Genomic DNA, 56,835 nt, shown 5'->3' on the forward strand with positions numbered 1-56,835 from the left:
TTCTCGGCCACTTCGCGCAGGCGGCTCGAATTCGAGCTGTTCGGGCTGCCGACGACGATCACGACATCGCATTGCGGCGCCATGAACTTCACTGCGTCCTGGCGGTTCTGCGTCGCGTAGCAGATGTCCTGCTTCTTCGGCTCGCGGATTTTCGGATACTTGGCCTTCAACGCGCCGATGATCTCGGCTGCATCGTCGACGGACAGCGTCGTCTGCGTGACGAGCGCGATGCGCTCGGGATCGGCGAGCTCGAGCTTCTGCACGTCCTCGACGCTCTCGACGAGATGCATGCCGCGCTCGACCTGACCCATCGTGCCTTCGACTTCCGGATGGCCCTTGTGGCCGATCATCACGATATCGACGCCGTCCTGGCGCATCTTCGCCACTTCGACGTGCACCTTCGTGACGAGCGGGCAGGTTGCGTCGTAAATGCGCAACCCGCGCACGTCGGCCTCGTCGCGCACGGCCTTCGACACGCCGTGCGCGCTGAAGATCACGGTATTGCCGGCCGGCACTTCCTCGAGTTCCTCGACGAAGATCGCGCCTTTCTTCTTCAGATCCTCGACCACGTACTTGTTGTGGACGATCTCGTGACGAACGTAGATCGGCGCACCGTGCATCGCGATTGCGCGCTCGACGATCTCGATCGCGCGATCGACGCCCGCGCAGAAACCGCGCGGCTGGGCCAGCAGGATTTCGGCGTCGGCTGCGACGGTCTGCCCGGACAGCGTATCGGTGGTGCTCATGATTACAGGATTCCGATGATTTTCACTTCGAACGTGAGCGCTTGGCCCGCGAGCGGATGATTGAAGTCGAACAGTGCCGAGGTCTCGCTGACTTCCTTCAGCACCCCCGCGTACCGGCCGCCGTCCGGCGCATTGAACTCGATCAGTTCGCCCGGCGTGAAATCGTCGCCGACCATCCCGTTCTCGCGCAGCGTCGACAGCGTGACGCGCTGGAGCATGTCGGGATTGCGGGGACCGAACCCCTGTTCGGGCGATAGCTGAAAAGTCGAATGGTCGCCGACCCTGAGCCCGATCAGAATCTGTTCCAGCGACGGCGCCAGTTGCCCCGCGCCGAGCAGCAGCGTGGCCGGCTTGTCGGTGAAGGTGTTGACGATGTCGGCGCCGTCGGCCAGTGCCAGCCGGTAATGCAACGTGACGTGGGAACCGGGCTTCACTTCGGATAGATCGATGAGGCTCATGAATTACTCGTTCGGTCGGCGCCCGATACGGCCGAAAGGCCCGGCGCAAAGCCAATATTGTAAGTCACCTGAGCGCGCAAGGCGGAAAGTGCGACGACGTCGCGCATACCGCCCGCCGCCAATGGAGTTTCGAGCATGCTGTCACCCTGCCTCACCCTGCCGCCCGTCGAATGCCGCGACACCGCCGATCTGCCGGCCAATCCGCCCGGCCGCGGCCTCCCGATCCGCCGGCGCAAGCGCCGCCCGCGCGACTGGCGGCCCGAGCGGCCGCGCGAGCGATTGCTGGAGCGCGGGCCGGCCGCGCTGACCAACGACGAACTGATCGCCCTGTTGCTCGGCACCGGCAAGCCGGGGCACGACGTGTTCGTCACGGCCCGCGCGCTGGTCGGGCAGTTCAAGACGTTGCGCGGGCTGCTCGAGGCAACCGCCGACGATTTCGAGGCGCACCCCGGCATCGGCCCCGCGCGCTCCGCGCGGCTGGTTGCGGTCACCGAGATCGCGCGGCGCGTACTGAAGGAGAAAGCGCGCGAGAAGCGGATGATCGATTCACCCGGCGCGGTCGAGGACTATCTGCGGATGAAGATCGGCGCGCGCCCGTACGAAGTGTTCGCCGCGGTCTACCTCGACGCGCGCCACGGCCTGATCGACACCGAGGAAATCACGCGCGGCTCGCTGACGCGCATGGCCGTCTACCCGCGCGAGATCGTGCGCAGCGCGATGGCGCACAACGCCGCCGCGCTGATCGTCGCGCACAATCACCCGTCGGGCGCGGTGCAGCCGAGCGCGGAGGATCGGCGCCTGACCCGCGTGCTGCACGACGCGCTCGCGCTCGTCGACGTTCAGCTGCTCGATCACGTCGTCATCGGCACCAGTGATACTTTTTCGTTCGCACGGGCCGGTTGGCTGTAGACTGTGCCGTTGCGGCCCGCCTGAGGGCGCCGCAACGGCGATGCGAAATTAGGTTTGATTTTTCTGAACTTTTTCTGCTAGAATCGCCGTCTGTCTTTTTTCCAACCAGTTCTAGCCATCGAAGGGCCTTGTCTGTAAGGGCTTCGGCGTTCTGAGTGCAGCCATGGATCACGTGGCGGTACGATGGAACCTTCATCGGCGATCGAACCCCGAATTTAGCGTATTAGGAGTGCTCTCATGGCACGCGTATGCCAAGTAACTGGGAAAGCGCCGATGAGCGGCAACAACGTTTCCCACGCCAACAACAAGACGAAGCGCCGCTTCCTGCCGAACCTGCAAAACCGCCGGTTCTGGGTAGAGAGCGAAAACCGCTGGGTGCGCCTGCGCGTCTCGAACGCCGGCCTGCGCCTGATCGACAAGAACGGCATCGATTCCGTGCTCGCTGACCTGCGCGCACGCGGCGAAGCCTAAGCCCAAGGAGCACAATCATGGCAAAAGGCGCACGCGACAAGATCAAGCTTGAGTCGACCGCTGGTACGGGTCACTTCTACACGACCACGAAGAACAAGCGCAACATGCCGGAAAAGATGGCGATCAAGAAGTTCGATCCCGTCGTCCGCAAGCATGTGGAATACAAAGAAACCAAGATCAAGTAATCTCCGGTTTCTGCCAGCCTGACGGCGACCGAAAAGCCCCGCACATGCGGGGCTTTTTGTTTTGCGCGCACGCTCCGGCGCGACGCGGTATGCTCTCCCCTTTCCGCGGCTGCGGCCGCCGGAACGCACAAGATCAAAAGCGTAACGATGGAGATGCAGCATGAAATTCGACGTGGCGATCGTCGGCAGCGGCCTGGCAGGGCTGTCGGTCGCACTCAACCTGGCCAGCACGCGACGTGTCGCGCTGATCGCGAAACGTTCGATGATGGAGGGGGCAAGCGATAACGCGCAAGGCGGCATCGCGGCCGTCCTCGATTCGGCGGACAGCATCGAGAACCACGTCGACGACACGCTGGTCGCCGGCGGCGGGCTGTGCGACGAAGGCGCGACGCGCTACATCGTCGAGCACGGCCGCGAAGCGATCGAATGGCTGATCTCCCAGGGCGTGCCGTTCACGAAGGACGACGCAGCCGAGCTCGGCTTCCACCTCACGCGCGAAGGCGGCCACAGCCACCGCCGGATCATCCACGCGGCCGACGCGACCGGCCACGCGGTGCTCGCGACGCTGTCGGCGCGGGCGCGCCAGCATCCGAACATTACGTTCTTCGAAAACCACCACGCGATCGACCTGATCACGTCGGACCGCCTCGGCCTGCCCGGCCGCCGCTGTCACGGCCTGTATGCGCTTGACGTCGACAACGACCGCACGATCACGATCGAGGCGCCGCATACGGTGCTCGCGACCGGCGGCGCCGGCAAGGTCTACCTGTACACGACGAACCCCGACACCGCGACCGGCGACGGCATCGCGATGGCGTGGCGCGCGGGCTGCCGCGTGTCCAACATGGAATTCATCCAGTTCCACCCGACCTGCCTGTTCCATCCGTATGCAAAGTCGTTCCTGATCTCGGAAGCCGTGCGCGGCGAAGGCGGCCTGCTGAAGCTGCCCGACGGCACGCGCTTCATGCCCGCGCACGATCCGCGTGCCGAACTCGCACCGCGCGACATCGTCGCACGCGCGATCGACTTCGAGATCAAGAAGCGCGGGATCGACTGCGTATATCTCGACATCAGCCACCAGCCGGAAGCGTTCCTGCGCGAGCACTTCCCGACGATCCACGCGCGCTGCCTCGAATTCGGCATCGATATCGCGAAGCAGCCGATTCCCGTCGTGCCGGCCGCACACTATACGTGCGGCGGCGTCGTCACCGATCTCGCCGGGCGCACCGATCTCGCGGGCCTGTATGCAGTCGGCGAAACGTCGTACACCGGGCTCCACGGTGCGAACCGGCTCGCGAGCAACTCGCTGCTCGAATGTCTCGTGATCGGCCGCGCGGCGGCCGGGGCGATCGAGGCGGCCGGCTTCGATGCCGAAACGCCCGCCACGCTGCCCGCGTGGGACGAAAGCCGCGTGTCGGATGCGGACGAGGAAGTCGTCGTTGCGCACAACTGGGACGAGCTGCGCCGCCTGATGTGGAACTACGTGGGCATCGTGCGTACCGACAAGCGCCTCGAACGCGCGAAGCACCGGCTGTCGCTGCTGCGCGACGAGATCCAGGAGTACTACGCGAACTTCCGCGTGACGCGCGACCTGCTCGAACTGCGCAACCTCGTCGACGTGGCGACACTGATCGTGAAAAGCGCGTACTCGCGCCGCGAAAGCCGCGGGCTGCACTACAGCCGCGACTGGCCGAGCACGCTGCCGAAGGCACTGCCGAGCGTGCTCACGCCCCGCTCGCGCCGCTGACCGCCACGCCGTTCCCGGCTGCGGCCCACAAAAAAGCCGCTGGCGTTTGCGCGCCAGCGGCTTTTTTTCGTCAGACGCTATGTCGCGCGATCAGTCGACGATCCGCATCGAATAGTCCGTCGCGCGCACGTCCTTCGTCAGCGCGCCGATCGAGATACGGTCGACACCCGTTTCCGCGAACGCACGCACCGTATCGAAATTGACGCCGCCCGACACTTCGAGCACGGCCTTGCCGTTCGCGACACGCACCGCTTCACGCATCATGTCGAGCGTGAAGTTGTCGAGCAGCACCGACTGCGCGCGATGCGCGAGCGCCGTATCGAGTTGCGCGAGCGTCTCGACTTCGACCTGCACGGGCACGCCCGACTCCAGCGCGAACGCCGCGTCGAGCGCCTCGCCGACACCGCCTGCCGCTGCAATGTGGTTCTCCTTGATCAGGATGCCGTCATACAGCGCGAGACGCTGGTTCTCGCCGCCGCCGACACGCACAGCGTATTTCTGCGCGAGCCGCAGGCCCGGCAGCGTCTTGCGCGTATCGAGAATCTTCGCACGCGTGCCTTCGACGCGCTCGACGTAACGGCGCGTCGCAGTCGCGACCCCCGACAGCAATTGCAGGAAGTTCAGTCCGTTGCGCTCGGCCGTCAGCAGTGCACGCGCCGGCCCTTCGAGTTCGCAGACGGTCGAATCGGGCGTCATCCGGTCGCCTTCGCGATAGCGCCATTGCACGACGATCGCCGGATCGATTCGCGCAATCACGGCCTCGAACCACGGTACACCGCACAGCACGGCGTCTTCCCGCACGATGATGCGCGCCCGGCGACGCCCGCCGGCCGGCACGAGCCGCCCGGTCTGGTCGCCCGTGCCGACGTCTTCCGCGATCGCATCGGCCACGTTGCGCGCGATCGCGTCGTCGAATGCCGCACCGTATTGCTCGCGGACGACGTCGAACAGCGGGGATACGGCTGCGTTCGTCATGCAGCCCCCACGTTCGCAAACAGTTGCTGGTCGCGCTGCAGATCGCCGCTCGCCTGCACGCGCTTCTTGTGCGCCGCTGCGAAATCGAGCATCCGGTCGATCGGCAGACGTGCACGCTCGCCGATCGCGGGATCGACGAAGATCTCGTTGTGACCGCGTTCGAGCACGTCGGCGAGGTTCGCGAGGCCGTTCATCGCCATCCACGGGCAATGTGCGCAGCTCTTGCAGGTTGCGCTGTTGCCGGCCGTCGGTGCGGCGATGAAGGTCTTGCCCGGCGCCGCGAGCTGCATCTTGTGCAGGATGCCGAGATCGGTCGCGACAATGAAGCGCGTCGCGTCGAATTTCACGGCTGCGTCGATCAATTGCGTCGTCGAGCCGACGACGTCCGCCTGTGCGACGACATTTTCCGGCGATTCGGGGTGGACGAGCACCTTCGCGTCCGGATACTCGGCGCGCAGCAGGTCGAGTTCGATGCCCTTGAACTCGTCGTGGACGAGGCACGAGCCTTGCCACAACAGCATGTCCGCGCCGGTTTTCTTCTGGATGTAGCTGCCGAGATGGCGATCCGGCGCCCAGATGATCTTCTCGCCGCGCGCATGCAGGTCGGCCACGATCTCGAGGCCGATCGACGACGTGACCATCCAGTCCGCGCGCGCCTTCACGGCGGCGCTGGTATTCGCGTAGACGACGACGGTACGGTCGGGATGCGCATCGCAGAACGCCGAGAATTCGTCGACCGGGCAGCCGAGGTCGAGCGAGCAGGTCGCATCGAGGTCGGGCATCAGGATCCGCTTGTTCGGGCTCAGGATCTTCGCGGTTTCGCCCATGAAGCGCACGCCGGCGACGACCAGTGTCTGCGCGTCGTGATCGCGGCCGAAGCGGGCCATTTCGAGCGAGTCGGCGACACAGCCGCCCGTTTCGTCGGCCAGTTCCTGCAATTCGGCGTCGACGTAGTAGTGCGCGACCAGGACGGCCTTTTCACGCACGAGCAGCGCCTTGATACGTGCCTTCAGTGCAGCGCGCTCTTCGGCGGACGGTGCGTCGGGCACCTTGGCCCATGCTTGCCCCACGCCGCACACGGTCCCTGCTGCGACGGGCCGATCGTATTCGACGGGTTTGATCGTCGATTGCATCTCCATATCTCCTGTCGATCCAAGTTAGCGCTTTAGCGCTTACTTGGATCCCATGCTTCGCGGTCGACCGGCATCAGCGCCTTCGCGCCCCCTCCGGCCTCACCCCTGTGCTCGCCCCGGGGCAACCATTCGCCGCCGCCCCAAGCCTCATACAAATCCGGCCCAACCGGTCACCTTCAAAAACCGGAAGTCCAAATAAAAAACCCCGCCAACGCGGGGTTTTTGACGTCCTTAGATTCTAATCGATTTCGAATCAGGCGTAGCGGCGCAGGCGCGTCGCGAATTCCTGCAGCGCCTTGATGCCGCTTTGTTCTGCGCGATGGCACCAATCCTGCAATTGCGCGAGAAGCTGTTCGCGCGATGCGGTCGAACGATCCCAGATCGCGGCCAGATCCTGGCGGAGCTGGAAGTACGTGTGCAGCTTCTGGCTGTTCGCGAAGATTTCCGGCAGCAGCTTCTTCTGCGGCTCGTCGAGGCCGTCGGCATCCTTGTGGAACCACTTGCGCGCACCACGCATCAGCTGGTACTTCTCGCCGCCGATTTCCTTCAGGTGCGCAAGCTCCTGGCGGTATGCGCGCTTCACGGCCTTGCCGTAGCGCGCCATCACTTCGTAGCGGTTCGACAGCACGGCCTGCAGCGTTTCCTGGTCGAGCACCGTCTTCGGCTTGTTCAGGCGCGGCGTCGGTGCGACCTTCTTCACCTTCGCGAGACCGAATGCCGACATGATGCGGATGTACATCCAGCCGATGTCGAACTCGTACCACTTGTTCGACAGCTTCGCCGACGTCGCGAACGTGTGGTGGTTGTTGTGCAGCTCTTCGCCGCCGATCACGATGCCCCACGGGAACAGGTTCGTGCTCGCGTCGGCCGAGTTGAAGTTGCGATAACCCCAGAAGTGACCGAAGCCGTTGACGACGCCAGCCGCCCAGAACGGAATCCAGACCATCTGCACGGCCCACACGGTCAGGCCGAGCACGCCGAACAGCGCGACGTCGATCACCATCATCAGGCTCACGCCGAGGATCGGGTACTTCGAGTAGATGTTGCGTTCGATCCAGTCGTTCGGCGTGCCGTGGCTGAACTTGCGCATCGTCTCTTCATTCTTCGCTTCCGCGCGATACAGCTCGGCGCCCTCGAGGAACACCTTCCAGATGCCGCGCGTCTGCGGGCTGTGCGGATCTTCCTCGGTCTCGCACTTCGCATGGTGCTTGCGGTGAATCGCGGCCCACTGGCCCGTCAGCATGCCGGTCGTCATCCACAGCCAGAGGCGGAAGAAGTGGCTCGCGATCGGATGCAGCTCGAGTGCGCGATGCGCCTGGCAGCGGTGCAGGTAGACCGTCACGCCGATGATCGTGACGTGCGTGACGGCGAGCGCGAACAGCGCGACCTGCCACCACGAAAAATGCAGGAGCCCGTGGGAAAGAAAATCGAGCAGGGAATTCAACAAGGCAGTTACCTGTGATGAGAGCGACGCCGGCCCGCGCCAAGCGTCAGAAAAATGAAAGCATACCGCGTGTAGACCAGAATTTTACTTCAACCGTTCCAAGTCTTTGTAAAAAATGAACATTTTCTTGCCCTGACGCAACCAGCGCAGTCCATGGGCGGACTCGGAACGGCCCGCGATCCGGTTTCGACCGCGGGGACGATACGTTTGGTGGCCAGCTTGCGCTACGCAGCCGGCGCGCGCCCGTCCACCGCGCCGTTGCCGGCCGCCACGCCCGCGGCAGGAAAGCTGTCCGGCAGCCCCACGACCCGCACTTCGCGCTGCGGGAACGGGATCGAAATCCCGTGCTCGCTGAACAGCCGCCAGATATTGCGGTTCACGGTCGAACGCACGCCGGACGTCCCTTTCGCCGAGTCCTCGATCCAGAAACCGAGCTCAAGGTCGATCCCGTCCGCACCGAAACCCACCAGATACGGGGTCGGAGCCGGCTCCGCCAGCACGCGCGGCACGTCCCTGGCCGCCTCGGCGAGCAACACGAGCGCGTGCTCGACATCGCTGGTGTACGCAACCTGCACCGCGACCTTCGCGTAGCCGCGCGTCAGGTACGACGACTGGTTCTGCACGACGTCGGTGATCAGTTTCTCGTTCGGAATCAGCGTCTCGTTGCCGTCGAGGCCGCGCACGACCGTGTAGCGCGTGCGAATCTGCGTGACGACGCCCTGCAGCCCGCCGACGCTGATCGCGTCGCCGAGCCGCAGCGAACGGTCGAGCAGGATGATGAAACCCGACACGTAGTTGCTGGCGATCTTCTGCAGCCCGAAACCGAGGCCGACACCCACCGCGCCGCCGAACACGCCGAGCACCGTCACGTCGATGCCGACCAGCGACAGCCCGATCAGGATCGCCGCGAATACCAGCAGCGCGCGGCCGACCCGCGACAGCACGACCTTCAGGTTCGCGTCGAGCGTGCTTGCGCGCGTGAGGCGGTCCTCGAGCACCGAGCCCAGCCACATCGCGACCATCAGCGTCACGCATACCCACAGCGCGCCGGAAATCACCGACAGCAGCGTGAGGTGCGCGTTGGCGACGCGGAACTGCACGCTGTCGAGCCAGCCCAGCACGTCGCGCTGGATGCCCAGCACGGTCAGCACCATCGCGGCCCACACGACGGTCGACACGATCTTCTCGACGATCGACAGCCACGCGTGCGTGTGGCCGTCGCGCGCGAACACGCGCCGCGCGAAGAAGAACAGCACGTAGATCAGCCCGATGCCGAACAGCGGCACGAGCGCCAGCGACAGCAGCGACGTCGACATGAACGGGTCGAACGCGAGTTGCGCGGCGCCGACGAAGACGCTGCCGAACAACGGGAACAGCGCGCGCTTCAGGCTTTGCGCGCCCGCGCCGGGCGCGCGGCCGGCCGCCCGGCGGCGTGCATCGATGCGGCCGTGCACGAAGCGCGCGGTCACCCATGCGAAACACAGCGCGCCGACGAGGATCGCCGCCTGCCAGATCATCACCGGCTGGTGGAAGTCACGAATGACCGATTCCAGCCGGTGCGACAGCAGGCGGCTCTGCAGGTTTTCCATCGTCAGTCCGGGCAGTCGTTACTGCGCGGCGCGCCGTTCGAGAACCGCGGCGAAGAAGCCGTCGGTCGCGTGACGGTGCGGCCACAACGACAGGTAGTCGCCGGTCTCGAGCGCGATGCGCTGGTCATCCAGCACCTTCTGCGCCGGCACCAGCACGAACTCGGGATGATCGGCCAGGAACTGCTCGACGATGCGTTCGTTCTCGGCGTCGAGCACGCTGCAGGTGGCGTAGACGAGCCGGCCACCCTTCTTCACCAGGCGCGCGGCGCTCGCGAGGATCGACGCCTGCTTCGGCGTGAGTTCGTCGATCGCGGTGCGCGTCTGGCGCCACTTCAGGTCCGGATTGCGGCGCAGCGTGCCGAGGCCGCTGCACGGCGCGTCGACCAGCACGCGGTCGATCTTGCCGGCGAGCCGCTTGATCTTCGCGTCGTGCTCGCTGTCGATCAGCACCGGGTTCACGTTCGACAGCCCGCTGCGTGCGAGGCGCGGCTTCAGCTTCGCGAGGCGCTTCTCCGACACGTCGAACGCATAGAGGCGCCCGGTCGAGCGCATCATCGCGCCCAGCGCGAGCGTCTTGCCGCCCGCGCCCGCGCAGAAATCGACGACCATCTCGCCGCGGCGCGGCGCGACCAGCGAACACAGCAGCTGGCTGCCTTCGTCCTGCACCTCGATCGCACCTTCCTCGAACAGCTTCAGGCGCGTCAGCGCCGGCTTGCCGACCACGCGCACGCCGAACGGCGCGAACGGGGTCGCGCCCGCTTCGATGCCGCTCGCGCGCAGCCCGTCGATGACCTGGTCGCGGCTCGCCTTCTGCGCATTGGCGCGCAGGTCGAGCGGCGCCGGATAGTTCAGCGCGGCGGCGAGCTGCGCGAGCTCGTCGGCGTCGAAACGGGCCGACAGCGCCTGGTGAATCCAGTCAGGCAGGTTCGTGCGAATGCGCACCGGCAGGCTCGCCGGGTCGATTTTCGACACGTGCTCGAGCCAGGCCGACTCGGTGTCCGACAGGAACGGCTTCAGCGCATTGCGGCCGACCGTCTGCATCAGGCCGAGCAGCGTGAGGCGTCGTGCCGGCGTACCGGTGCCGCTCTCGGCGAGGTGCGAAAACTCCATTTTCCGGCGCAGCACCGCGAACACCGCCTCGGCGATCACGCCGCGCTCGGCATGCCCGAGCTTCGGGTGCGCGCGGAAGAACCGGCTCGTCGTCGCGTCGGCGGGGCCGGCGAACTTCAGCACCTCGGCCAGCAAAGTCTCGGTCTGGCCGATCAGGAATCCGTGCAGCTTCATACGCCCTCACTCGTTTCGGTATGCGGTTGATCCGCGAAAATCCAGCGCGCCTCTTCCGGCGCCACCACTGCGCGGCCGTTCTCGAGGCGCAAACGGCCCTCGATGAACCAGCGCACCGCGCGCGGATACAGCACATGCTCGACCGCCAGCACGCGCTGCGCGAGCGCCGCCGCGTCGTCGCCCGCGCGCACGGGCACCGCGCCCTGCGCGACGATCGCGCCGCTGTCGAGCTCGGGGATGACGAAATGCACGCTCGCGCCATGCAGCGCGACACCCGCGTCGAGCGCCTGCTGATGCGTGTGGATGCCCTTGAAGCTCGGCAGCAGCGACGGATGGATGTTCAGCAACCGGCCTTCGTATCGTCTGACGAATGCGGGCGTGAGGATGCGCATGAAGCCGGCGAGGACGACGAGATCGGGCGCGAACCGGTCGATCTCGGCGGCGAGCGCCGCGTCGAAGCTGTCGCGGCCGTCGAACGAGCGGTGGTCGACCACCGCCGTCGCCACCCCGTGCGACGCGGCAAAAGCCAGTCCGGCCGCGTCGGGCCGGTTGGCGATCACGGCGGCAATCTCGGCCGGCCAGCGTTCCTGCGCGCACGCGCGGACGATGGCCTCCATGTTGCTGCCGCGACCGGAAATCAGGATCACGAGTTTTTTCATCCGCGAATTTTACCATTCGCCCCCGCGTTTCCCGCCTTCTCGGCCGCCGGCCCGCCCGAACGTTTATAATCTTCTGCTTTGCGGCATCCCACCGCCCATTCCCCGACGCTGCATCCGCTATCGTGAAAGTCTTCCGCGGTCTGCCCAACGCCGAGAGCCGCGCCCCGTGCGCGCTGACGATCGGCAACTTCGACGGTGTCCATCGCGGCCACCAGGCCCTGCTCGCGCGCGTGCGCGCGGCGGCGGACGCGCGCGGCCTGCCCGTGTGCGTGATGACGTTCGAGCCGCACCCGCGCGAATTCTTCAACCCCGCCGGCGCGCCGCCGCGCATCGCGATGCTGCGCGACAAGCTCGAGGCGCTGCGCGATCACGGTGTCGACCGCGTCGTCGTCGAGCACTTCAATCACACGTTCGCGAGCCAGTCGCCGCAGGCGTTCGTCGAACGCACGCTGGTGAACGGGCTGCACACGCGCTGGATGATGGTCGGCGACGATTTCTGCTACGGCGCGAAGCGCGCGGGCACCTTCGACACGCTGAAGGCGGCCGGCGAACAGTACGGCTTCGAGGTCGAGCAGATGGGTACGGTCGCGGGCAGCGACGGCACGCGCATCTCCAGCTCGGGCGTGCGCGCCGCGCTCGCCGCGGGCGATCTCGACGCGGCCGCGCAGGCGCTCGGCCACGGCTATGCGATCAGCGGCCACGTCGCGCACGGGCTGAAGCTCGGCCGCGACCTCGGCTTCCCGACGCTGAACCTGCCGATCGCGCACAAGCGTCCGGCGCTCGCGGGCATCTTCGTCGTGCAGGTGCACGGCCTCGGCCCCACCCCGCTGCCGGGCGTCGCGAGCCTCGGGCTGCGCCCGACCGTCGACGATTCCGGCCGCGTGCTGCTCGAGGTCCACCTGCTCGACTGGCACGGCGACGCGTACGGCAAGCTCATCCGCGTCGAATTCCTGAAAAAGCTGCGCGACGAGGCGAAATTCGACGATCTCGAGGCGCTGTCGCGCGCGATCGCGCTGGACGTCGCGAATGCACGCGCGTACTTCATCGAGCGCGACCGTGCGCCGGGCAGCCGCGCCACGGGCTTCTCGACGTCGGCCACCGACCGAATTAGCTGATCCGGACGGCGGCGCCTGGCGCCGCGCCCTCGCGCCGCTCAACCGCGCGCATCCCCGATTCACGACGCTCGCGCGTCTCCCGATTTAGATAGCGATCCCATCATGAGCAACAAGAAAGCCGATTCGAAACCGCAGGCCAAGTATCCGGTCAACCTGCTCGACACGCCGTTCCCGATGCGCGGCGACCTGCCCAAGCGCGAGCCGCAGTGGGTCAAGGAATGGGAAGAACGCGGCCTCTACGAGAAGATCCGCGCGGCCAGCAAGGGCCGGCCGAAGTTCATCCTGCACGACGGCCCGCCGTATGCGAACGGCGACATCCACCTCGGCCACGCCGTCAACAAGATCCTGAAGGACATCGTCGTCAAGTCGCGCAACATGGCCGGCTTCGACGCACCGTACGTGCCCGGCTGGGATTGCCACGGGATGCCGATCGAGATCCAGATCGAGAAGCAGTTCGGCAAGTCGCTGCCGGCGGCCGAAGTGATGAGCAAGGCGCGCGCGTACGCGACCGAGCAGATCGAGAAGCAGAAGGTCGGCTTCAAGCGTCTCGGCGTGCTCGGCGACTGGGCCAACCCGTACAAGACGATGAACTTCGTCAACGAGGCGGAAGAGATCCGCGCGCTCGGCAAGATCATCGAGAAGGGCTACGTGTATCGCGGGCTGAAGCCGGTGAACTGGTGCTTCGACTGCGGCTCGGCGCTCGCGGAAGCGGAAGTCGAGTACAAGGACCGCACCGACCCGACGATCGACGTGATGTTCGCGTTCGCGGAACCGGAAAAGACCGCGCAGGCGTTCGGCCTGCCGGCGCTGCCGCGCGCCGACGGCGGCATCGTGATCTGGACCACCACGCCGTGGACGATCCCCGCGAACCAGGCGCTGAACCTCCATCCGGAAATCGTCTACGCGCTGGTCGACACCGAGCGCGGGCTGCTGATCATCGCGGAAGAACGCGTCGAAGCCTGCATGGCCGACTTCAAGCTGACCGGCCGCGTCGTTGCGACCGCGCCGGGCGTGAAGCTCGCGAACCTGCGCTTCCACCACCCGCTCGCATCGGCCCACCCCGGCTACAAGCGCACCGCGCCCGTCTACCTTGGCGACTACGTGACGACCGACACGGGTACCGGCGTCGTGCACTCGTCGCCGGCATACGGCATCGAGGACTTCCAGTCGTGCAAGGCGCACGGGATGACCGACTCGGACATCATCAACCCGGTGATGGGCGACGGTCGTTACATCGAATCGCTGCCGCTGTTCGGCGGCCTGTCGATCTGGGACGCGAACCCGAAGGTCGTCGACGCGCTGCGCGAGGCCGGCTCGCTGCTGCGCAGCGAGCACTACAAGCACAGCTACATGCACTGCTGGCGTCACAAGACGGCGATCATCTACCGCGCTACGTCGCAGTGGTTCGCCGGCATGGACGTGACGCCGCGCGACGGCGGCAAGACGCTGCGCGAAACCGCACTCGAAGGCATCGACGCCACCGCGTTCTACCCGTCGTGGGGCAAGCAGCGCCTGTTCAGCATGATCGCGAACCGTCCCGACTGGACGCTGTCGCGCCAGCGCCAATGGGGCGTGCCGATGGCGTTCTTCGTGCACAAGGAAACCGGCGAGCTGCACCCGCGCACGCTCGAGCTGCTCGAGGAAGTCGCGAAGCGCGTCGAGCAGTCGGGCATCGAAGCATGGCAAACGCTCGACCCGCGCGAGCTGATCGGCGACGACGCGAACCTCTACGAAAAGAACCGCGACACGCTCGACGTGTGGTTCGACTCGGGCACGACGCACTGGCACGTGCTGCGCGGCTCGCACAAGGATCAGCTGCAGTTCCCGGCCGACCTCTACCTCGAAGGCTCGGACCAGCACCGCGGCTGGTTCCACTCGTCGCTGCTGACCGCGTCGATGATCGACGGCCGTGCGCCGTACAAGGGCCTGCTCACGCACGGCTTCACGGTCGACGGCGAAGGCCGCAAGATGAGCAAGTCGCTCGGCAACGGCATCGATCCGCATGAAGTCGCGAACCGCCTCGGCGCGGAAATCATCCGCCTGTGGATCGCATCGACCGACTATTCGGGCGAGCTCGCGATCTCCGAGGAAATCCTGAAGCGCGTGACCGAAGGCTATCGCCGCATCCGCAACACGCTGCGCTTCCTGCTCGCGAACCTGTCGGACTTCGACTTCGCGCAGCACGCGGTGCCCGTCGAGGACTGGCTCGAGATCGACCGTTATGCGGTCGCGTTCTCGCAGCAACTGCAGACGGAACTGCTCGGCCACTACGAGAAGTACGAATTCCACCCGGTCGTCGCGAAGCTGCAGACGTACTGCTCGGAAGATCTCGGCGGCTTCTACCTCGACGTGCTGAAGGACCGCCTGTACACGAGCGCGGCCGATTCGCGCGCGCGCCGCTCCGCGCAGACCGCGCTGTACCACCTCACGCACGGCCTGCTGCGCGTGCTCGCGCCGTTCCTGTCGTTCACGGCGGAAGAAGCGTGGAAGGTGTTCCAGCCGGCCAGCGACACGATCTTCACGGAAACCTACTACGCGTATCCGGAAGTCGCCGGCTCGGCCGCGCTGATCGAGAAGTGGGCGCTGCTGCGCGACGTGCGCGGCAACGTGACGAAGGCGCTCGAGGAAGCGCGCACCGCGAACCGCATCGGTTCGTCGCTGCAGGCCGAAGTCGCCGTGCATGCGAGCGGCGCACGCTACGACGCGCTCACGAGCCTCGGCGACGATCTCAAGTTCGTGCTGATCACGTCGGCCGCGACGGTCGTCAAGGTCGACGACGAAGCGCAGGAAAGCGTCGACGTCGCAGCGTCGAAGTACCAGAAGTGCGAACGCTGCTGGCACTACCGCGAAGATGTCGGCGCGCACGCCGATCACCCGACGCTGTGCGGCCGCTGCTTCTCCAACCTGTTCGAAAACGGCGAAATCCGGAGCGCTGCTTGAATATGGCGAAAACCCTGTCGAAACCGGCCAGCGGCGCGCTTGCGCCCTGGCTGGGCATTTCGCTGATCGTGATCCTGTTCGACCAGCTGTCGAAGATCGCGATCCTGAAAACGTTCGTGTACGGCGCGCAGCACGCGCTGACGTCGTTCTTCAACCTCGTGCTGGTGTACAACCGCGGCGCCGCGTTCGGCTTCCTGTCGACCGCGAGCGGCTGGCAGCGCTGGGCGTTCACCGCGCTCGGCATCGGCGCGACGCTCGTGATCTGCTTCCTGCTGAAGCGCCACGGCCACCAGCGGCTGTTCAGCGTGTCGCTCGCGCTGATCCTCGGCGGCGCGCTCGGCAACGTGATCGACCGGCTCGTCTACGGCCACGTGATCGACTTCCTCGATTTCCACCTCGGCGCCTGGCACTTCCCGGCGTTCAACCTCGCCGATTCCGCGATCACGATCGGCGCGGTGCTGCTGATCTACGACGAACTGCGTCGCGTGCGCGGCTCGCGCTAAGCGCGCATACTCGGCGTCGACGGCCGGCTTCGCGCCGGCCGTTCCGTTCGACCCTTGGAGGCCTGAGTTGGCACAAGCAGAACTCGCAGGAAAACACCTCGTTCTCGGCCTGACGGGCGGCATCGCCTGCTACAAGATCGCCGAGCTCGCGCGGCTGCTCGTGAAGGCAGGCGCGACCGTGCAGGTCGCGATGACCGAAGCCGCTACCCAGTTCATCACGCCCGTCACGATGCAGGCGCTGTCGGGCCGGCCCGTCTATACGAGCCAGTGGGACGCGCGCATCGACAACAACATGGCGCACATCGACCTGTCGCGTGAAGCCGACGCGATCGTGATCGCGCCGGCGTCGACGGATTTCCTCGCGAAGCTCGCGCACGGGTTCGCGGACGACCTGCTGTCGACGCTGTGCGTCGCGCGCGATTGCCCGCTGCTCGTCGTCCCCGCGATGAACCGCCAGATGTGGCAGAACCCGGCCACGCAACGCAACGCCGCGCAACTGCGCGCGGACGGCGTGTCGGTGCTCGGCCCGGATTCGGGTGCGCAGGCGTGCGGCGAAGTCGGCGACGGCCGCATGCTCGAGCCCGAGGCGATCTATGAAGCGATCGTCGCGCACTTCGCGCCGAAGGTGCTCGCGCACCGGCGCGTGCTGATCACGGCCGGCCCGACGTTCGAACCGCTCGACCCGGTACGCGGCCTCACGAACCGCTCGAGCGGCAAGATGGGCTTCGCGCTCGCGCGCGCCGCGCAGCAGGCCGGCGCCGACGTGCATCTCGTCGCGGGGCCGGTCGCGCTCGACACGCCGTGGGGCGTCTACCGCCAGGACGTGCAGACGGCCCAGCAGATGTACGACGCGGTAATGCAGGCCGTGAACGACGCCGACATCTTCATCGCGGTGGCCGCGGTCGCCGACTGGCGCGTCGCCCAGCCTGCCGAGCACAAGATGAAGAAGACGGCCGACCGCAAGATGCCCGCACTCGCATTCGTCGAGAACCCGGACATCCTCGCGTCGGTCGCGGCGCTGCCCGATCCGCCGTACTGCGTCGGGTTCGCGGCCGAAAGCGGCGACCTCGACGTGCACGGCGACGAGAAGCGCAAACGCAAGAACGTGCCGCTGCTCGTCGGCAACCTCGGCCCGCTGACTTTCGGCCGCGACGACAACGAAGTCGTGCTGTTCGAGGCAACCGGCCTCACGCGCCTGCCGCGCGCACCGAAAGACGAACTCGCGCACACGCTCGTCGCGGAAATCGCGAAACGCCTGCCCGACAACCGCCTGATCTGATCTCCCGCGCGGCGGTGCTTGCTGCCGCGCCCTTCCCGACCGATTCGACGACCGCATGAAACTCGACCTGAAGATTCTCGACGCGCGCATGCGCGACTACCTGCCCGCCTATGCGACCACCGGCAGCGCGGGCCTCGACCTGCGCGCATGCCTCGACGCGCCGGTCACGCTGCAGCCGGGCGAAACGACGCTCGTGCCGACCGGCCTCGCGATTCACCTCGCCGATCCGGGCTACGCCGCGCTGATCCTGCCGCGCTCGGGCCTCGGCCACAAGCACGGGATCGTGCTCGGCAACCTCGTCGGCCTGATCGATTCCGACTACCAGGGCCAGTTGATGGTCTCGACGTGGAACCGCGGCCAGACCGAGTTCGTGTTGAATCCGTTCGAGCGGCTCGCGCAACTCGTGATCGTGCCGGTCGTGCAGGCGCAGTTCAACATCGTCGACGACTTCGCGGAAAGCGATCGCGGCGAAGGCGGCTTCGGCAGCACCGGCCGTCACTGAACGGCGCAACGACAAAGGGGCCTCGCGGCCCCTTTTTTCCTGTCCGTCTCCGTCACTCTTCGACGGGTTGCGCGATCCGCGCGGGCGCAAGGTCGCGCTGCCGCGCCTGGGCGACGATCGCGTAGATCACCAGTGCGACCAGCACGCCGAGCAGCACCGCCGACGAACCTACCGTCCCGAGCGCGAGGCCACCCTTCGCAACCGGCTTCGTCAGCAGATCGCCGACCGTCGCACCGAACGGCCGCGTGAGCACGAACGCGGCCCAGAACAGCAGCACGCCCGAGATCCGCGTGAAATAGTGCGCAAGCACGATCGCCGCGAGCAACCCGCCGATCAGCAGCGCGCCGCCGCCGAAACCGAGCCCCGAGCTGTCCGCGAGGAAGTCGCCGAGCGCGGTGCCCAGCGTGTTCGAGAACAGGATCGCGATCCAGTACAGCAGCTCGACCTTGCGCGTGCGGATCAGGTCGACCGACAGCGATTCGCCGCTGAGCCGCCACACGGCGAAGATGGCCAGCAGGATCGCGACCAGGATCGACGAGCCGGCCGCATAACCGAGGCCGAGCGTGCGATCCATGAAATCGGACATCGTCGTGCCGGCCGTGCTCGTCGCGACGATCACGGCCCAGTAGATCGCCGGGCGATAACGCGTCGTCCTGAGCTGCGCGCCCAGCGTCACGAGAAAGAAACCGAACAGCAGGATCGAGCTCACCGCATAACCGACGTTCAGCGTCATCGACAGCAGGTCGCCACCGGTTTCGCCGAGCGTCGTCGCACAGATCTTCATGATCCAGAACGCGAGCGTGATTTCGGGAAGTTTGTTCATTCGCACCCCTTTTTGCAGGAAAGCGGCGAGCCGGCGCATGCCGCGCCCGCCTTGCAGGCAGGATCGAATGTAGTCGTCGCGGGCTTAACGGAACCTTAGCGACCGGAAAAAACGGCGCGGGCGGCCGCGCCGGTACCGTCAACGAGCGTGTTCGTGCCGGTAATGCAGCGCGTACGCGAGCGTGAGCAGCACGACGAACACGACGCCGACCACCATCGTCATTCGGAATTCGCGCGTGAACGCGGTCGTGAACAGGATCGCCGCGACGAGCCCCGCACCGAGCAGGCTGCCGAACGGGTGCCCCCACATCCGGAACGCGAGCGCGGGGCCGCGGTACCGCGAACGGAAGCGCAGGTGCGTGACGAAGATCATCAACCATGTGAACAGCGCGCCGAACATCGCGATCGCCATCATCACCGTGAACGCGGTGTCGGGCGCGAGCGCGACCAGCACGGCCGCGACCGCGACGCCGCTGGTCGAGATCCACAGCGCCGCGCGCGGCACGCCGTTCGTGCCGAGCCGGCCGAACACCGCGGGCGCGAGCCGCGCGCGCGACAGGCTGAACATCATCCGCGTCGTCACGTAAAGCTGGCTGTTCATCGCCGACAGCGCCGCGATCAGCAACACGAAGTTGATCACGCCTGCCGCGTACGGCACGTGGGTCGCGGCCATCACCTTCACGAACGGGCTTTCGTCGGTGCCGGCCTGCGTCCAAGGCACGATCGCGAGCATCAGCGACAGCGTCAGCAGGTAGAACAAGACGAGCCGGAACACGGTCGAGCGGAATGCGCGCGTGACCGCGTGCTGCGGATCGCGCGCCTCGCCGGCCGCGATCGCGACGGCTTCGATGCTCATGTAGCTGAAGATCGCGACGATCACCGCGACCCAGGTGCCCCACGGCCCCTTCGGCATGAAGCCGCCGTGCGCGGTGTAGTTCGCGAACCCGATGCCGGATGCGGCCGGCGCCGACCACACGAGATACGCGCCGAGCACGATGAACACGACGATCGCCGCGATCTTCAGCAGCGAGAATGCGTATTCGACCGTGCCGTACAGCGTGACGCTCGCGAGATTCACGGCGATCAGCAGCGCGGAGAAGCCGATCACCCAGTACCAGCCGGGCACGGCCGGGAACCAGTACTTCATGAACACGGCGATCGCGCTGATCTCGGTGCCGATCGCGAACACCACCGCGAACCAGTACGCATAACGCACCAGGAAGCCGGCGAGGGGGCCGACGTAGTGCTCGGCATACGCGCCGAACGAGCCGGCGGTCGGATGCGCGACCGTCATTTCCGCGAGCGCGCCCATCAGCAGCAACGCGATCAGCGCGCCGATCGCATACGAGACCAGCACGCTCGGGCCGGCGAGCCCGATCGCGAACCCGCTGCCGAGGAACAGGCCCGTGCCGATCGCGCCGCCGATCGCGATCATCGCCATCTGCCCCGACGTCAGCGCATGGCGCAACCCTTGTTCGCGCGCGACGATGTCGTCGAACGTCCGTTGTTGTTGTGTCACTGCCTTGCCACTCCCCTGCACCACCATCGCGCCGCCGGCGCCGGATAAAACGAAACGGCGCGGAGAACTTCCCGCGCCGTTCGCATGAACAACGAATTATCGCTTACTCGACTTCGACCGTCTCTTCGTTCGGCTTGTGCGGCGGATTCGCCAGCTTGTCGAACGACAACTGCACCTTGTCGTTTTCGTCGACATCGACCGTCACGTGCCCGCCGTTCAGCAGCTTGCCGAACAGCAGCTCGTCGGCCAACGCGCGCCGGATCGTGTCCTGGATCAGCCGCTGCATCGGCCGCGCGCCCATCAGCGGGTCGAAGCCGTGCTTCGCGAGATGCTTGCGCAACGCGTCGGTGAAGAGCGCGTCGACCTTCTTCTCGTGCAGCTGTTCCTCGAGCTGGATCAGGAACTTGTCGACCACGCGCATGATGATTTCCTCATCGAGCGAGCGGAAGCTGATGATCGAATCCAGGCGGTTGCGGAACTCCGGCGTGAACAGGCGCTTGATGTCGGTCATCTCGTCGCCCGTCTCGCGGCGCGTCGTGAAGCCGATCGTCGCCTTCTGCATCGACTCGGCACCCGCATTCGTCGTCATGATGATGATGACGTTGCGGAAATCCGCCTTGCGGCCGTTGTTGTCCGTCAGCGTGCCGTGGTCCATCACCTGCAGCAGCACGTTGAAGATGTCCGGATGTGCCTTCTCGATTTCGTCGAGCAGCAGCACGCAGTGCGGCTTCTTCGTGACGGCTTCGGTCAGCAGACCGCCCTGGTCGAACCCGACGTAGCCGGGCGGCGCGCCGATCAGCCGGCTCACCGCATGACGCTCCATGTATTCCGACATGTCGAAGCGGATCAGCTCGATGCCGAGCGTGAACGCGAGCTGGCGCGCCACTTCGGTCTTGCCGACACCCGTCGGGCCGGAGAACAGGAACGCGCCGATCGGCTTGTCCATCTTGCCGAGGCCCGCGCGCGCCATCTTGATCGAGGCCGCAAGCGCGTCGATCGCCGGATCCTGGCCGAACACGACGCTCTTCAGGTCGCGGTCGAGCGTCTGCAGCTTGCTGCGATCGTCCTGCGACACGCTCTGCGGCGGCACGCGCGCGATCTTCGAGATGATTTCCTCGATCTCGCTCTTGCCGATCGTCTTCTTCTGCTTCGACTTCGGCAGGATGCGCTGGGCGGCGCCCGCCTCGTCGATCACGTCGATCGCCTTGTCCGGCAGGTGACGGTCGGTGATGAAGCGCGCCGACAGTTCGGCCGCGGCCGACAGTGCGCCCGACGAATACTTGACGCCGTGATGCTCCTCGAAGCGCGACTTCAGCCCGCGCAGGATCGCGACCGTCTGCTCGACGGTCGGCTCGCTCACGTCGACCTTCTGGAAGCGCCGCGACAGCGCCGCATCCTTCTCGAAGATGCCGCGATACTCGGTGAACGTGGTCGCGCCGATGCACTTGAGCGTGCCCGACGACAGCGCCGGCTTCAGCAGGTTCGACGCGTCGAGCGTGCCGCCCGACGCGGCGCCCGCGCCGATCAGCGTGTGAATTTCGTCGATGAACAGGATCGCGTGCGGACGCTCCTTCAGCTCCTTCAGCACCGTCTTCAGACGTTGCTCGAAATCGCCGCGGTACTTGGTGCCCGCGAGCAGCGCGCCCATGTCGAGCGAGTAGACCTGCGCGTTCGCAAGGATGTCCGGCACTTCGCCGCGCGTGATGCGATAGGCGAGCCCTTCCGCGATCGCGGTCTTGCCGACGCCGGCCTCGCCGACGAGCAGCGGATTGTTCTTGCGGCGACGGCACAGCACCTGGACCACGCGCTCGACCTCGGGCTCGCGACCGATCAGCGGATCGATGCGGCCGTCCTTCGCCATCTGGTTCAGGTTCTGCGTGAATTGCGCGAGCGGCGTTTCCTTCTGCGCGTTCGCGTCTTCGCTTTCCGCGCTCGCGTCGGCCGACTTCGCGGCTTCGCCGCCGTTGGTCTTCGCGATGCCGTGCGAAATGAAGTTCACGACGTCCAGGCGCGTCACGCCCTGCTGCTGCAGGTAGTAGACGGCATGCGAATCCTTCTCGCCGAAGATCGCGACCAGCACGTTCGCGCCGGTGACTTCCTTCTTGCCGTTCGACGTCGACTGGACGTGCATGATCGCGCGCTGGATCACGCGCTGGAAACCGAGCGTCGGCTGGGTATCGACATCGTCGGTACCCGGGACGGTAGGTGTGTTGTCGTGGATGAAATTGCGCAGGTTCTGACGCAAGTCCTCGATGTTGGCCGCGCACGCGCGCAACACCTCGGCCGCCGTCGGATTATCCAGCAGAGCCAGCAGCAAATGCTCGACCGTAATGAACTCATGGCGCGCCTGGCGTGCTTCCATGAACGCCATGTGCAGGCTGACTTCCAATTCCTGGGCAATCATGCTTCCTCCATCACGCACTGCAGCGGATGCCCGGCCTGCCGCGCATGGGTAACGACTTGCTCAACCTTGGTCGACGCGATGTCCCGCGTATAGACCCCACAAACCCCTCGCCCTTCGCGATGGACCTTCAGCATGATCTGCGTGGCCGTCTCGCGATCCTTCTTGAAATACTCCTGGACCACCATCACGACGAATTCCATCGGCGTGAAGTCGTCGTTCAGCAGCACCACCTTGTACATCGAAGGCGGCTTGAGCTTCTGCTGCTTGCGTTCCAGGACGGTGCTGTCCTGCTTGTCCGGGATAATCGCCATACACCCATTCTAAACAACTCGGACAGGCCCGCAATCCTGCCATTACCCGACCGACCGGCCGGCGCCCTCCCCGGAATCCCGGAACACGCGATCTTCTTCGTGCCATACGAAAGCCGGCTGCGGTGCCGGCTTTCACGCGTGGCGCGGAACACGAACCGTCAGGGGGAACCGCACCGGAACGTCGTGTCCGCATCCAGTATCCCACAAGCCGGGACGACTCGAACGCGTGTCACTCGAGCCTGGTATATGAGCCGATTATGCGGCTTTTCAAGTCCTCGCGCTTGGCCGCGTGCTGCCAAGCAAAGCCGGAAAAACCCTGAAAATGGGTTCTTTACAACGTCCCTCTAAACGTCTAAAAATTCCACTTGACACTCCAATAAAGAGCGCCAACAATCAAGCTGGCACTTTTTTCAATTGGCCGGTCGGCAAGTTGAAAGAGGCCGAGGTGAGCTTGTGAGGGGGGAACGGCTGCATTTTCCGGTCGTTTAGCTTTTCGAGCGTGCTCGTGGTAAGTAGCAGCGACTGTGTGACAGGGGAAGTAGGAAATGGCAACTGGTATCGTTAAGTGGTTCAACGACGCGAAGGGCTTCGGTTTCATCACTCCCGATGAGGGCGGTGAGGATCTGTTTGCGCACTTCTCGGCTATCACCATGAATGGCTTCAAGACGCTGAAGGAAGGCCAGAAGGTGAGCTTTGACGTCGTCCAAGGGCCGAAGGGCAAGCAAGCGTCGAACATCCAGGCCGTATAAGGCACCGGATATCAGACGAAGAAACCCGGCGCATTGCGCCGGGTTTCTTTTTTTTCGAGGCCGGCCAATCGATTATCGATTGGCCGGCCTTTTCGTTCAATCCCGATAATTGAACACATATTGTCTTGTCACACACGCAGATCGGATACTCATCCGGCACGTGAAACATAATCGTCACTTCGTTACACGACCTTCAGCGTGCCCATCATGCCGAGATCCTCGTGTTCGAGAATGTGACAATGAAACATGCGCTCTCCGCGCATGTCCTGCGTGACGAGAATCGTCACGGTTTCGCCGCTGCGCACGTTCACGGTATCGCGCCATGCACGGAACGGTTCGCTCGTGCGCGAACCGCCCGATGCCCGCTCGATCACCTGGAACTGCGTGCCGTGCAGGTGGAACGGGTGATCCATGTCGGTGCCGTTGCGGATCGTCCAGCGCTCGACATCGCCAGCGCGGCTCGTCAGCGTCGCACGGTGCGGCGCGTAGGTGTCGCCGTTGATCGTGAAGTGCATGCCCGCCGGGCGGCCGTGTGCGCCCCCCTTCATCATCGCGTCCATATCCATCTCCTCGCCGAACGCGACCTCCTTGTGCGCAACCGGCTCGCCCAGCGGCGGCACCGCACGCAATGTCGTCGGCAGCACGCGCGCGGTGGCCGGCGCAAACGCGACGTCGGCCAGCGGCAGCGCCGGATCGGGCGGCAGGCTGCCGTGCCCGTCATCGTGCGACATCGACATCTTGCGGCGGTCGTATTCGGCCGCCTGCAGCACCGCGCGCGACGCGCGATCGCCGGCACGCACCAGCAGCTCCGCACGTTCGCCCGGCGCGATCAGCAGCGACGTGACGCGGCGCGGCGCGTCGAACAGCCCGCCGTCGGTGCCCGCGTGCTCGAATGCACGGCCGTCGTCGAACGCGACACGCAAGTAGCGCGCGCTGCACGCGTTCCACACGCGCCAGCGCTCGTCGCCCGCGACGTCGATCCGCGGCCGGCGCGCGCCGTTGACCAGCACGAACTGGCCTTCGCGGCCGTTCATCCAGTCCATCATGTCGTTCGGCGCAATCGTGCCGTCACGCGCAAGCTTCAGGTCCGACACGAACAGGTTGCGCTCGGGCCAGCCCGCCAGCGGATCGTCCGCGGCGCGCACGACGAACGGGCCGGCGAGCCCGCGAAATACCTGCTCGGCCGTCATCATGTGCGGATGCGGGTGATACCAGTAGGTACCGGCGCTCCCCTTCGGCAACGTGAAGCGGTACACGCGCGACGCGCCGGGCGCGACGGGATCGGACGGGTTGCCGTCCTGGTCGGGCGGCACCGGCAGGCCGTGCCAGTGGATCGTCGACGGTTGCGGCAGCTTGTTCACGAACTTGATCTCGACCGTGTCGCCCTCGCGCACGTCGATCAGTGGACCCACGACGGGGCCCTGCGTGCCCGCGCCGAACTGCCAGAACGTGGTCGGCCGCGCACCGTGCAGCATCGGGCGCGCAACCGGCTGCGCCACCAGCGTGGCCCGGAACGTGCCGGGCTCGCGGCTTTCGTTCGCGAGCGTACGCAGCGCCGCGAGCGGCGCGCCGGCCGGCAGCGCGTCGGCAGCAGCGAGCGCGGCCGGGGCGGACTTGCCGTGCTGCCCGTGACCCGCCATTCCTGACATGGACGACATGCCGGGCATGTCGTCCATCGAGTCCATGCCGGCCATGCCAGCCATGCCGGCGTGACCGGCATGCTGCGCCCACGCGGCGCGGGCGAACAGCGACGCGGCCGCGACTCCGATGGCGCGCGACAGGAAGGTTCTCCGTATCATCAAATCGTTCCTCGTTATCCATGCTGCGTCGCGCGGCCGCCGCGACACCCGCGCCGCCGGCTGAAGCGCCGATGCGCGACGCCAATCCTGATGCCCGCGTCATCATAACCGCTGGCTCATATCGAGACGCTTCGCCGCCGGACGGGCGGCGATACGCCGCACACTCGACAACGCCGCGCTGGATTCAGCACGCATCGACCGGCATCGTCGATCGGCGATCCGCAGCCCTTCACTCGCTCCCCCAACAGCAGTCGCCGCCCGCCCCATCCAGTCTCCAGGCGGCCGCCCGGCGCCTGCCATTCAGCCGCGCCCCGGCGTCGGCCGCGTCACCGGGTCGCAAACCCGTCAATATTTCACGATGCGGAACAAGTCTCTGCGTTGTAAAAATTCGTGGTGCAGGGCACAAATTTCCCGTTTCGCGATGCCAAAAAACGTTCCGCAATACAAAACGACGAATATAAATATTTGTTTTTGAAAGAGAATTTTTGTTTAGTGGAGCCGTTCAACATGCACCATCCAACCGGGTCGCGGACGTAGACTTTGTCCCATGCACTGACGCTTCGCCACGACGTTCGATACGGAACGCGGCGCAAGCAGCCGGTCGGGCCACAGCCGGTCGAACCGGCAGGCGGCACAACAGAATCGCTTGTGATCAGAAAGGGAGAACGGAAATGAAGGGATTTCGCTTTGGTTCAGCGCTCGGGTCGTTCTACATCCTGCCGGGTAACGGCGGCTGGGAAGCGACGTTCGGCAACGCCCTGCTCGGCGCATTCTCGTGCCCCGAAGTGGCGGCCGACCACATCTCCCGCGGCGACTGCGAGCAACTGTCCGAACTGGACACGGCAACGCTCGAAGTGCCGCACGAAATCGCCGAATGGGAAATCGTTCACGTCTGAATGGCAAGCCTGCAACAAAAAACGCCCCGGGCGACCGGGGCGTTTTTTTCTTGTAACGGGCGGAGGGCAGCCTGGCCCGCCGCGCCGTCACTTGCTTCGACCCGCGCGATCGCGCGGCCTGCGTCAGGCGACCGCGTCGACGATGGCGTTCAGCGTCGCGCTCGGGCGCATCGCCTGGCTCGTCAGGTCGACGTTCGGACGGTAGTAGCCGCCGATGGCCTGCGCCTTGCCCTGCGCGGCAGCCAGTTCTTCCAGAATGCGCGCTTCGTTGTCGGACAACGACTTCGCCACGCCTTCGAACTGCGCCTTCAGCGCCGCGTCCTCGGTCTGCTCGGCCAGCGCCTGCGCCCAGTACAGGCACAGGTAGAAGTGGCTGCCGCGGTTGTCGAGGCCGCCGACCTTGCGCGCCGGCGACTTGTTCTCGTCCAGGAACTTGCCGGTCGCCTGGTCGAGCGTCTTCGCGAGCACGAGCGCCTTCGGGTTCTGGTACGCGTTGCCGAGGTGTTCGAGCGATGCCGCGAGCGCGAGGAATTCGCCGAGCGAATCCCAGCGCAGGAAGCCTTCCTCGACGAACTGCTGCACGTGCTTCGGCGCGGAACCGCCCGCACCCGTTTCGAACATCCCGCCGCCGGCCATCAGCGGCACGATCGACAGCATCTTCGCACTGGTGCCGAGTTCCATGATCGGGAACAGGTCGGTCAGGTAGTCGCGCAGCACGTTGCCGGTGACCGAGATCGTGTCCTTGCCCGCACGGATGCGCTCGAGCGAGAAGCGCGTCGCGTCGACCGGCGTCATCACGCGGATGTCGAGGCCGTTCGTGTCGTGATCCTTCAGGTAACGCTCGACCTTCGCGATGATCTGCGCGTCGTGTGCGCGTGCCGGATCGAGCCAGAACACGGCCGGTGCGCCGGTCGCGCGCGCGCGGTTGACCGCGAGCTTCACCCAGTCCTGCACCGGTGCGTCCTTCGTCTGGCACATGCGCCAGATGTCGCCCGATTCCACCGCATGCTCGAGCAGCACGTTGCCCGCTTCGTCGGTGACGCGCACGACGCCATCCGCCGGAATCTGGAACGTCTTGTCGTGCGAACCGTATTCTTCAGCCGCCTGCGCCATCAGGCCGACGTTCGGCACGCTGCCCATCGTGACCGGATCGAACGCGCCGTGCTGCTTGCAGTCCTCGATCACGGCCTGGTAGACACCGGCGTAGCAACGATCCGGAATCACGGCCTTCGCGTCGTACAGCTGGCCGTCCGGGCCCCACATGCCGCCCGAATCGCGGATCATCGCCGGCATCGATGCGTCGACGATCACGTCGCTCGGCACGTGCAGGTTCGTGATGCCCTTGTCCGAGTTGACCATCGCAAGGCGCGGACGCACCGCGTATTCGGCCTTGATGTCGGCTTCGATCGCTTCGCGCGTGTCGGCCGGCAGGTCCTTCAGGCGCGCGTACAGGTCGCCGATCCCGTTGTTCGGGTTGAAACCGGCCTGCGCCAGCACGTCTGCGTGTTTCGCAAGCGCGTCGCGGTAGAACACCGACACGAAGTGACCGAACAGGATCGGGTCCGAGACCTTCATCATGGTCGCCTTCAGGTGCACCGAGAACAGCACGTCCTGCGCCTTCGCGTCGGCGATCTGCGCTTCGATGAAGCTGCGCAGCGCGTTGCGGCTCATCACCGATGCGTCGATCACTTCACCGGCCTTCACGGCCGTCTTTTCCTTCAGCACCTTCTTCGCGCCGTCGGTCGTCGTGAGTTCGATCTTCACGCTGCCGGCTTCGGCGATCAGCGCCGACTTCTCGCTGCCGTAGAAGTCGCCTTCGCTCATGTGCGCGACGTGCGCCTTCGACGTGGCTTTCCAGGCGCCCATCTTGTGCGGATGCTTGCGTGCGTAGTTCTTGACCGACAGCGGCGCGCGGCGGTCGGAGTTGCCTTCGCGCAGCACCGGGTTCACCGCGCTGCCCTTGATCTTGTCGTAGCGGGCCTTGACCGCCTTCTCTTCGTCCGTCGACGGATCTTCCGGGTAGGCCGGCAGCGCGTAGCCCTGCGCCTGCAGTTCGGCGATCGCGGCCTTGAGCTGCGGCACCGATGCGCTGATGTTCGGCAGCTTGATGATGTTCGCTTCCGGCTTCAGCGTGAGCTGGCCCAGTTCGGCCAGATCGTCGGAACCCTTCTGCTCGGGCGGCAGGATGTCTGCGAATGCCGCGACGATGCGGCCGGCGAGCGAGATGTCGCGCGTTTCGACGGCGACGCCGGACGAACGCGTGAAGGCCTTGACGATCGGCAGCAGCGAATAGGTCGCGAGCGCGGGCGCTTCGTCAGTGAGGGTGTAGATGATCTTGGGCGAAGTGGACATGGTCGATGCGTTGCTACGTGAAAATTTGGACTGAGGAGCGCCGGCGGTAACCGGCGGGGAGCGACCGGGTCGGTCGCGAAAGGGGCGCGCCGGCTCAACCGGGCGGTGGTGTTGCGAGGGCCGTCATGTTCTACCTTGCAGGGCCTCCGGGCCGCATCGCGGCGCCGCGGCCCGCATGCCGGACCGCCCTGCCAACAAACCTGCCATCCACGAAACGCTCCGGCGCCGGCAGTCAGCGCCGGGGCGGCCGGCAACCTGCCGGCCCACCCCGGAAGGGGACTTACATGTTCTCGATCAGCACTTCACCGAAGCCCGAGCACGACACCTGCGTCGCACCTTCCATCAGGCGCGCGAAGTCGTACGTGACGCGCTTCTGCAGGATCGACTTCTCCATCGCGGCAATGATCGTGTCGGCTGCTTCCGTCCAGCCGAGGTGGCGCAGCATCATTTCCGCCGACAGGATCTCGGAACCCGGGTTCACGTAATCCTTGCCCGCGTACTTCGGTGCCGTGCCGTGCGTCGCCTCGAACATCGCGACCGAATCCGACAGGTTCGCACCCGGTGCGATCCCGATGCCGCCGACCTGCGCGGCCAGCGCGTCGGAGATGTAGTCGCCGTTCAGGTTCAGCGTGGCGATCACGTCGTATTCGGCCGGACGCAGCAGGATCTGCTGCAGGAACGCATCGGCGATCGAATCCTTGATGACGATCTCGTTGCCCGTCTTCGGATTCTTCACGCGCATCCACGGGCCGCCGTCGATCAGCTCGCCGCCGAATTCCTTCTGGGCCAGCGCGTAGCCGGCGTCACGGAACAGGCCTTCCGTGAACTTCATGATGTTGCCCTTGTGCACCAGCGTGACCGACTTGCGATCGTTGTCGATCGCGTACTGGATCGCCTTGCGCACGAGACGCTCGGTGCCTTCGGTCGACACGGGCTTGACGCCGATCCCCGAGGTTTCCGGGAAGCGGATCTTCTTCACGCCCATCTCGTCCTGCAGGAACTTGATGACCTTCTTCGCCTGCTCGGAGCCCGCGGCCCATTCGATGCCCGCGTAGATGTCTTCCGAGTTCTCGCGGAAGATCACCATGTCGATCTTTTGCGGCTCGCGCACCGGCGACGGCACGCCCTTGAAGTACTGCACCGGGCGCAGACACACGTACAGGTCGAGTTCCTGGCGCAGCGCGACGTTCAGCGAACGGATGCCGCCGCCGACCGGGGTCGTGAGCGGCCCCTTGATCGACACCACGTATTCCTTGAGCACCTGCAGCGTTTCGTCCGGGAGCCACACGTCCGGGCCGTACACCTTCGTCGCCTTCTCGCCCGCGAAGATCTCCATCCAGTGGATCTTGCGCTTGCCCTTGTAGGCATGCGCGACCGCCGCGTCGACAACCTTGATCATGACCGGCGTGATATCGAAGCCCGTACCGTCGCCTTCGATATAGGGAATGATCGGCTGATCGGAAACGTTGAGCGAGAAGTCCTTGTTGACGGTGATCTTGTCACCGCCTTCCGGAACCTTGATGTGCTGATACGGCATGATCGACTCCAGTGACGTGGCTGAGCAGGTGATGCTGGTCGAAGCTGCGCGCGCGGCGGGGGCGCGGCATGGCCACCCCGTGACGGCAACAGCGAGCCGCTATTCTAGCGCCCCAACCGGGCACTTCGGCATGAACCGCGGCACTGCGTATCAAGACCCCACTTATGTCTTATATAAGACAGAGGACTTGGCGTTCCGTATTATGCATTAAGATTCCGCCATTTGCCATAGACCGCCCGCCCCGCCTCCCGCGGCGCGCCGGGCGGACGACCCGCCATGACCCTGATCGCCCTCAACAAGCCGTTCGGCACGATTTGCCAGTTTTCCGCGCACGAGACGCGCCCGTCGCTCGGCGACTGGGTAAAAACGCCCGGCGTCTACGCGGCCGGCCGGCTCGACGCGGACAGCGAGGGGTTGCTGCTGCTCACCGACGACGGCGCGCTGCAGGCGCGCATCGCCGAGCCGCGCCACAAGCTCGTGAAGCGCTACTGGGCACAGGTCGAGGGCGCGCCGGGCGCCGCCGACCTGAAGGCGCTCGCGCGCGGCGTCGACCTCGGCGACTACGTGACGCGGCCATGCCGCGCCGAATTCATCGAACCGCCCGACGCGCTGTGGCCGCGCAACCCGCCGATCCGCTACCGCGCCGCGATCCCGACGACGTGGATCGAACTCGCGATCACCGAAGGCAAGAACCGGCAGGTGCGCCGGATGACGGCGGCCGTCGGCTTCCCGACGTTGCGCCTGGTACGCGTCGGCATCGGCGCACTGGATATATTCGCGCTCGACATTGCACCGGGAGAAACAATCGCGCTGCCGCCGCGCGCGCCGTGGGACGGTTTCGCGCCCGCCGGGTGACGAATTCGGGACGGGCGAATTTTTCGTCATCTTTTTCGTCAACCGCCCGCGAAGATCGCGCGTTAAACCACGCAGATGCCAACCTTAGCTATCCGGCATTGGCAGCCGAGCCGTGTTTGCGTCACGAAAGCGACGTTTTTATCGAATACGATTCGGCGCCCGCAGCGCAATGAGAAATTTCTCGAAGCGTCTGTCAACCGAAAGGTGGATGGCACCGTTAGACGACATGACTCCTATTGCCGGGTCATTTGGTTAATTAACTAAAGCTGAGGAACACAACATGAACAAACTGATCGCCGCTCTGGTCGCTGGCCTCTTCGCAACGGCTGCATTCGCACAAGCATCGGCTCCGGAAGCTGCTCCGGCTGCTGCTGAAGCTGCTTCGGCACCGGCTAAGCACGCTGCCAAGAAGCACCACGCAGCCAAGAAGCACCACAAGGCATCGAAGAAGGCTGCAGCAAGCGACGCAGCAGCACCGGCAGCTGCTTCGAACTAAGTAAGCTTGCTGTAATAACGCAGTCAAGAACACGCAGTCTTGCCGTTCTTACGGCGTTGAAAGGCAGATCACCGCAAGGCGATCTGCCTTTTTCTTTTTTGTGCCCGTCTGCGCGCATCGCGTACCATGCGGGTCTTGTTTTCCAGATAGGAGCCTTGCTGTGCAATTCTCCCTGCGCTCGTCGCTCGGCCGCCTTGCGCGCGCCGCCGTGTTTCCCGCCGCGCTCGCCGTCCTCGCGCTCGGCATGCAGGCCGCCAGCGCGCAAGTGCCGCCCGGCGCCAAGCAGCCGAGCGAATTCCCGCGCGTGAAGCTGCGCGCCGGCATGTACGTGATCGACGCGGCCGTCGCCGCGAACGACCCCGACCGCGAACAGGGGCTGATGTATCGTTCGCAGCTCGCGCCGAACGAAGGCATGCTGTTCGTGTTCAACGAGAACGCGGTGCACTGCTTCTGGATGAAGAACACGCTGATCCCGCTGTCGATCGCGTTCATCCGCGCGGACGGCACGATCACCGACATCGACGAGATGAAGGCCGAGACGACCGACAACCACTGCCCGCGCAACAACGGCGTCTATGCCCTCGAAATGAGCAAGGGCTGGTTCGCGGCGAAGGGCATCAAGCCCGGCATGAAACTCGAAGGGCTGCCGCAAGCCCAGTAACGGATATCGCCGCGCCGCCGACCCGACCCGCGTCACGTCGCGCCGCGTACCGACCGAAGCCGGCCGCCCGTTGCGCGCCGGCTTTTTTTCGCCTGCCGCCGGCGGCGCCCGCCTTGATTCGGCAAACACTGCCCGCATCTGCAAAAGCCACGGACAAGCGCTATCCTTTAAATCTCGCTAGTCCAGCCCGGGCCGGCCCAGCCGGCCCGCTTACGATCCGAACCTAAGGAGGTTCACGTGCCCCGCAAAACCCCCATCGAGCGCTATCGCAATATCGGGATCAGTGCTCACATCGATGCCGGCAAGACCACGACGACCGAGCGCATCCTGTTTTACACCGGCGTGAGCCACAAGATCGGTGAAGTGCACGACGGCGCGGCCACGATGGACTGGATGGAGCAGGAGCAGGAACGCGGCATCACGATCACGTCGGCCGCGACCACGGCCTTCTGGAAGGGCATGGCCGGCAACTATCCGGAGCACCGGATCAACATCATCGACACGCCCGGGCACGTCGACTTCACGATTGAAGTCGAGCGCTCGATGCGCGTGCTCGACGGCGCGTGCATGGTCTACGACTCGGTCGGCGGCGTGCAGCCGCAGTCCGAAACCGTCTGGCGCCAGGCCAACAAGTACAAGGTGCCGCGCATCGCGTTCGTCAACAAGATGGACCGCATCGGCGCCGATTTCTTCCGCGTGCAGCGGCAGATCGGCGAGCGCCTGAAAGGCGTCGCCGTGCCGATCCAGATTCCGATCGGCGCGGAGGATCATTTCCAGGGCGTCGTCGACCTCGTGAAGATGAAGGCGATCGTGTGGGACGACGAAAGCCAGGGCGTGAAGTTCACGTACGAGGACATCCCCGCGAACCTCGTCGAGCTCGCGCACGAATGGCGCGAGAAGATGGTCGAGGCCGCGGCCGAAGCCAGCGAGGAACTGCTCGAGAAGTATCTGCACGACCATGAATCGCTGACCGAGGACGAGATCAAGGCCGCGCTGCGCAAGCGCACGATCGCGAACGAGATCGTGCCGATGCTGTGCGGCAGCGCGTTCAAGAACAAGGGCGTGCAGGCGATGCTCGACGCGGTGATCGACTACCTGCCGTCGCCCGTCGACGTGCCCGCGATCCTCGGCCACGACTTCCACGATCCGGAAAAGCCGGCGGAACGTCATCCGAGCGACGACGAGCCGTTCTCGTCGCTCGCGTTCAAGATCATGACCGACCCGTTCGTCGGCCAGCTGATCTTCTTCCGTGTGTATTCGGGCGTCGTCGAATCCGGCGACACGGTGCTGAACGCGACCAAGGACAAGAAGGAACGGCTCGGCCGGATCCTGCAGATGCACGCGAACGAGCGCAAGGAAATCAAGGAAGTGCGCGCCGGCGACATCGCGGCGGCTGTCGGCCTGAAGGAAGCGACCACGGGCGACACGCTGTGCGACCCGGCGAAGCCGATCATCCTCGAGAAGATGGAATTCCCGGAACCGGTGATCTCGCAGGCCGTCGAGCCGAAGACGAAGGCGGACCAGGAAAAGATGGGCCTCGCACTGAACCGTCTCGCGCAGGAAGATCCGTCGTTCCGCGTGCAGACCGACGAAGAGTCCGGCCAGACGATCATTTCGGGGATGGGCGAGCTTCACCTCGAAATCCTGGTCGACCGGATGAAGCGTGAATTCGGCGTCGAAGCGACGGTCGGCAAGCCGCAGGTCGCGTATCGCGAGACGGTGCGCACGACGGCGTCCGACGTCGAGGGCAAGTTCGTCAAGCAGTCGGGTGGCCGCGGTCAGTACGGCCATGCGGTGATCACGCTCGAGCCGAACCCCGGCAAGGGCTACGAGTTCCTCGACGAGATCAAGGGCGGCGTGATTCCGCGTGAATTCATCCCGGCCGTCGACAAGGGCATCACCGAAACGCTGAAGAGCGGCGTGCTCGCGGGCTACCCGGTCGTCGACGTGAAGGTGCACCTGACGTTCGGCTCGTACCACGACGTCGACTCGAACGAAAACGCGTTCCGGATGGCCGGTTCGATGGCGTTCAAGGAAGCGATGCGCCGTGCGAAGCCGGTGCTGCTCGAGCCGATGATGGCGGTCGAGGTCGAGACGCCCGAGGAATTCATGGGCAACGTGATGGGCGACCTGTCGAGCCGTCGCGGCATCGTGCAGGGGATGGAAGACATCGCGGGCGGCGGCGGCAAGCTCGTGCGCGCCGAGGTGCCGCTCGCGGAGATGTTCGGCTATTCGACGTCGCTGCGTTCGGCCACGCAGGGCCGCGCAACCTACACGATGGAGTTCAAGCAGTACGCGGAAACGCCGGCCAACGTATCGGAAGGCGTGATCAGCGCGAAAGTGAAGTAAACGCGGCGCGATCTCGCGCTGTCGCACGCAGCAAGGCCCGTCCGGAACCGGACGGGCTTTTTTCATGCGTGCACGCCGTGCGCGCGGCTTTTTTGATCGGCACGGCCGGTATTTTTTTCGCGTGCCACAATGCAGCGCGATTCGTCAGATGGAACCATCCCGATGCCGCCCACCCCTGCCCTGCGCCGCCTGCTGATCCTCTATGCCGGCCTGATCGCCGCAAACGCCGCCGTCTGGCTGTGGGCGCTCGCCGTGTTGCGCGATCATCCGCTGCTGCTCGGCACCGCGGCGATCGCTTACGGGCTCGGGCTGCGTCACGCGGTCGACGCCGATCACATCGCCGCGATCGACGTTGCGACGCGCAAGCTGATGCAGGACGGCCAGCGACCGGTGAGCGTCGGGCTGTTCTTCTCGCTCGGCCATTCGACGATCGTGATCGCCGCGACGCTCGGCATCGCGCTGACGGCATTCGCGCTGCGCGACCGGTTCGATGCGTTCCGCGAGATCGGCGGCACGATCGGCACGGCGGTGTCGGCCACCTTCCTGCTCGTGCTCGCGTGCGTGAACCTGGCGATCCTGCGCGACGTGTGGCGGCGCTATCGCGGCACGCACGGGCATGGGCACGCGCACGATGCGGCGCATGTGCACCGCCCGGCCGGGCTCGTGTCCCGGCTGCTGCGTCCGCTGTTCCGGTTCGTGTCGAAGAGCTGGCACATGTATCCGGTCGGCGTGCTGTTCGGGCTCGGTTTCGATACTGCAACCGAAATCGGCCTGCTCGCGATCGCGGCCGCACAGGCGAGCCAGGGGCTGCCGGTCTATACGGTCATGCTGTTTCCCGCGCTTTTCACCGCCGGCATGACGCTGATCGACTCGACCGATAACGTGCTGATGATTCACGCGTACGGCTGGGCGATGGACGATCCGCAGCGCAAGCTGCTCTACAACGCGAGCATCACGTTCGTGTCGGCGGCCGTCGCGCTGGCGATCGGCGGGATCGAGGCAGCCGGCCTGCTGGCCGACAAGCTGTCGCTGACGGGCCCCCTGCGCGACGCGCTCGATGCGGTCGGCGAGCGCTTCGGCTCGATCGGCTACGGCATCGTCGCCCTGTTCCTCGTCTGCTGGATCGCATCGATCCTGTTCCACCGCTGGCAGCGCGCGGCCGATGCGCCCGCGCGCTGAACTTAGCTCAGACGTTTCATTCCGGAAACAAAACTCCTACCAAAGACGTTGCATGCGCCGTCGCGCGCTGCGCGCGCCTTGTGCCGCGGGCTCAAGCGGCCGATGGCACGGATCTGGCAGATAGGGCTTCGCACGGCGGGCCCGCATGCCGCTCCGCGATCGAGGCTGGCGTCCAGCGCCGGCCCGAAGGCGATCGGCTGCCGACAGGACTACGAACCTTTACCGGCCCCCTGCACTACACGTAGATTGCCGCGCGGCGACGAGGCATCGCGCGCATGGGGAGGCCATGATGCTCAAGACGAAACGACCGTTCCGCACGACGGGACGGTGCCATCGCGCAACCTTGTTCGCCGCAGCCGCGTTCGCGTGCTGCTGCTCGTATGCCGTCGCACAGGACGCGACACCGGACTCCGCGCCCGATGCCGTTGCCGGCGCGGACACCATCATGATGCTGGTCGACGACGCTTCGCCGTGCGCAGCGAATCCGGCTGCGTGCTCGGTGCACGTCTTCGCCGGTGGGCACGCCGGCGGGAACGGCGCAGGTGCGACCGGCAATGGCAGCGGCAGCAGCCCCGGTAGCGGAAATGGCAGTGGCGGCGGCAGCGGCAACAACGGGAACGGTACCGTCGGACCTGCCGGCGTCGGCGGAACGACGAGCGGAACAGCCGGCGGCACGAGCGGTTCGGGTGGCTCGGGCCGCAGTGGCAACGCGTCTGGTAACGGTGGTTCGGGAGGGTCTTCCGGGGGTGGTTCTTCCGGTGGTGGTTCTTCCGGTGGTGGTTCTTCCGGTGGTGGCTCTTCCGGTGGTGGTTCTTCCGGTGGTGGTTCTTCCGGTGGTGGTTCTTCCGGTGGTGGTTCTTCCGGTGGTGGTTCTTCCGGCGGCGGTTCTTCCGGTGGTGGCTCTTCCGGTGGTGGCTCTTCCGGTGGTGGTTCTTCCGGCGGTGGTTCTTCCGGTGGTGGCTCTTCCGGTGGTGGCTCTTCCGGTGGCGGTTCTTCCGGTGGTGGTTCTTCCGGTGGTGGTTCTTCCGGTGGTGGCTCGTCCGGTGGTGGCTCTTCCGGTGGTGGCTCTTCCGGTGGTGGCTCTTCCGGTGGCGGTTCTTCCGGCGGTGGTTCTTCCGGTGGTGGTTCTTCCGGCGGTGGTTCTTCCGGCGGTGGTTCTTCCGGCGGTGGTTCTTCCGGCGGTGGTTCTTCCGGCGGCGGCGGTCACGGCAACGGTGGCGGCCATGGCGACGGCGGTGGTCACGGCGATGGGGGCGGCCACGGTGACAGCGGTGGCCATGGCAGCGGTGACGGCGGCGGTCACGGTAACGGCGGTGGCCATGGCAACGGCGATGGTGGTGGTCACGGCAATGGTGGCGGCCATGGCAACGGCGATGGCGGCGGTCACGGTGACGGCGGTGGCCATGGCAGCGGCGATGGCGGCGGTCACGGTAACGGCGGTGGCCATGGCAGCGGCGACGGCGGCGGTCACGGTAACGGCGGTGGTCACGGCAGCGGCGACGGCGGCGGCCACGGTAACGGCGGTGGCCATGGCAGCGGCGATGGCGGCGGTCACGGTAACGGCGGTGGCCATGGCAGCGGCGACGGCGGCGGTCACGGTAACGGCGGTGGTCACGGCAGCGGCGACGGCGGCGGCCACGGTGACGGCGGTGGCCATGGCAACGGCGATGGCGGCGGTCACGGTAACGGCGGTGGCCATGGCAGCGGCGACGGCGGCGGTCACGGCGACGGCGGCCATGGCGACGGTGGCAACGGCAATGGAAACGGCAGCGGCGGCGCCGGCAATGGCGGGGCCAACGGTGTCGGCAATGGCCATGGCAGCGGGAACGGCCATGGCGGCGGTCACGGCAACGGCGGATCCTCCGGAGGCAACCACTGACCTGCCGCGTTGCCCGGCCGGGCGTCGTCAGAGCATCTCGAGCGCGCGCTTGCTGCGTGGCGGACGGAAGTACGCGTCAAGCTGCGCGCGCTCGTCGTCGCTGAACATGAAATCGAGCGCGGCCCGGTTGTCGCGCACGTGTTCGATGCGCGACGCCTTCGGGATCGCGAAAACCCCCGGCTGCGCGAGCACCCACGCAAGCGCGACGCGCATCACCGACACCCCGTGCTGCCGTGCGATCTCGTCGAGCGGCGAGCGCTTCGGCAGCCGTCCATGATCGACCGGGCTGTAGGCCATCGCCGGCATCCCGTGCCCGGCAAGCCATGGCAGCAGGTCGAATTCCGGGCCGCGCCGCGCGATGTTGTAGAGGATCTGGTTGGTCGCGCACGCGCCGCCACCGGCTTCATCGACGAGCTCGGCCATGTCGGCCGTATCGAAGTTGCTGACACCCCAGTGACGGATCTTGCCCGCGCGCTGCAGCGCTTCGAAGCCTTCGACCGTTTCATCGAGCGGCACCGAGCCGCGCCAGTGCAGCAGATACAGGTCGAGGCGATCGGTACGCAGGCGCTTGAGGCTCGCATCGCACGCGGCAACGACGCCGCGCCGGCTCGCATGGTGCGGATAGACCTTGCTGACGAGGAACACTTCGTCGCGCAGGCCCGCGAGCGCCTCGCCGACCAGTTCCTCGGTCGCGCCGTCGCCGTACATCTCGGCCGTATCGACCAGCGTCATTCCGAGCGCGACGCCTTCGCGCAGCGCGGCGATCTCGTCCGCGCGCCGGGCCGGCTGCTCGCCCATCTCCCACGTGCCCAGGCCAAGCTTCGGAATCGTCTCGCCGTCCGGCAGGACGACCGTGGCGATCGTGTCTGTCATGCGTTCCTCGTTGCGGATTCGTGGCCGCGCACCGCGACCCAGGCATGGAATACGACGCATCAGTGTAGTCAATCGGCGCGCGATTCACCTATTGCACGGCAAAAACCGGCTATAACGGCGCCACGCGATGACTTAGAATGGCCGCACCCTGATCGATACCCACTCCATGAAGGCATCCACGGACGACCGCTGGCAGGACCTGCGCCCCGACCCCGACAACGACACGCCGCTCTACCTGCAGCTCGCCCGCAAGCTCGGCGACGCGATCCACGACAACCGCTGGACAGCCGGTGAGGCATTGCCCTCCGAGCGCGTGCTGTCCGATGCACTGGGCGTATCGCGCATCACCGCGCGCAAGGCGATCGCGCTGCTCGTCGAGCAAGGCCTGATTCGCCGCACGCAGGGCGCCGGCAACTTCATCCAGCCGCGCTACGAGGATCCGCTGTCGCGGCTGTCGAGCTTCAGCGAAATGCTCGAACGGCGCGGCTTCAAGCCGAGCTCGCAATGGATCGCACGCGAGATCCAGCCGGCGAACCGCGACGAAGTGATCCAGCTCGGGCTGTCGCCGGCCGCATCGGTCACGCGCCTGAAGCGCCTGCGCCTCGCCGACGGCATCGTGATGGCCGTCGAGAATTCGACGTTTCCCGCGACGCTGATCCCCGATCCGCAGGCAATCGGCGGGTCGCTGTACAGCTATCTCGAAGCGCGCGGCACGCCGATCGTGCGCGCGCTGCAGCATTTCCGCGCGGTCAACGCGACCGACGAGATCGCCGAGCAGATGGGCATCGCACCGCACGACGCGCTGCTGCTGATCACACGAATCGGCTATACGTCGGACCAGCGCGCGATCGAACTGACCGATACCTACTGCCGCAACGACTACTACGACTTCGTCGTCGAACTGCGCAAGTAACGCCGGCCGCGCCGCCGGCGCTTACAGCCAGCACGCATCGTCGGTGCCGAACGGCACGGACGGGCGCGCAAGCGACGGCGGTGTCACCGATAACCGCTCGGCGGGCCGCACCGCGTCGAGCATGCCGAACGGCGACGCGATGCGCTCGATCCGGTCGCATACATCGGTGCGCGCGAAATCGGGTGCCCGCAGGCCGTCCGGCACGATGCCGAACGACTGCAGCCAGCGGCCCGTCTGCGCGAGCGACAGTCGCACGTGCCAGCTTCCCCCTTCGCGTGCCCGGCGCGCGAGCGCGATCATCGCGCCGAACGCCGCGAGATAACCCGTTGCATGATCGAGCGCCTGGCACGGCAGGTGGCGCGGCGCGTTCGCGTGCGCGGCCTGCTGTTCCTGCCACGCGATCCCGCTCGCCGACTGCACGAGACTGTCGAAGCCGCGCCGCTGCGCCCACGGCCCCGCATGCCCGTACGCGGAGATCGACACGCACACGATGCCGGGCCGCCGCGCCGCCAGCGCGAGCGGCCCGAAGCCGCGCGCCGCGAGCGCACCGGGCCGGTACGACTGCAGGAACACATCCGCATCACGAGCGAGCGCGTGCAGCGTATCGATGCCCGCGTCGTCGCGCAGGTCGATCCACGTCGAACGCTTGCCGCGCCCGTTGTCGATCACGAGCGGCGCGATGTTCGGCAGGTGCGGGCCGTTGACGAGCAGTGTCTGCGCGCCGTGCGACGCCAGCGTGCGGCCCGCGACCGGCCCCGCGATGATCCGCGTGAGATCGAGCACGCGCAGACCGGCAAGCGGCTGGCCGGCGTCGCCCCCGCCGATCGGCTCGACGGGCGCATCGCCGATCCGCTCGATCTCGAACAGCGGCAGCGCGGCGATCGCACGCGCCTGCTCGTGCGCCGCCCACTCGTCAGGCATTCTGATCAATGCGGCGCACAGCCCGGCCTCGGCCAGCGCGGTGTCGAGTGCTGCGCCGTCCCGCGTGCGGATCGCCGCGGCGACGTCGTCCCGCTGCGCGCCGCAGCCGAGCACACCGAGAATCCCCTGCAGGTGATGCGGGAAGTTTGCGTGCAACTGAATCCAGCGTCCGTCGCGCGTCTCGTAGAAGCCCGTCACCGGATGACGCAACTCCGGCGGCGGGCCGTCGTCCACGCGCAGATAGCGTTCGCTGCGGAACGCGACGAGCGCGTCGCGCACCGACACGTCGACGGTTTGCGCAACGCCCGTGCGAAGCCGATGGCATTCGGCCGCCGCGAGCCCGGCTGCCGCGATCGTCGCCGCGGCCAGCGTGCCGACCCGGAAGGTCGACGGCAGCGTCGGGTCCTGCCCCGTCACGGTCGCGCGTGCCAGCGCGTCGGGGTCGCCGTGTGCGAGCCGCCACAGATGCGTCAACGCGAATTCGGGTGTCATGGCGGGACGGGCCGTGGGGGAGACAGGATCGAGTCTAGAATTCGCGACCGTCGCGAGCAATCCTGATTGTGCGAATCGGCACCTCGCACACGGTCGCAGCACGGATGTATCGCCTGCTCCCCGGCAGGCGCAGCCGGCCCGACATCCCCAATGCACGGCAAGTCTGCCTGCATCCTCGGTGCCGGCGTGCCCCTCCATGCGCACGTGAACCGCGCCCCGCTGCGCTCGCTGCCGTGCGGCACGGCCAGGCTCCGTCGCTACCGTGCGAACGAAATGCGGCAGCTCGCACGCCGCCGTGCCGCAGCGAAACGCTCGGGATACGTCGGCGAGCATTCGCTCGACCGGCCCATCCCGCCGCCGGGCTCGCCGACCACGCGGATCGCCGATGACTGCACGGCCGGCCGGATCGCGCATGCGCCCGAGCAATACGAGGACGCCAGCGCCGGGGGCTACGTCGGCAGCGATGCGGGCGCGTGACGCCGGCCGTCGCGCCATGCGACGAGCGGCCGCCACCACGCCTGCGCGGCGCGCACGGCGGGCGCGTCGAGCGGACCAAACGCGAACGTCGCGCCGTGCGCCCCCGCGCTGACCCAGACGCGCATGCCGGGCGTGAGCGTCAGCGAATCGCCGGCGCCGAGCCAGTGATCGTCGATCCGGCCCTCGATCGTCACCCAGACCTCGCCGTCGGCCACCTCCAGCGCGGTGCGATCGACGATCCGCCACCGACCGGCCGGCTCGTCGCCTTCGATCACGTAAAGTCGCAGTTCGCGCATGGCAGCCTCCTGGTCGCACGGGTCCGATGGCACCAGTATTTCGGACAGCGGCGGCACACGGACAGATACGGCGACGAACACTTTCGGCTGAACTGTACCGGTCGCTCGACGAGGACAGGCGCCCGCCGGCCGGACTTCGCACCGCCGTTGCGCCGAACCTGCACGGCGCGACGGCTTTCCCTACAATGTCGGCTGTCCCGCACCACCGCCCCGCCCCCATGTTCCAGCGCCCGCCTGCCGCCGCTCCCGGCGAAAAGAACCTCACCGTGATGCTCTGGCTCGTCGCAACGGGCTTCTTCATGCAGACGCTCGACTCGACGATCGTCAACACGGCGCTGCCGTCGATGGCCGCGAGCCTCGGCGAGTCGCCGCTGCGCATGCAATCGGTCGTGATCGCGTACTCCCTGACGATGGCGGTAATGATCCCCGTGTCGGGCTGGCTCGCCGATACCTTCGGCACGCGGCGCGTGTTCTTCAGCGCGATCCTGGTGTTCTCGCTCGGCTCGCTGCTGTGCGCGAACGCGCATACGCTGCAGCAACTCGTCGCGTTCCGCGTCGTACAGGGGGTCGGCGGCGCGATGCTGCTGCCGGTCGGGCGACTCGCGGTGCTGCGCACGTTCCCGGCCGAACGCTACCTGTCCGCGCTGTCGTTCGTCGCGATTCCCGGCCTGATCGGCCCGCTGATCGGGCCGACGCTCGGCGGCTGGCTCGTGAAGATCGCGTCGTGGCACTGGATCTTCCTGATCAACGTGCCGGTCGGCGTCGCGGGCTGCATCGCGACCTTCTATTCGATGCCCGATTCGCGCAACCCGGCCGTCGGCCGCTTCGACCTGAAGGGCTATCTGCTGCTGACGATCGGCATGGTCGCGATCTCGCTGTCGCTCGATGGCCTCGCCGATCTCGGCATGCAGCACGCGGCCGTGCTCGTGCTGCTGATCCTGAGCCTCGCGTGTTTCGTCGCATACGGCCTGTACGCGGTGCGCGCGCCGCAGCCGATCTTCTCGCTCGAGCTGTTCCGGATCCACACGTTCAGCGTCGGGCTGCTCGGCAACCTGTTCGCGCGGATCGGCAGCGGCGCGATGCCGTACCTGATCCCGCTGCTGCTGCAGGTGAGCCTCGGCTACTCGGCGTTCGAGGCCGGGCTGATGATGCTGCCGGTGGCGGCGGCCGGGATGTTCTCGAAGCGGATCATCACGCGCCTGATCACGCGCTACGGCTATCGCAAGGTGCTGCTCGTGAACACGATCATGGTCGGCGTGATGATGGCGAGCTTCGCGCTGATGCGCGACACGGTGCCGGTCTGGGTGAAGGTCGTGCATCTCGCGCTGTTCGGCGGCTTCAACTCGATGCAGTTCACCGCGATGAACACGCTGACGCTCAAGGATCTCGGCACGGGCGGCGCGAGCAGCGGCAACAGCCTGTTCTCGCTCGTGCAGATGCTGTCGATGAGCCTCGGCGTCACGGTCGCGGGGGCGCTGCTCGCGACGTTCACCGGCATGCTGCGCACCGTGACGCCGAGCAACACGCTGCCGGCATTCCATGCGACCTTCATCTGCGTCGGGATCATCACGGCCGCTTCCGCATGGATCTTCGCGCAGCTCGCGCCCGAGATCCGCAGCACCGCGCGCAAGACCGACCCGTCCGAACGCGCGTGACGCGCGGCGCGCGCCGAACCGGGTCGGCGCGCACCATTGCGGTGCAGCGCGGGCCGTTCGATGCGCCGGCGATGACCGGCGGCCCGGCCGCGACGCGCCGCCGCACGGGGTACGATGCCGTGCATGCTTCTTGCTCGCCTATTCTCTAGGTAAACTGGCAGTCTTCCTTCGGCCGACATCATGAGCATGATCGAAATCGATCCCCCCGGCTTTCAGCCGCCCCGCCCCATCGCCGGCGACGACGGGAACCGGCGCACCGTGCTGTACGGCGGCTACACCGTGTTCAGCGTGTTCCAGCCCGTTTTCTCGGTGTCGCACCGCCGCGCGATCGGCTATCACGCGTCGCTGCGTGCGCACGACGAGGACAGCCGCCAGGTGGCGTCGCACGAAGTGTTCACGCAGGCGGCGCGGCGCGGCGACCTGCTCGAGCTCGGCCGGCTCGCCGAATCGCTGCATCTCGGCAACTTCCACGCGTTCGACAGTCATGACGAATGGCTCTTCCTGAGCCTGCATCCGGCCGCGCTGATGGACACCGTCTACAGCGACGCCCTGCTCGCGAACCTGAAGGCGCTCGGGCTGCCGCCGCATCGCGTGGTGCTCGAAGTGCCCGAGCAGGCCGGCGGCGAAACGCCGCGTTACGCGGCGATCGTCGACGGGCTGCGCAAGGCCGGCTTCCTGATCGCGCTGGTCGGGTTCGGCGCGAAGCATTCGAACATCGACCGCGTGTGGCACCTGCATCCCGACATCGTCACGCTCGATCGCGGCATCCTCGCGCAGGCAAGCGAGCACTCGCATCTCGAACGCGTGCTGCCGGGGCTCGTGTCGCTGCTGCACGAATCCGGCCAGCTCGTGCTGATGGGCGGGCTCGCGACCGAGCGAGACGCGCTGATCGCGCTCGAGTGCGACGTCGATTTCGTGCAGGGCCAGTATTTCGCGGGGCCGAGCGTCGAACCGGTGCAGCCGCAGGCCGCCGCGGGCTGCATGGATACGCTGTCGGCCGCATTGCGGCTGCGCGTCGCGCAACGCGAGCGCACGCAGGCGGAACGGCTCGCGCCGTACGTCGCGGCGCTCGAGGAAGCGAGCCGGAAGCTCGGCGCGGGCGAGCCGCTCACCGACGCGGCGGCCGTCGTACTCGGGCTGCCCGAGACCGCCCGGTGTTTCCTGCTCGACGCATCGGGGCGCCAGATCGGCGACAACGTGCTCGCGCGCGGCAGCGTATCGCAGCGTGCCAAGCGCTTCCGGCCGCTGCTGCACTCGGAAGGCGCGAGCTGGGAACGGCGCCCGTACTTCATCGACGCGATGCGCGCGCCGGGCCACGTGCACCTGACGTCCCCCTACCTGTCCATCAACGAGGCGCACCTGTGCGTGACCGCGTCGATCGCCGCGCCGGTCGCGACCGGCATGCAGGTGCTGTGCGTCGACATCAACTGGGAAGCGGCACTCAACCGCGAATGAGCGCGCCGCCGCGCCGCGCTCACGCGGCGGCGGCCTTGCGCGCGATCAGCCGGTGCACGCGCTTGCCGGACGATGCGCTGACGACCTCGTGCTCGTCGATCACCTGCGTGCCCGCGCCGAGCGCCGCCCGCATCCGCGCCGCATCGAGCGGTGTGTAAAGGCGGCCGCGCTCGTCGCGCAACGCGCCGTTGCCGGCCACCCGCCAGCTCATGTACAACGTGCCGCCCGGCATCAGGAGCTCGGCCAGCCGCGCGGCCGCCGCCGCCGCGTCCGCCTGTTCGAGATGCATCACGACCGTTTCGCACAGCACGTTGCGAAACGCGCCGGACGGCACGCCGGCCAGCGCCGGCAGTGCAGCCAGCTCGAAGGTGAGGTCCGGATGGCAGCGCCGCGCCTCGTCGAGCAGTGCGGCGCTCGCGTCGTAGCCGCGCACGTCGAAGCCGCGCGACGCGAGCCAGGCCGTATCGCGCCCGGCTCCGCAGCCGACGTCCGCGGTCGGCCCCGGTGAGAAATACTGCTCCAGCAGCGCGTACATGTCGTCTGGCGCGGCCTGGTCGAGCCAGTCCTGCGCGTATTGCGCGGCGTGGGCGTCGTAGGCATCGAGAGTCGGGCGATCCACCATGGTGACAGCTCCGCATAAGCGTCGTATGACGCACCGCGCATCTTGGCCGCGGCACCTGTCGTGCGGCCCCCCACGCCCCGCGCGTCGGCTTGCGCGGCCCCTACGCGGCCCGCACGTCGCCCGCGCGCACTGCCTGCGCGGTCAACTCGGCCCACAGTGCGTCGCCGCGCCAGGCCGGGCGCGCCGCCGCACGTTCCGCGTCATGCACGAGCGCGCACAGTCGCGCATTGACGGGCGCCTGCGCGCCGAAGCGCGCGGCCAGCCATACGACCTCGCCGTTGATCCACTCGACTTCCGTCGCACGCTGCGCCGCGAGATCGTCGGACATCGACGAACGCGCGAGCGGGTCGATCGCGAGCATCCGGCCGCCGAGCACGCGGAACGCGAAATCGGGCAAGTCGAGCACGGCCGGGATCCACGCGGCCGGCAACGGCGTCAACCGCGCAGGCCGGATCGCGGCCCGCGTCAGGCAGTGCAGCGCTTCGCGCTGCGCGAGCGCGACGCAGCGCCGGTACGCACGTTGCGCGAGTTCGTCGCGCAGCGGCAGGTTCGCGAGCGCATTGACCGCGTTGTTCAGGTTGAGCAGCAGCTTCGCCCACTGCACGGCTCGCATGTCGCGATGCAGCGCGAGCGGCAGCCCGGCGCGCGCGAATGCGTCGGCAAACGGCTGCAGCACCGGAGACGCGTCGGCCGCAAGCGCGCCGGCCGAGCCCTGGTGAAACGCGCCGGGCGCGCGCTCGATCACGTTGAACGGCACCATGCCGGCCAGCACGGTTGCTTGCGGCAGCGCCTCGCGCAGCACGTCGGCATTGTGCAGGCCGTTCTGGAAGCTGATCACGACCGTGCCGGGCCGCAGCACGCCGGCCAGCTGCGCCGCGGCCTCACGCGTCGCGGCCGATTTCACCGCCACGAGCACGAGCCGCGCCGCCGCAGCAGCCGCCGGATCGGTCGTGAACACGACATCGGCCGGGGCGAGCGTCGCGCGATAGCCGCGCCGGTCGGTCAGCGTCAGCCCGTGCCGACGAATCGCATCGCCGATCCGTGCGCGGCCGACGAGCGTCACCTTCGCGCCGGCCGTCGCGAGCCGGCCGCCGAGATAGCAGCCGACGGCGCCCGCGCCGAGTACGCAGACCGGTGCGTCAGACATGCGAATGCGCGCCGCCGTGCACGGGGCCGGCCCGCCGCTCGACTTCGCGGCGCACTTCGCCGCGCAGTCCCGCGAAGAACGCGACCTCGGCGACGACGAACAGCGGCCCGACCACCAGGCCGACCAGATCGTCGACGAAGGCGGGCTTGCGCCCTTCGAACCAGTGCCCGACGAACTGGACGATCCAGCCGACGACGAACGCGCCGATGCCGGTCGCGAGCCATTGCGCGGTCGGCAGCAACGCGAGCGCCTGCGCGCCCCACAGGCCCAGCGCGAACAGCGCGGTCATCACGATCCCGAACCGCAGGTCGAGACGCAGGTAGAACACCGCGAACGCGACGGCGAGCAGCAGCGCCGGCGACAGCGCGACGCCGGCCAGCGTCCCGAGCGCCGGCCGCGACAGCAGCACCTCGACTGCGAATACGATCATCGGGATCCCGACCAGATGCGTCGCGATGTTGCGCGCGTCGCGGTGGTAGGCCGCATACTGGGAAAGATGGTCTTCGAGCGTCTTCATCGCGTCTCCTGGTCGGTTGTTGGGCGCTATGATGCGCGTCACGCCCGAGAACCTCTGTCAGCTACCCGACATCGCGTGCCCATGCCCTCTTCGCTCGCCCCGTACCTGCCGCAGATCGAAGCGAACCCGTGGTTCGCCGCGCTGCCGCCCGCGTTGCGCGCGGACCTGCTCGCCCGCGCGGCGCTGCGCCGGCTGCCGGCCGGCCATGCGCTGTTCCGGCGCGGCGACCCGCCGTGCGGGCTGTACGCGGTACTGGCCGGTTCACTCACGATAGGTGCGGTCGATCCGCAGGGCAAGGAGGCGCTGCTGACGGTCGCCGAGCCCGTCACATGGTTCGGCGAAATCGCGCTGTTCGACGGCCAGCCGCGCACGCACGACGCGATCGCGCTCGACGACGCGCTGCTGCTGCACGTCCCGCAGGCCGCGCTGCTCGCGATTCTCGACGCGACGCCGCAATACTGGCGGCAGTTCGCGCTGTTGATGGCGCAGAAGCTGCGCCTGAGCTTCCTGACCGTCGAGTCGATGAGCGTGATGCCGGCCGCGCAGCGGCTCGCCGCCCGCCTGCTGATGATCGCCGACGGCTACGGCGGGATCAGCGCCGGGCGCACGCGCGTGCGGCTGTCGCAGGAAACGCTCGCGTCGATGCTGTCGATCACGCGGCAGACCACCAACCAGTTGCTGAAGGCGCTGCAGGCCGACGGCATCGTGCGGCTGCACGTCGGCGAGATCGAACTCGTCGATATCGACGCGCTGCGCCGCGCGAGCGGGCTGGGAGACGGCACGCGCTGAGCAACGCGCACCGCACCGTGATGCGTTACCCCGCCACCGCCGGGTTGCGCTATCGTGGCGGCTCGTCCGCTCCCCATCGCCCCGCCTTGAATCCATCGACCGCCGTCCCCTCCCGCCATCCGTGGCCCGTCTTCGTCGCGTTCCTGCGGCTCGGCCTCACGTCGTTCGGCGGCCCGGTCGCGCACCTCGGCTACTTCCGCGCCGAATTCGTCACGCGGCGGGGCTGGCTCACCGAACGCACCTACGCGGATCTCGTCGGGCTGTGCCAGTTCCTGCCGGGGCCCGCGAGCAGCCAGGTCGGGATGGCGATCGGCCTCGCGCGCGCCGGCTACGCGGGCATGTTCGCCGCTTGGCTCGGCTTCACGCTGCCGTCGGCGCTGCTGATGATGCTGTTCGCGCTCGGCGTGCACGCGACGGGCGCGCCGATCGAAGCCGGTGCATTGCACGGGCTGCGCATCGTGTCGGTCGCCGTGATCGCGCAGGCCGTATGGGGTATGGCACGCACGCTGTGCCCGGATGCGCGCCGCGTCACGCTGATGGCCGCGGCCGCGTGCGCCGCACTGCTCGCGCCGGCTGCGTGGACGCAGATTGCGGTGATCGTCGCGGCCGGATCGGCCGGCCTCGTGCTGCTGCCGCAGCCGGCACGCGACGCACACGAGCCGTTGCCGCTGCACGTGTCGCATCGCGCGGGCCTGCTGTGGCTCGCGCTGTTCGCGGCGCTGCTCGTCTCGTTGCCGTTCGCCGCCCGCGCGCTCCAATCCGATACGCTCGCCGTCGTCGATGCGTTCTTCCGCACCGGCGCACTCGTGTTCGGCGGCGGCCACGTGGTGCTGCCGCTGCTGCAGGCGGCCGTGGTCGCGCCCGGCTGGGTCGGCGATGCGGCGTTCCTGGCCGGATATGGTGTCGCGCAGGCCGTGCCGGGGCCGCTGTTCACGTTCTCGGCATTCCTCGGTGCGTCGCTGCGCGATGCGCCGAACGGCTGGCTCGGCGGCACGATCGCACTGGTCGCGATCTTCGCGCCGTCGTTCCTGCTGGTGGCCGGCACCGCGCCGTTCTGGGAACGCCTGCGCCGCAGCACGCGGATGCAGGCCGCGCTCGCGGGCGTGAACGCGGCCGTCGTCGGGCTGCTGCTCGCGGCGCTCTATCACCCGGTCTGGACCGACACGATCATGGCGCCGCGCGACCTGGCCGCGGCACTCGTCGCATTCGTCGCGCTGGTGTTCTGGCGCGTGCCGCCCTGGGCCGTCGTGATCGCGAGCGCGGCGCTCGGCTGGGGGCTCGGCCTCCTCGCCTGACCGGGCACGCGCGGCACGTTTCGCTGCGGCAAAAACAAAAAAGCCCTCGAAACGAGGGCTTTTCTGCTGGGTACCGCGCGCCGTAGCGGCGCGCAGGTGCCGGACCTTACGCGAAGTTCTTCGCTGCGAAGTCCCAGTTCACGATGTTCCAGAACGCTTCGACGAACTTCGGACGTGCGTTGCGGTAGTCGATGTAGTACGCGTGTTCCCACACGTCGATCGTCAGCAGTGCCTTGTCGGCCGTCGTCAGCGGGGTTGCTGCGTTGCTCGTCGACACGATGTCGAGCGAGCCGTCAGCCTTCTTCACGAGCCATGCCCAGCCCGAACCGAACGTGCCGACCGCGGCCTTCGTGAACGCTTCCTTGAATGCGTCGTACGAACCCCACTTCGCGTTGATCGCGTCGCCCAGCGCGCCCGTCGGTGCGCCGCCGCCGTTCGGCGACAGGCTGTTCCAGAAGAACGTGTGGTTCCAGATTTGCGCGGCGTTGTTGAAGATGCCGCCCGACGACTTCTTCACGATCTCTTCCAGCGACAGGTTTTCGAATTCCGTGCCCGGGATCAGATTGTTCAGGTTCGTCACATAAGCCTGATGATGCTTGCCGTAGTGGTACTGGATCGTCTCGAGCGAGATGGTCGGCGCGAGTGCGTCTTCAGCGTACGGGAGCGGCGGGAGCGTATGAGCCATGGCGATTCCTTCGTTGAGTATGTAGGGGGGCTTGTGTTGAATGCTGCCGAGCGTCCGATTGTAGGCGAGGACGAATAACCCCGCAAACTCACGGGCCATTTATCCGCGGTATGCGGAAAAGCGATGTTCGCGCATCGTCCACAGGGACGAGCCGATACCGCGCAACCGCCGTTCCCGCGCGTTTTGCCCGGTCGCGGCGCGTGCGCCGCTCACGTCAGATCGTATCGGCGAGGCGCGGCTGCACGTCGGCGAGCGACACGTCGGCCGAGCCTTCGGCGAGATGCACGGTCAGGCGGCGCTGCGGCTTCAATGCGTTCGGCGTGCGCACCGCGCGGCCCGTCTGCGCATCGATCAGCGCCGCATAACCGCGCTCGAGCGTGCGCTGCGGGCTCAACACCTCGAGCCTTGCCGCACAGGCTGACACGCGAGCCGTGTCGCGTTCGTGACGGCGCTGCAATGCGAGCGCAAGGCGCTGCGACAGCCCCGCGAGTGCCTGGCGCGCCTGCGACGGATCGGGGCGCGCGCGCTGCCAGCGCAACTGCGCGAGCGCGAACCGCGCGCGCGCGTCGCGTACCGGCCGCGACGCCGCCGACGCCAGCCGCACGGCAAGCTGCTCGACGTGCGTGCGCTGCCGCTGCAGCCGCTCGGCCGGGCTCACCAGCCGGCGCGCGAGCCAGTCGAGCTGCTGCGCGCGCTGCTCCAGTCGGCGTTCCATGCCGCGTGCGAGCGCACGCTGGCGCTCGGCGACCTCGCGCAGCAGCAGTGCGCGCTGCGGGCTCGCGAGCTCGGCGGCGCCGGTGGGCGTCGGCGCGCGCAGGTCGGCCGCGAAGTCCGCGATCGTGAAATCGGTCTCGTGCCCGACGCCGCTCACGACCGGCAGTTCGCTCGCCGCGATCGCGCGCGCCAGCGCCTCGTCGTTGAACGACCACAGATCCTCGATCGAGCCGCCGCCGCGACAGACCAGCAGCACGTCGACCTCGCGGCGCGCATTCGCGGTCTCGACGGCCGCGACGAGCTTTTCCGCCGAGCCCGCCCCCTGCACGGGCGCCGGATAGACGATCACCGGAATGTGCGGCGCGCGGCGCGCGAGCGTGGTCAGCACGTCGCGCAGCGCGGCGGCCTGCAGCGACGTCACGATGCCGATCGCGCGCGGGTGCGGCGGCAGCGGCCGCTTGCGCTCGGGCGCGAAGAGTCCCTCGCCCTCGAGCTGCGCCTTCAGCCGCAGGAACGCCTCGTACAGGCGCCCCTGGCCCGTGCGCCGCACGGCCTCGACGTTGAGCTGCACTTCGCCGCGCGGCTCGTACATCGTCACGACCGCGCGTACCTCGATCCGGTCGCCTTCACGCGGCGTGAATTCCGCGTATTGCGCGCGGCCACGGAACATCACGCAGCGCATCTGCGCCTGCTGGTCCTTGATCGAGAAATACCAGTGGCCGCTCGCGGCGCGGGTGAAATTCGACACTTCGCCCGAAATCCACAGCAGCGGAAACGAGCGCTCGAGCATCGTCGAAATCGCGCGATTGAGCGCCGAAACGGGTATCACTTCGTCGCCGCCGCGGGTGGCACCCGGTGCGGCAAATGGGGAGTCGGAAGGCATGGACGGTCGGATGAATGCTGGCGGCGACACGATAGTCCGACACGCGCGCGACGTCCAGCGCCGGGCGCGGGCGCGGTGACGCGCGGAAGGTGTCCACACTTTGGCAATCGTCGGCTTGAAACGCCTGAAAACCGCGGAAAAATCCAGACGATTTGAGATAACACATTGATTTTTATATATTTTTAAAACTTTCGAAACGATTCTCATCCGATTCGAGGCCCACCCGGCGGGCGTTTGACTCATTCGAACGGGGAGTTCTTCACAGAGTTATCCACAAGCCGTCGCGATCCGGCCCCGTGGGGTGCGTCGGCCGGTCGCGCTTGCCGCGCCCGCCTGCGGCGCGCTAGAGTGCCGCCTTCCGCAGACCCCGCGGCATGCGCCGCCCAACGGAGAATCCGCCTTGACGAATCCGTCCCACGCCGCGGCGCACGACCTGCCGCGCCCGGCCCGATGAGCGCGCCCGACGGCCCGCTCGCCCGGCTCGAAGCGCGCCTGACGCGCGAATGGCAGCGCCGCGGCGCGCTCGCGTGGGCACTCACGCCGTTCGCGTGCGTGTTCGGCCTGTGCGCGGCGCTGCGGCGCACCGCCTACGCGCAGGGCTGGAAGAAGCCGGTCGACGTCGGCGTGCCCGTCGTCGTCGTCGGCAACGTGACCGTCGGCGGCACCGGCAAGACGCCGACCGTGATCGCGCTCGTCGACGCGTTGCGAGCGGCCGGCTTCACCCCCGGCATCGTGTCGCGCGGCTACGGCGCGAACGTGAAGGCGCCGACCGCCATCACGGCCGCGTCGCGCGCCGGCGCGGGCGGCGACGAGCCGCTCCTGATCGCACGCCGCACCGGCGCGCCCGTCTGGGTCTGCCCGGATCGCGTCGCGGCCGCGCAGGCGCTGCGCGCCGCGCATCCGGACGTCGACGTGATCGTCAGCGACGACGGCCTGCAGCACTACCGCCTCGCGCGCACGGTCGAACTCGTCGTGTTCGACCACCGGCTCGGCGGCAACGGTTTCCTGCTGCCGGCCGGGCCGTTGCGCGAGCCGCTGTCGCGGCACCGCGACGCGACGCTCGTCAACGATCCGTACAGCGGCGCGCTGCCGCCGTGGCCCGACACCTATTCGCTCGCGCTCACGCCGGGCGCCGCATGGCACCTCGACCAGCCGGCGCTGCGCCGCCCGCTGTCGCAATTCGCGAACGAGCGCGTCCTCGCCGCGGCCGGCATCGGCGCGCCGGAACGCTTCTTCGCGACGCTGCGCGCGGCCGGTCTCGCGCCCGCGACGCGCGCGCTGCCCGATCACTACGCGTTCGCCGACAATCCGTTCGTCGACGACGCCGTCGACGCGATCCTGATCACCGAGAAGGATGCAGTAAAATTGGGCGCTTCCTGGCGCGACGCTCGACTGTGGGTCGTCCCCGTCGAAGCCGCGCTCGACCCTCGCCTCATTGCCCTCGTTGTGGAGAAACTCCGTGGACGCTCGCCTGCTTGAAATCATTGTGTGCCCTATCTGCAAAGGCCCGCTCCACTATGACCGTGCCGCGCAGGAGCTGATCTGCAACGCGGACAAGCTCGCCTACCCGATCCGCGACGGCATCCCCGTGATGCTGGTCGACGAAGCGCGCCAGACCGTCGAAGGCACGCCGGTCGACCCGGCCGGCCGCTGAGCCGCCCGACCCCGCTCCAGCCCGAGCCGCGGCCCGTCCGCGGCCAGGGCGCCGAACCCTCCGGGCGACCCGCGCCAGGCGCGCCGCCCGCTCCGTTCTTCTCACCGCCCGCCCCGATGACTCACCCGCAACCCTTCATCGCCGTCATTCCCGCCCGGCTCGCGTCGACGCGGCTCCCGAACAAGCCGCTCGCCGATCTCGGCGGCAAGCCGATGGTCGTGCGCGTCGCCGAGCGTGCACGTGAGGCTGGCGCGCAGCAGGTGCTCGTCGCGTCCGACGCGCAGAGCGTGCTCGATGCCGCGCGCGATCACGGCTTCGAAGCGGTGCTGACGCGCGCCGACCATCCGTCCGGCACCGACCGTCTCGCGGAAGTCGCGGCGACGTTCGGGTGGAGCGACGACACGGTCGTCGTCAACGTGCAGGGCGACGAGCCGCTGATCGACCCCGTGCTCGTGCGCGACGTAGCGTCGCACCTCGCAGCCCATCCGGCCTGCGCGATCGCGACGGCCGCCCACCCGATCCACGACGCGGCTGACGTGTTCAACCCGAACGTGGTGAAGGTCGCGCTCGACGCGCAGAGCGTCGCGCTGTACTTCTCGCGCGCGCCGATTCCGTGGAGCCGGGACGCGTACCAGCCGCACTGGCCCGACGTCGCGGCCATGCCTGCACCGGCCTTCCCGGTCTATCGGCACATCGGCCTCTATGCCTATCGCGCGCGTTTCCTGCGCACCTATCCGACGCTCGCGCAGGCGCCGATCGAACAGGCCGAGCAGCTCGAACAGCTGCGCGCGCTCTGGCACGGCGAGCGCATCGCAGTGCTGATCACCGAGTCCGCGCCGGAAGCCGGGATCGACACACCGGCCGATCTCGCACGCGTGCAGGCCCTTTTTCAGCCGTCATCAAAATAACCCGTGGCATAATCAGGCGATTGTGCGAGCCGTCCGCGACCAGCGCGTCCTCGCTTGACCCCGCCCGCGGCCCTGCCGGCAGCCGCGCGTCGCTCAACCCGACGCGCCGCATCAGACCGGCCCGCCACGCGCCAGGCAAGCCCCGCGCACACCGTCGCCGGCGCTTTTTTCGTCTCGCCACACGAATCTACATACTGGAGATATCACCATGCGTTTGATCCTGTTGGGCGCGCCCGGCGCGGGAAAGGGCACCCAGGCAAACTTCATCAAGGAAAAATTCGGCATCCCGCAAATCTCGACGGGCGACATGCTGCGCGCGGCCGTGAAGGCCGGCACGCCGCTCGGCGTCGAGGCGAAGGGCTACATGGACGCCGGCAAGCTCGTGCCGGACGCGCTGATCATCGGCCTCGTCAAGGAGCGGCTGAAGGAATCCGACTGCGCGAACGGCTATCTGTTCGACGGTTTCCCGCGCACGATCGCGCAGGCTGACGCCATGAAGGAAGCCGGCGTCGCGATCGACTACGTGCTCGAGATCGACGTGCCGTTCTCGGAAATCATCGAGCGCATGAGCGGCCGCCGCACGCACCCGGCATCGGGCCGCACGTACCACGTCAAGTTCAACCCGCCGAAGGTCGAAGGCCATGACGACGTGACGGGCGAGCCGCTGATCCAGCGCGACGACGACAAGGAAGAAACCGTCAAGAAGCGTCTCGAAGTGTACGAAGCGCAGACCAAGCCGCTGATCACGTACTACGGCGACTGGGCGCAACGCGGCGAGGAAAACGGCCTGAAGGCGCCGCAGTATCGCAAGATCTCGGGCCTCGGCAGCGTCGAGGAAATCCGCGAGCGCGCGTTTGGCGCACTGAAGTAAGCAGCGCATCGCGCACCCGCAAGCCGCCCGTTCCGGGCGGCTTTTTTTTTGCCCGGGCGGGCTCGCACGGCCGCTCCGGTCTCGCCGTCGCGCAAGCGTGCCCCGTACAATCGGTCGGGTGCGGGCGCTCCCGCGACCCGGGCGCCGGCATCTCAACCGCTCGCACGGCATCGAACCGCGCAACCGCTTTGCACGGCACCGCAACCGGCGCCGAAGCACGAATAGCAGTCGACCACCTTGGATGGTTTCGCCCTGAGCGCTAAAGCGCCAGGGGCGCTCAACAACGGAGACAGTCATGGAAATTCGCGGCAACGTGTTTCTGATCACGGGCGGCGCATCGGGCCTCGGCGCCGGCACCGCGCGGATGCTCGCGCAGGCAGGCGGCGCGGTCGTGCTCGCCGACCTGAACGACGCGGCGGGCACGGCGCTCGCGACCGAACTGGGCGGCATCTTCGTGCACTGCGACGTGTCGAGCGAAGCCGACGCGCACGCGGCCGTCAGCGCGGCGACGCAAGCCGGCACGCTGCGCGGCCTCGTGAACTGCGCGGGCATTGCGCCCGCCGCGAAGACCGTCGGCAAGGACGGCGCGCATCCGCTCGATGTGTTCGCGAAGACGATCAACGTGAACCTCGTGGGCACATTCAACATGATCCGGCTCGCGGCCACCGCGATGGCTGCCACCGCGCCGACCGCGGACGGCGAGCGCGGCGTGATCGTCAGCACAGCGTCGGTTGCCGCGTTCGACGGGCAGATCGGCCAGGCCGCGTACGCGGCGTCGAAAGCCGGTGTCGCGGGCATGACGCTGCCGATCGCGCGCGATCTGTCGCGCAGCGGCATCCGTGTGATGACGATCGCGCCCGGCCTGTTCGAGACGCCGATGCTGCTCGGCATGCCGCAGGACGTGCAGGACGCGCTCGGCGCGATGGTGCCGTTCCCGCCGCGGCTCGGCAAACCGGCCGAATACGCGCAGCTGGTACGCCAGATCGTCGAGAATCCGATGCTCAACGGTGAAGTGATCCGCCTCGACGGCGCGATCCGGATGCAGCCGAAATAGGCATAAAAAAACGCCCGCGATGCGGGCGTTTTTCATTCAGGGTTCCGGCAGCGTCGCGGTAGCTCAGTCCTCGCCGTCGCGCTGCATCCGCTGCCGCAATTCGGTCACCTGCGACTCGACGACAGTGGCGTCGTCCGCGTCCGGCCGCTCGCCGAGATACTGTTCGAGATCCTCGAGCGCGGGCCGCAGGTAATCGAGCCGCGCATACGCGAAACCGCGGTCGCGGACTTCGTCGAGGTGCTCGGGCAGCAGGATCACGAGCCGCTGCTGCACCGCGAGCAGCCGCTGCCAGCGTTCCGTCTGAAGATAGATCGTCTTCAGGTTGCGCAGCATCCGCGCGATGATCTCGCGGCTCGTCGCCGGCTGCAGCAGCGCGCGCAACGCACTGTCGACCGCACCGGCCGCCCGCGCGACGTACGGCTCGAGCATCTCGACCATCTCGGCTTCGGACAGCGAATGGCCGTTGGCCGGATCGATGATCAGGTCGCCGTCGGGCAGCGTGACGCGCAGCAGGAAGTGGCCGGGGAACGACACGCCGCGCGCCGGCACGCCGATCTGCTCGGCGAGCTCCAGATACAGCACCGACAGCGAGATCGGAATCCCGCGCCGCCGCTTCAGCACGGCGTTCAGGTGGCTGTTATCGGGGTCGTAGTAGTCGTTGTGATTGCACGCGAAGCCGAGCTCGCGGAAGAAGAAATCGTTCAGTGCGGCGACGCGGCCCTTCAGGTCCGCATCGTCCGTGAGCCGCCGGCGCAACCGCGCCGCCAGCATGTCGAGTTCGGCCAGCGTGCCCTGCAGGTCGAGGTCGGGATACGCGTCCTGCGCCAGCGACAGCGCCGCTTCCGTGACGGGCAGACTGTCGTCGTC

At 67.2% G+C, this 56,835-nt stretch carries 52 protein-coding genes (2 of these 52 running past the window's edge); 28 read left to right on the plus strand and 24 right to left on the minus strand.

What is annotated here, in order from left to right; all coding sequences use genetic code 11:
• Together ispH and DPV79_RS12015 are read right to left on the minus strand one after the other, a co-directional pair.
• On the minus strand, positions 1–746 hold the 5' portion of the coding sequence (ispH, locus tag DPV79_RS12010) for a 4-hydroxy-3-methylbut-2-enyl diphosphate reductase (protein ID WP_021160756.1). 235 nt of this gene lie to the left of the window's left edge; 746 of the gene's 981 nt are visible here — the first part of the coding sequence; it begins with the start codon at positions 744–746; its stop codon lies beyond the left edge, outside the window.
• A gap of 2 nt (positions 747–748) precedes the next feature.
• Positions 749–1,204 carry an FKBP-type peptidyl-prolyl cis-trans isomerase gene (locus tag DPV79_RS12015; protein WP_021160755.1) on the minus strand — a complete coding sequence of 152 codons (456 nt, stop codon included), beginning with the start codon at positions 1,202–1,204 and terminating at the stop codon, positions 749–751.
• A 135-nt stretch (positions 1,205–1,339) separates the two neighbouring features.
• Between DPV79_RS12015 and radC the strand changes: the two genes are divergently transcribed.
• The 4 genes from radC (at position 1,340) to nadB (ending at position 4,516) form a co-directional block, all read left to right on the plus strand.
• Positions 1,340–2,113, plus strand: coding sequence for a RadC family protein (radC, locus tag DPV79_RS12020; RefSeq protein WP_113045523.1), 774 nt, complete (start codon positions 1,340–1,342; stop codon positions 2,111–2,113).
• 237 nt (positions 2,114–2,350) lie between these two features.
• Complete coding sequence (rpmB, locus tag DPV79_RS12025) at positions 2,351–2,584, plus strand: 50S ribosomal protein L28 (protein WP_004186391.1); 234 nt, start codon at positions 2,351–2,353, stop codon at positions 2,582–2,584.
• A 17-nt stretch (positions 2,585–2,601) separates the two neighbouring features.
• On the plus strand, positions 2,602–2,769 hold the full coding sequence (gene rpmG, locus DPV79_RS12030) for a 50S ribosomal protein L33 (RefSeq protein WP_006478046.1): 168 nt from the start codon (positions 2,602–2,604) through the stop codon (positions 2,767–2,769).
• Between the two features lie 160 nt (positions 2,770–2,929).
• Positions 2,930–4,516 (plus strand): L-aspartate oxidase, encoded by a 1,587-nt coding sequence (gene nadB, locus DPV79_RS12035; protein ID WP_048022600.1) that lies wholly within the window; start codon positions 2,930–2,932, stop codon positions 4,514–4,516.
• A 90-nt stretch (positions 4,517–4,606) separates the two neighbouring features.
• Here nadB and nadC read toward each other — a convergent pair whose 3' ends face one another.
• The 6 genes from nadC to purN all read right to left on the minus strand — a co-directional run bounded on the left by nadC (position 4,607) and on the right by purN (position 11,600).
• Positions 4,607–5,491, minus strand: a complete 885-nt coding sequence (nadC, locus tag DPV79_RS12040; RefSeq protein ID WP_021160751.1) for a carboxylating nicotinate-nucleotide diphosphorylase — start codon at positions 5,489–5,491, stop codon at positions 4,607–4,609.
• Entirely contained in the window at positions 5,488–6,624 is a 1,137-nt protein-coding gene (gene nadA / locus DPV79_RS12045; RefSeq protein ID WP_021160750.1) for a quinolinate synthase NadA, read from the minus strand. Before nadA ends, nadC begins: the two co-directional genes overlap by 4 nt.
• A gap of 253 nt (positions 6,625–6,877) precedes the next feature.
• Positions 6,878–8,071 carry a DesA family fatty acid desaturase gene (locus DPV79_RS12050; RefSeq protein WP_027786669.1) on the minus strand — a complete coding sequence of 398 codons (1,194 nt, stop codon included), beginning with the start codon at positions 8,069–8,071 and terminating at the stop codon, positions 6,878–6,880.
• A 221-nt stretch (positions 8,072–8,292) separates the two neighbouring features.
• The gene (locus tag DPV79_RS12055) at positions 8,293–9,657 is read right to left on the minus strand and encodes a mechanosensitive ion channel family protein (RefSeq protein ID WP_059484686.1); all 1,365 of its coding nucleotides are present in this window, start codon (positions 9,655–9,657) and stop codon (positions 8,293–8,295) included.
• A gap of 18 nt (positions 9,658–9,675) precedes the next feature.
• Positions 9,676–10,941: an RsmB/NOP family class I SAM-dependent RNA methyltransferase gene (locus DPV79_RS12060; protein WP_060340752.1), complete on the minus strand. Its 1,266-nt coding sequence runs from the start codon at positions 10,939–10,941 to the stop codon at positions 9,676–9,678.
• A complete protein-coding gene (gene purN, locus DPV79_RS12065; RefSeq protein WP_021160746.1) occupies positions 10,938–11,600 on the minus strand; it encodes a phosphoribosylglycinamide formyltransferase in 663 nt (220 codons plus the stop codon). Before purN ends, DPV79_RS12060 begins: the two co-directional genes overlap by 4 nt.
• 122 nt (positions 11,601–11,722) lie before the next feature.
• On the opposite strand from purN, the gene DPV79_RS12070 reads away from it, so the two are divergent.
• The 5 genes from DPV79_RS12070 (at position 11,723) to dut (ending at position 17,939) form a co-directional block, all read left to right on the plus strand.
• Positions 11,723–12,715 (plus strand): bifunctional riboflavin kinase/FAD synthetase, encoded by a 993-nt coding sequence (locus DPV79_RS12070; RefSeq protein WP_021160745.1) that lies wholly within the window; start codon positions 11,723–11,725, stop codon positions 12,713–12,715.
• A 102-nt stretch (positions 12,716–12,817) separates the two neighbouring features.
• Entirely contained in the window at positions 12,818–15,655 is a 2,838-nt protein-coding gene (gene ileS, locus DPV79_RS12075) for an isoleucine--tRNA ligase (RefSeq protein ID WP_060325268.1), read from the plus strand.
• A 2-nt stretch (positions 15,656–15,657) separates the two neighbouring features.
• Entirely contained in the window at positions 15,658–16,158 is a 501-nt protein-coding gene (gene lspA, locus DPV79_RS12080) for a signal peptidase II (RefSeq protein WP_021160743.1), read from the plus strand.
• Positions 16,159–16,225: 67 nt separating this feature from the next.
• Positions 16,226–17,437 (plus strand): bifunctional phosphopantothenoylcysteine decarboxylase/phosphopantothenate--cysteine ligase CoaBC, encoded by a 1,212-nt coding sequence (coaBC, locus tag DPV79_RS12085; protein ID WP_059484688.1) that lies wholly within the window; start codon positions 16,226–16,228, stop codon positions 17,435–17,437.
• 55 nt (positions 17,438–17,492) lie between these two features.
• Complete coding sequence (dut, locus tag DPV79_RS12090) at positions 17,493–17,939, plus strand: dUTP diphosphatase (RefSeq protein WP_021160741.1); 447 nt, start codon at positions 17,493–17,495, stop codon at positions 17,937–17,939.
• 52 nt (positions 17,940–17,991) lie between these two features.
• Here dut and DPV79_RS12095 read toward each other — a convergent pair whose 3' ends face one another.
• From DPV79_RS12095 to clpS, 4 genes are all read right to left on the minus strand, one after another.
• Positions 17,992–18,762, minus strand: a complete 771-nt coding sequence (locus DPV79_RS12095) for a COG4705 family protein (protein WP_042975795.1) — start codon at positions 18,760–18,762, stop codon at positions 17,992–17,994.
• A gap of 138 nt (positions 18,763–18,900) precedes the next feature.
• A complete protein-coding gene (locus DPV79_RS12100; protein WP_059590601.1) occupies positions 18,901–20,280 on the minus strand; it encodes an amino acid permease in 1,380 nt (459 codons plus the stop codon).
• Positions 20,281–20,383: 103 nt separating this feature from the next.
• On the minus strand, positions 20,384–22,684 hold the full coding sequence (gene clpA, locus DPV79_RS12105) for an ATP-dependent Clp protease ATP-binding subunit ClpA (protein ID WP_113045524.1): 2,301 nt from the start codon (positions 22,682–22,684) through the stop codon (positions 20,384–20,386).
• Positions 22,681–22,995: an ATP-dependent Clp protease adapter ClpS gene (clpS, locus tag DPV79_RS12110; protein WP_006398529.1), complete on the minus strand. Its 315-nt coding sequence runs from the start codon at positions 22,993–22,995 to the stop codon at positions 22,681–22,683. Before clpS ends, clpA begins: the two co-directional genes overlap by 4 nt.
• Positions 22,996–23,540: 545 nt before the next feature.
• On the opposite strand from clpS, the gene DPV79_RS12120 reads away from it, so the two are divergent.
• On the plus strand, positions 23,541–23,744 hold the full coding sequence (locus tag DPV79_RS12120) for a cold-shock protein (protein ID WP_006488945.1): 204 nt from the start codon (positions 23,541–23,543) through the stop codon (positions 23,742–23,744).
• Between the two features lie 182 nt (positions 23,745–23,926).
• Here the strand turns inward: DPV79_RS12120 and DPV79_RS12125 are convergent, their stop codons facing one another.
• Complete coding sequence (locus DPV79_RS12125) at positions 23,927–25,543, minus strand: multicopper oxidase family protein (RefSeq protein ID WP_113045525.1); 1,617 nt, start codon at positions 25,541–25,543, stop codon at positions 23,927–23,929.
• A gap of 671 nt (positions 25,544–26,214) precedes the next feature.
• Between DPV79_RS12125 and DPV79_RS12130 the strand changes: the two genes are divergently transcribed.
• Positions 26,215–26,439 carry a hypothetical protein gene (locus DPV79_RS12130; protein WP_006490888.1) on the plus strand — a complete coding sequence of 75 codons (225 nt, stop codon included), beginning with the start codon at positions 26,215–26,217 and terminating at the stop codon, positions 26,437–26,439.
• A 123-nt stretch (positions 26,440–26,562) separates the two neighbouring features.
• Here the strand turns inward: DPV79_RS12130 and DPV79_RS12135 are convergent, their stop codons facing one another.
• Both DPV79_RS12135 and icd read right to left on the minus strand, forming a co-directional pair.
• Positions 26,563–28,791: an NADP-dependent isocitrate dehydrogenase gene (locus DPV79_RS12135; RefSeq protein ID WP_059621138.1), complete on the minus strand. Its 2,229-nt coding sequence runs from the start codon at positions 28,789–28,791 to the stop codon at positions 26,563–26,565.
• Positions 28,792–29,071: 280 nt separating this feature from the next.
• Positions 29,072–30,328 (minus strand): NADP-dependent isocitrate dehydrogenase, encoded by a 1,257-nt coding sequence (icd, locus tag DPV79_RS12140; RefSeq protein WP_006478026.1) that lies wholly within the window; start codon positions 30,326–30,328, stop codon positions 29,072–29,074.
• Positions 30,329–30,604: 276 nt separating this feature from the next.
• Between icd and DPV79_RS12150 the strand changes: the two genes are divergently transcribed.
• From DPV79_RS12150 to DPV79_RS42610, 6 genes are all read left to right on the plus strand, one after another.
• A complete protein-coding gene (locus DPV79_RS12150; protein ID WP_113045526.1) occupies positions 30,605–31,183 on the plus strand; it encodes a pseudouridine synthase in 579 nt (192 codons plus the stop codon).
• Between the two features lie 280 nt (positions 31,184–31,463).
• Positions 31,464–31,679, plus strand: a complete 216-nt coding sequence (locus DPV79_RS12155) for a hypothetical protein (RefSeq protein ID WP_011352970.1) — start codon at positions 31,464–31,466, stop codon at positions 31,677–31,679.
• Positions 31,680–31,839: 160 nt separating this feature from the next.
• Positions 31,840–32,340 carry a DUF192 domain-containing protein gene (locus DPV79_RS12160; RefSeq protein ID WP_027786657.1) on the plus strand — a complete coding sequence of 167 codons (501 nt, stop codon included), beginning with the start codon at positions 31,840–31,842 and terminating at the stop codon, positions 32,338–32,340.
• 237 nt (positions 32,341–32,577) lie between these two features.
• Positions 32,578–34,689 (plus strand): elongation factor G, encoded by a 2,112-nt coding sequence (gene fusA / locus DPV79_RS12165; RefSeq protein WP_027786656.1) that lies wholly within the window; start codon positions 32,578–32,580, stop codon positions 34,687–34,689.
• 162 nt (positions 34,690–34,851) lie between these two features.
• Entirely contained in the window at positions 34,852–35,868 is a 1,017-nt protein-coding gene (locus DPV79_RS12170; protein ID WP_175829563.1) for a HoxN/HupN/NixA family nickel/cobalt transporter, read from the plus strand.
• Between the two features lie 289 nt (positions 35,869–36,157).
• Positions 36,158–37,747 carry a hypothetical protein gene (locus DPV79_RS42610; RefSeq protein ID WP_113045574.1) on the plus strand — a complete coding sequence of 530 codons (1,590 nt, stop codon included), beginning with the start codon at positions 36,158–36,160 and terminating at the stop codon, positions 37,745–37,747.
• A gap of 27 nt (positions 37,748–37,774) precedes the next feature.
• On the opposite strand, the gene DPV79_RS12180 is transcribed toward DPV79_RS42610, so the two are convergent.
• Positions 37,775–38,620, minus strand: coding sequence for an aldo/keto reductase (locus DPV79_RS12180; RefSeq protein WP_113045527.1), 846 nt, complete (start codon positions 38,618–38,620; stop codon positions 37,775–37,777).
• 166 nt (positions 38,621–38,786) lie between these two features.
• Here DPV79_RS12180 and DPV79_RS12185 point away from each other — a divergent pair, with 166 nt between their 5' ends.
• Entirely contained in the window at positions 38,787–39,533 is a 747-nt protein-coding gene (locus DPV79_RS12185; protein WP_021156386.1) for a GntR family transcriptional regulator, read from the plus strand.
• A gap of 21 nt (positions 39,534–39,554) precedes the next feature.
• Here DPV79_RS12185 and DPV79_RS12190 read toward each other — a convergent pair whose 3' ends face one another.
• Complete coding sequence (locus DPV79_RS12190) at positions 39,555–40,946, minus strand: CoA transferase (protein WP_113045528.1); 1,392 nt, start codon at positions 40,944–40,946, stop codon at positions 39,555–39,557.
• A gap of 150 nt (positions 40,947–41,096) precedes the next feature.
• On the opposite strand from DPV79_RS12190, the gene DPV79_RS12195 reads away from it, so the two are divergent.
• Complete coding sequence (locus tag DPV79_RS12195; RefSeq protein ID WP_113045529.1) at positions 41,097–41,423, plus strand: hypothetical protein; 327 nt, start codon at positions 41,097–41,099, stop codon at positions 41,421–41,423.
• Here DPV79_RS12195 and DPV79_RS12200 read toward each other — a convergent pair.
• Complete coding sequence (locus DPV79_RS12200) at positions 41,396–41,719, minus strand: DUF2917 domain-containing protein (protein ID WP_021156384.1); 324 nt, start codon at positions 41,717–41,719, stop codon at positions 41,396–41,398. The genes DPV79_RS12195 and DPV79_RS12200 overlap by 28 nt on opposite strands.
• A 218-nt stretch (positions 41,720–41,937) precedes the next feature.
• On the opposite strand from DPV79_RS12200, the gene mdtD reads away from it, so the two are divergent.
• Both mdtD and DPV79_RS12215 read left to right on the plus strand, forming a co-directional pair.
• The gene (mdtD, locus tag DPV79_RS12210) at positions 41,938–43,374 is read left to right on the plus strand and encodes a multidrug transporter subunit MdtD (protein ID WP_059623909.1); all 1,437 of its coding nucleotides are present in this window, start codon (positions 41,938–41,940) and stop codon (positions 43,372–43,374) included.
• Positions 43,375–43,554: 180 nt separating this feature from the next.
• Positions 43,555–44,829 (plus strand): EAL domain-containing protein, encoded by a 1,275-nt coding sequence (locus DPV79_RS12215; RefSeq protein ID WP_021156380.1) that lies wholly within the window; start codon positions 43,555–43,557, stop codon positions 44,827–44,829.
• Positions 44,830–44,848: 19 nt separating this feature from the next.
• On the opposite strand, the gene DPV79_RS12220 is transcribed toward DPV79_RS12215, so the two are convergent.
• The 3 genes from DPV79_RS12220 to DPV79_RS12230 all read right to left on the minus strand — a co-directional run bounded on the left by DPV79_RS12220 (position 44,849) and on the right by DPV79_RS12230 (position 47,115).
• Positions 44,849–45,451 carry a methyltransferase domain-containing protein gene (locus DPV79_RS12220; protein ID WP_021156379.1) on the minus strand — a complete coding sequence of 201 codons (603 nt, stop codon included), beginning with the start codon at positions 45,449–45,451 and terminating at the stop codon, positions 44,849–44,851.
• 100 nt (positions 45,452–45,551) lie between these two features.
• Positions 45,552–46,598, minus strand: a complete 1,047-nt coding sequence (locus DPV79_RS12225; RefSeq protein ID WP_113045530.1) for a 2-dehydropantoate 2-reductase — start codon at positions 46,596–46,598, stop codon at positions 45,552–45,554.
• On the minus strand, positions 46,591–47,115 hold the full coding sequence (locus tag DPV79_RS12230) for an Mpo1 family 2-hydroxy fatty acid dioxygenase (protein WP_113045531.1): 525 nt from the start codon (positions 47,113–47,115) through the stop codon (positions 46,591–46,593). The genes DPV79_RS12225 and DPV79_RS12230 overlap by 8 nt, the downstream gene beginning before the upstream one ends.
• Before the next feature lie 81 nt (positions 47,116–47,196).
• Here DPV79_RS12230 and DPV79_RS12235 point away from each other — a divergent pair, with 81 nt between their 5' ends.
• Both DPV79_RS12235 and chrA read left to right on the plus strand, forming a co-directional pair.
• Positions 47,197–47,904 carry a Crp/Fnr family transcriptional regulator gene (locus DPV79_RS12235; RefSeq protein ID WP_021156376.1) on the plus strand — a complete coding sequence of 236 codons (708 nt, stop codon included), beginning with the start codon at positions 47,197–47,199 and terminating at the stop codon, positions 47,902–47,904.
• Positions 47,905–47,990: 86 nt separating this feature from the next.
• The gene (gene chrA, locus DPV79_RS12240) at positions 47,991–49,199 is read left to right on the plus strand and encodes a chromate efflux transporter (protein ID WP_113045532.1); all 1,209 of its coding nucleotides are present in this window, start codon (positions 47,991–47,993) and stop codon (positions 49,197–49,199) included.
• Positions 49,200–49,305: 106 nt separating this feature from the next.
• Here the strand turns inward: chrA and sodB are convergent, their stop codons facing one another.
• Together sodB and xseA are read right to left on the minus strand one after the other, a co-directional pair.
• On the minus strand, positions 49,306–49,884 hold the full coding sequence (gene sodB, locus DPV79_RS12245) for a superoxide dismutase [Fe] (protein WP_011352986.1): 579 nt from the start codon (positions 49,882–49,884) through the stop codon (positions 49,306–49,308).
• A gap of 214 nt (positions 49,885–50,098) precedes the next feature.
• The gene (gene xseA / locus DPV79_RS12250) at positions 50,099–51,481 is read right to left on the minus strand and encodes an exodeoxyribonuclease VII large subunit (RefSeq protein WP_059484349.1); all 1,383 of its coding nucleotides are present in this window, start codon (positions 51,479–51,481) and stop codon (positions 50,099–50,101) included.
• A 450-nt stretch (positions 51,482–51,931) separates the two neighbouring features.
• Here xseA and lpxK point away from each other — a divergent pair, with 450 nt between their 5' ends.
• The 5 genes from lpxK to DPV79_RS12275 all read left to right on the plus strand — a co-directional run bounded on the left by lpxK (position 51,932) and on the right by DPV79_RS12275 (position 55,968).
• On the plus strand, positions 51,932–52,960 hold the full coding sequence (gene lpxK / locus DPV79_RS12255) for a tetraacyldisaccharide 4'-kinase (protein ID WP_048026552.1): 1,029 nt from the start codon (positions 51,932–51,934) through the stop codon (positions 52,958–52,960).
• Positions 52,941–53,135: a Trm112 family protein gene (locus tag DPV79_RS12260; protein ID WP_006482216.1), complete on the plus strand. Its 195-nt coding sequence runs from the start codon at positions 52,941–52,943 to the stop codon at positions 53,133–53,135. Before lpxK ends, DPV79_RS12260 begins: the two co-directional genes overlap by 20 nt.
• 116 nt (positions 53,136–53,251) lie before the next feature.
• The gene (kdsB, locus tag DPV79_RS12265; RefSeq protein WP_113045533.1) at positions 53,252–54,043 is read left to right on the plus strand and encodes a 3-deoxy-manno-octulosonate cytidylyltransferase; all 792 of its coding nucleotides are present in this window, start codon (positions 53,252–53,254) and stop codon (positions 54,041–54,043) included.
• Between the two features lie 208 nt (positions 54,044–54,251).
• Positions 54,252–54,914 carry an adenylate kinase gene (gene adk / locus DPV79_RS12270; RefSeq protein ID WP_011352990.1) on the plus strand — a complete coding sequence of 221 codons (663 nt, stop codon included), beginning with the start codon at positions 54,252–54,254 and terminating at the stop codon, positions 54,912–54,914.
• A 295-nt stretch (positions 54,915–55,209) separates the two neighbouring features.
• A complete protein-coding gene (locus DPV79_RS12275) occupies positions 55,210–55,968 on the plus strand; it encodes an SDR family NAD(P)-dependent oxidoreductase (protein ID WP_113045534.1) in 759 nt (252 codons plus the stop codon).
• Between the two features lie 63 nt (positions 55,969–56,031).
• Here DPV79_RS12275 and DPV79_RS12280 read toward each other — a convergent pair whose 3' ends face one another.
• A protein-coding gene (locus DPV79_RS12280) for a SirB1 family protein (RefSeq protein WP_039368457.1) crosses the window boundary here: on the minus strand, positions 56,032–56,835 show its 3' portion. Its footprint extends 39 nt past the window's final position; only the last 804 of its 843 coding nucleotides appear in the window; its start codon lies beyond the right edge, outside the window — the gene reads right to left on this strand; the stop codon is at positions 56,032–56,034.

This window comes from Burkholderia reimsis (assembly GCF_003294055.1).
GTDB classification, from domain to species: domain Bacteria; phylum Pseudomonadota; class Gammaproteobacteria; order Burkholderiales; family Burkholderiaceae; genus Burkholderia; species Burkholderia cepacia.

Excerpts from the sequence above, each read along its gene's own strand:
- DPV79_RS12015 (WP_021160755.1), bottom strand. The coding sequence starts at position 1,204 with ATGAGCCTCATCGATCTATCCGAAGTGAAGCCCGGTTCCCACGTCACG.
- radC (WP_113045523.1), top strand. The coding sequence starts at position 1,340 with ATGCTGTCACCCTGCCTCACCCTGCCGCCCGTCGAATGCCGCGACACC.
- rpmB (WP_004186391.1), top strand. The coding sequence starts at position 2,351 with ATGGCACGCGTATGCCAAGTAACTGGGAAAGCGCCGATGAGCGGCAAC.
- rpmG (WP_006478046.1), top strand. The coding sequence starts at position 2,602 with ATGGCAAAAGGCGCACGCGACAAGATCAAGCTTGAGTCGACCGCTGGT.
- nadB (WP_048022600.1), top strand. The coding sequence starts at position 2,930 with ATGAAATTCGACGTGGCGATCGTCGGCAGCGGCCTGGCAGGGCTGTCG.
- nadC (WP_021160751.1), bottom strand. The coding sequence starts at position 5,491 with ATGACGAACGCAGCCGTATCCCCGCTGTTCGACGTCGTCCGCGAGCAA.
- nadA (WP_021160750.1), bottom strand. The coding sequence starts at position 6,624 with ATGCAATCGACGATCAAACCCGTCGAATACGATCGGCCCGTCGCAGCA.
- DPV79_RS12055 (WP_059484686.1), bottom strand. The coding sequence starts at position 9,657 with ATGGAAAACCTGCAGAGCCGCCTGCTGTCGCACCGGCTGGAATCGGTC.
- DPV79_RS12060 (WP_060340752.1), bottom strand. The coding sequence starts at position 10,941 with ATGAAGCTGCACGGATTCCTGATCGGCCAGACCGAGACTTTGCTGGCC.
- purN (WP_021160746.1), bottom strand. The coding sequence starts at position 11,600 with ATGAAAAAACTCGTGATCCTGATTTCCGGTCGCGGCAGCAACATGGAG.
- ileS (WP_060325268.1), top strand. The coding sequence starts at position 12,818 with ATGAGCAACAAGAAAGCCGATTCGAAACCGCAGGCCAAGTATCCGGTC.
- lspA (WP_021160743.1), top strand. The coding sequence starts at position 15,658 with ATGGCGAAAACCCTGTCGAAACCGGCCAGCGGCGCGCTTGCGCCCTGG.
- dut (WP_021160741.1), top strand. The coding sequence starts at position 17,493 with ATGAAACTCGACCTGAAGATTCTCGACGCGCGCATGCGCGACTACCTG.
- DPV79_RS12095 (WP_042975795.1), bottom strand. The coding sequence starts at position 18,762 with ATGAACAAACTTCCCGAAATCACGCTCGCGTTCTGGATCATGAAGATC.
- clpA (WP_113045524.1), bottom strand. The coding sequence starts at position 22,684 with ATGATTGCCCAGGAATTGGAAGTCAGCCTGCACATGGCGTTCATGGAA.
- clpS (WP_006398529.1), bottom strand. The coding sequence starts at position 22,995 with ATGGCGATTATCCCGGACAAGCAGGACAGCACCGTCCTGGAACGCAAG.
- DPV79_RS12120 (WP_006488945.1), top strand. The coding sequence starts at position 23,541 with ATGGCAACTGGTATCGTTAAGTGGTTCAACGACGCGAAGGGCTTCGGT.
- DPV79_RS12125 (WP_113045525.1), bottom strand. The coding sequence starts at position 25,543 with ATGATACGGAGAACCTTCCTGTCGCGCGCCATCGGAGTCGCGGCCGCG.
- DPV79_RS12130 (WP_006490888.1), top strand. The coding sequence starts at position 26,215 with ATGAAGGGATTTCGCTTTGGTTCAGCGCTCGGGTCGTTCTACATCCTG.
- DPV79_RS12135 (WP_059621138.1), bottom strand. The coding sequence starts at position 28,791 with ATGTCCACTTCGCCCAAGATCATCTACACCCTCACTGACGAAGCGCCC.
- icd (WP_006478026.1), bottom strand. The coding sequence starts at position 30,328 with ATGCCGTATCAGCACATCAAGGTTCCGGAAGGCGGTGACAAGATCACC.
- DPV79_RS12150 (WP_113045526.1), top strand. The coding sequence starts at position 30,605 with ATGACCCTGATCGCCCTCAACAAGCCGTTCGGCACGATTTGCCAGTTT.
- DPV79_RS12155 (WP_011352970.1), top strand. The coding sequence starts at position 31,464 with ATGAACAAACTGATCGCCGCTCTGGTCGCTGGCCTCTTCGCAACGGCT.
- DPV79_RS12170 (WP_175829563.1), top strand. The coding sequence starts at position 34,852 with ATGCCGCCCACCCCTGCCCTGCGCCGCCTGCTGATCCTCTATGCCGGC.
- DPV79_RS42610 (WP_113045574.1), top strand. The coding sequence starts at position 36,158 with ATGCTCAAGACGAAACGACCGTTCCGCACGACGGGACGGTGCCATCGC.
- DPV79_RS12180 (WP_113045527.1), bottom strand. The coding sequence starts at position 38,620 with ATGACAGACACGATCGCCACGGTCGTCCTGCCGGACGGCGAGACGATT.
- DPV79_RS12185 (WP_021156386.1), top strand. The coding sequence starts at position 38,787 with ATGAAGGCATCCACGGACGACCGCTGGCAGGACCTGCGCCCCGACCCC.
- DPV79_RS12190 (WP_113045528.1), bottom strand. The coding sequence starts at position 40,946 with ATGACACCCGAATTCGCGTTGACGCATCTGTGGCGGCTCGCACACGGC.
- DPV79_RS12195 (WP_113045529.1), top strand. The coding sequence starts at position 41,097 with ATGCACGGCAAGTCTGCCTGCATCCTCGGTGCCGGCGTGCCCCTCCAT.
- DPV79_RS12200 (WP_021156384.1), bottom strand. The coding sequence starts at position 41,719 with ATGCGCGAACTGCGACTTTACGTGATCGAAGGCGACGAGCCGGCCGGT.
- mdtD (WP_059623909.1), top strand. The coding sequence starts at position 41,938 with ATGTTCCAGCGCCCGCCTGCCGCCGCTCCCGGCGAAAAGAACCTCACC.
- DPV79_RS12215 (WP_021156380.1), top strand. The coding sequence starts at position 43,555 with ATGAGCATGATCGAAATCGATCCCCCCGGCTTTCAGCCGCCCCGCCCC.
- DPV79_RS12220 (WP_021156379.1), bottom strand. The coding sequence starts at position 45,451 with ATGGTGGATCGCCCGACTCTCGATGCCTACGACGCCCACGCCGCGCAA.
- DPV79_RS12225 (WP_113045530.1), bottom strand. The coding sequence starts at position 46,598 with ATGTCTGACGCACCGGTCTGCGTACTCGGCGCGGGCGCCGTCGGCTGC.
- DPV79_RS12230 (WP_113045531.1), bottom strand. The coding sequence starts at position 47,115 with ATGAAGACGCTCGAAGACCATCTTTCCCAGTATGCGGCCTACCACCGC.
- DPV79_RS12235 (WP_021156376.1), top strand. The coding sequence starts at position 47,197 with ATGCCCTCTTCGCTCGCCCCGTACCTGCCGCAGATCGAAGCGAACCCG.
- sodB (WP_011352986.1), bottom strand. The coding sequence starts at position 49,884 with ATGGCTCATACGCTCCCGCCGCTCCCGTACGCTGAAGACGCACTCGCG.
- xseA (WP_059484349.1), bottom strand. The coding sequence starts at position 51,481 with ATGCCTTCCGACTCCCCATTTGCCGCACCGGGTGCCACCCGCGGCGGC.
- lpxK (WP_048026552.1), top strand. The coding sequence starts at position 51,932 with ATGAGCGCGCCCGACGGCCCGCTCGCCCGGCTCGAAGCGCGCCTGACG.
- kdsB (WP_113045533.1), top strand. The coding sequence starts at position 53,252 with ATGACTCACCCGCAACCCTTCATCGCCGTCATTCCCGCCCGGCTCGCG.
- adk (WP_011352990.1), top strand. The coding sequence starts at position 54,252 with ATGCGTTTGATCCTGTTGGGCGCGCCCGGCGCGGGAAAGGGCACCCAG.
- DPV79_RS12275 (WP_113045534.1), top strand. The coding sequence starts at position 55,210 with ATGGAAATTCGCGGCAACGTGTTTCTGATCACGGGCGGCGCATCGGGC.